Source organism: Streptomyces sp. NPDC057654 (assembly GCF_042800135.1).
Lineage (GTDB): Bacteria > Actinomycetota > Actinomycetes > Streptomycetales > Streptomycetaceae > Streptomyces.
Genome location: NZ_JBHVHQ010000003.1, coordinates 1 through 43,550, shown reverse-complemented (window position 1 = coordinate 43,550; position 43,550 = coordinate 1). Strand labels below are relative to the sequence as shown.

Annotated in this window: 48 protein-coding genes, 1 other RNA gene and 1 pseudogene; 24 read left to right on the top strand and 26 right to left on the bottom strand. The window is 59.2% G+C overall.

What is annotated here, in order from left to right:
* The first annotated feature begins 36 nt into the window (after positions 1-36).
* The 10 genes and pseudogenes from ACFU99_RS00835 to ACFU99_RS00790 all read left to right on the top strand — a co-directional run bounded on the left by ACFU99_RS00835 (position 37) and on the right by ACFU99_RS00790 (position 7,816).
* Positions 37-303: a hypothetical protein gene (locus tag ACFU99_RS00835; protein WP_384383800.1), complete on the top strand. Its 267-nt coding sequence runs from the start codon at positions 37-39 to the stop codon at positions 301-303.
* 304 nt (positions 304-607) lie between these two features.
* On the top strand, positions 608-1,000 hold the full coding sequence (locus ACFU99_RS00830) for a hypothetical protein (RefSeq protein ID WP_384383798.1): 393 nt from the start codon (positions 608-610) through the stop codon (positions 998-1,000).
* 181 nt (positions 1,001-1,181) lie between these two features.
* A pseudogene (locus ACFU99_RS00825) lies at positions 1,182-1,295 on the top strand (histone-like nucleoid-structuring protein Lsr2); the annotation flags it as partial.
* A gap of 1,760 nt (positions 1,296-3,055) precedes the next feature.
* Entirely contained in the window at positions 3,056-3,328 is a 273-nt protein-coding gene (locus tag ACFU99_RS00820; RefSeq protein ID WP_384383795.1) for a hypothetical protein, read from the top strand.
* An RNA gene (locus ACFU99_RS00815) (hammerhead ribozyme type II) lies at positions 3,327-3,393 on the top strand. The genes ACFU99_RS00820 and ACFU99_RS00815 overlap by 2 nt, the downstream gene beginning before the upstream one ends.
* A 780-nt stretch (positions 3,394-4,173) precedes the next feature.
* Entirely contained in the window at positions 4,174-4,827 is a 654-nt protein-coding gene (locus ACFU99_RS00810) for a hypothetical protein (RefSeq protein ID WP_384383792.1), read from the top strand.
* Positions 4,827-5,168: a hypothetical protein gene (locus ACFU99_RS00805; RefSeq protein ID WP_384383790.1), complete on the top strand. Its 342-nt coding sequence runs from the start codon at positions 4,827-4,829 to the stop codon at positions 5,166-5,168. The genes ACFU99_RS00810 and ACFU99_RS00805 overlap by 1 nt, the downstream gene beginning before the upstream one ends.
* Positions 5,169-5,459: 291 nt before the next feature.
* Positions 5,460-6,722, top strand: a complete 1,263-nt coding sequence (locus tag ACFU99_RS00800; RefSeq protein ID WP_384383787.1) for a hypothetical protein — start codon at positions 5,460-5,462, stop codon at positions 6,720-6,722.
* Positions 6,723-6,838: 116 nt separating this feature from the next.
* Positions 6,839-7,297: a hypothetical protein gene (locus ACFU99_RS00795; protein WP_384383785.1), complete on the top strand. Its 459-nt coding sequence runs from the start codon at positions 6,839-6,841 to the stop codon at positions 7,295-7,297.
* A gap of 105 nt (positions 7,298-7,402) precedes the next feature.
* Complete coding sequence (locus tag ACFU99_RS00790) at positions 7,403-7,816, top strand: histone-like nucleoid-structuring protein Lsr2 (RefSeq protein WP_384383782.1); 414 nt, start codon at positions 7,403-7,405, stop codon at positions 7,814-7,816.
* An 886-nt stretch (positions 7,817-8,702) separates the two neighbouring features.
* Here the strand turns inward: ACFU99_RS00790 and ACFU99_RS00785 are convergent.
* From ACFU99_RS00785 to ACFU99_RS00715, 15 genes are all read right to left on the bottom strand, one after another.
* Positions 8,703-8,969 carry a hypothetical protein gene (locus tag ACFU99_RS00785; RefSeq protein WP_384383779.1) on the bottom strand — a complete coding sequence of 89 codons (267 nt, stop codon included), beginning with the start codon at positions 8,967-8,969 and terminating at the stop codon, positions 8,703-8,705.
* Positions 8,969-9,916: a peptidoglycan-binding protein gene (locus ACFU99_RS00780; protein WP_384383776.1), complete on the bottom strand. Its 948-nt coding sequence runs from the start codon at positions 9,914-9,916 to the stop codon at positions 8,969-8,971. The genes ACFU99_RS00785 and ACFU99_RS00780 overlap by 1 nt, the downstream gene beginning before the upstream one ends.
* A gap of 97 nt (positions 9,917-10,013) precedes the next feature.
* Positions 10,014-10,256: a hypothetical protein gene (locus tag ACFU99_RS00775; RefSeq protein WP_384383773.1), complete on the bottom strand. Its 243-nt coding sequence runs from the start codon at positions 10,254-10,256 to the stop codon at positions 10,014-10,016.
* 565 nt (positions 10,257-10,821) lie between these two features.
* Entirely contained in the window at positions 10,822-11,961 is a 1,140-nt protein-coding gene (locus tag ACFU99_RS00770) for a hypothetical protein (RefSeq protein WP_384383770.1), read from the bottom strand.
* 1 nt (position 11,962) lies between these two features.
* Complete coding sequence (locus ACFU99_RS00765) at positions 11,963-12,379, bottom strand: hypothetical protein (RefSeq protein ID WP_384383767.1); 417 nt, start codon at positions 12,377-12,379, stop codon at positions 11,963-11,965.
* Positions 12,380-12,830: 451 nt separating this feature from the next.
* Entirely contained in the window at positions 12,831-13,589 is a 759-nt protein-coding gene (locus tag ACFU99_RS00760; RefSeq protein ID WP_384383765.1) for a hypothetical protein, read from the bottom strand.
* Positions 13,589-14,629 carry a hypothetical protein gene (locus tag ACFU99_RS00755; protein WP_384383762.1) on the bottom strand — a complete coding sequence of 347 codons (1,041 nt, stop codon included), beginning with the start codon at positions 14,627-14,629 and terminating at the stop codon, positions 13,589-13,591. Before ACFU99_RS00755 ends, ACFU99_RS00760 begins: the two co-directional genes overlap by 1 nt.
* Before the next feature lie 14 nt (positions 14,630-14,643).
* On the bottom strand, positions 14,644-15,648 hold the full coding sequence (locus ACFU99_RS00750) for a phage distal tail protein (protein WP_384383760.1): 1,005 nt from the start codon (positions 15,646-15,648) through the stop codon (positions 14,644-14,646).
* A 4-nt stretch (positions 15,649-15,652) separates the two neighbouring features.
* Positions 15,653-16,840: a siphovirus ReqiPepy6 Gp37-like family protein gene (locus tag ACFU99_RS00745; protein WP_384383757.1), complete on the bottom strand. Its 1,188-nt coding sequence runs from the start codon at positions 16,838-16,840 to the stop codon at positions 15,653-15,655.
* Between the two features lie 121 nt (positions 16,841-16,961).
* Positions 16,962-17,465 (bottom strand): hypothetical protein, encoded by a 504-nt coding sequence (locus tag ACFU99_RS00740; RefSeq protein WP_384383754.1) that lies wholly within the window; start codon positions 17,463-17,465, stop codon positions 16,962-16,964.
* Positions 17,466-17,562: 97 nt separating this feature from the next.
* Positions 17,563-23,808 (bottom strand): CHAP domain-containing protein, encoded by a 6,246-nt coding sequence (locus ACFU99_RS00735; RefSeq protein ID WP_384383752.1) that lies wholly within the window; start codon positions 23,806-23,808, stop codon positions 17,563-17,565.
* Positions 23,809-24,110: 302 nt separating this feature from the next.
* Positions 24,111-24,359, bottom strand: a complete 249-nt coding sequence (locus ACFU99_RS00730; RefSeq protein ID WP_384383749.1) for a hypothetical protein — start codon at positions 24,357-24,359, stop codon at positions 24,111-24,113.
* Positions 24,360-24,523: 164 nt separating this feature from the next.
* The gene (locus tag ACFU99_RS00725) at positions 24,524-24,817 is read right to left on the bottom strand and encodes a hypothetical protein (RefSeq protein ID WP_384383746.1); all 294 of its coding nucleotides are present in this window, start codon (positions 24,815-24,817) and stop codon (positions 24,524-24,526) included.
* Positions 24,818-25,116: 299 nt separating this feature from the next.
* Entirely contained in the window at positions 25,117-25,443 is a 327-nt protein-coding gene (locus ACFU99_RS00720; RefSeq protein WP_384383743.1) for a hypothetical protein, read from the bottom strand.
* 17 nt (positions 25,444-25,460) lie between these two features.
* A complete protein-coding gene (locus tag ACFU99_RS00715) occupies positions 25,461-26,156 on the bottom strand; it encodes a hypothetical protein (protein WP_384383741.1) in 696 nt (231 codons plus the stop codon).
* A 174-nt stretch (positions 26,157-26,330) separates the two neighbouring features.
* On the opposite strand from ACFU99_RS00715, the gene ACFU99_RS00710 reads away from it, so the two are divergent.
* Positions 26,331-27,080 carry a hypothetical protein gene (locus ACFU99_RS00710; RefSeq protein ID WP_384383738.1) on the top strand — a complete coding sequence of 250 codons (750 nt, stop codon included), beginning with the start codon at positions 26,331-26,333 and terminating at the stop codon, positions 27,078-27,080.
* Positions 27,081-27,168: 88 nt separating this feature from the next.
* Here the strand turns inward: ACFU99_RS00710 and ACFU99_RS00705 are convergent, their stop codons facing one another.
* From ACFU99_RS00705 to ACFU99_RS00655, 11 genes are all read right to left on the bottom strand, one after another.
* Positions 27,169-27,561, bottom strand: coding sequence for a hypothetical protein (locus ACFU99_RS00705; protein WP_384383735.1), 393 nt, complete (start codon positions 27,559-27,561; stop codon positions 27,169-27,171).
* Positions 27,551-27,901 (bottom strand): hypothetical protein, encoded by a 351-nt coding sequence (locus ACFU99_RS00700; RefSeq protein ID WP_384383732.1) that lies wholly within the window; start codon positions 27,899-27,901, stop codon positions 27,551-27,553. Before ACFU99_RS00700 ends, ACFU99_RS00705 begins: the two co-directional genes overlap by 11 nt.
* Entirely contained in the window at positions 27,898-28,053 is a 156-nt protein-coding gene (locus ACFU99_RS00695) for a hypothetical protein (RefSeq protein WP_384383729.1), read from the bottom strand. Before ACFU99_RS00695 ends, ACFU99_RS00700 begins: the two co-directional genes overlap by 4 nt.
* Before the next feature lie 154 nt (positions 28,054-28,207).
* A complete protein-coding gene (locus ACFU99_RS00690; protein WP_384383726.1) occupies positions 28,208-28,798 on the bottom strand; it encodes a phage gp6-like head-tail connector protein in 591 nt (196 codons plus the stop codon).
* Complete coding sequence (locus ACFU99_RS00685; RefSeq protein WP_384383724.1) at positions 28,795-29,910, bottom strand: hypothetical protein; 1,116 nt, start codon at positions 29,908-29,910, stop codon at positions 28,795-28,797. Before ACFU99_RS00685 ends, ACFU99_RS00690 begins: the two co-directional genes overlap by 4 nt.
* A 20-nt stretch (positions 29,911-29,930) precedes the next feature.
* Positions 29,931-30,476, bottom strand: coding sequence for a hypothetical protein (locus tag ACFU99_RS00680; RefSeq protein ID WP_384383722.1), 546 nt, complete (start codon positions 30,474-30,476; stop codon positions 29,931-29,933).
* A 32-nt stretch (positions 30,477-30,508) separates the two neighbouring features.
* A complete protein-coding gene (locus tag ACFU99_RS00675; RefSeq protein ID WP_384383720.1) occupies positions 30,509-31,966 on the bottom strand; it encodes a phage portal protein in 1,458 nt (485 codons plus the stop codon).
* Between the two features lie 12 nt (positions 31,967-31,978).
* Positions 31,979-32,815 (bottom strand): hypothetical protein, encoded by an 837-nt coding sequence (locus ACFU99_RS00670; RefSeq protein ID WP_384383717.1) that lies wholly within the window; start codon positions 32,813-32,815, stop codon positions 31,979-31,981.
* Positions 32,816-32,975: 160 nt separating this feature from the next.
* Complete coding sequence (locus tag ACFU99_RS00665; RefSeq protein ID WP_384383715.1) at positions 32,976-33,590, bottom strand: hypothetical protein; 615 nt, start codon at positions 33,588-33,590, stop codon at positions 32,976-32,978.
* Positions 33,591-33,607: 17 nt separating this feature from the next.
* Positions 33,608-34,012, bottom strand: coding sequence for a hypothetical protein (locus ACFU99_RS00660; protein ID WP_384383713.1), 405 nt, complete (start codon positions 34,010-34,012; stop codon positions 33,608-33,610).
* A 92-nt stretch (positions 34,013-34,104) separates the two neighbouring features.
* Positions 34,105-34,443, bottom strand: a complete 339-nt coding sequence (locus tag ACFU99_RS00655; RefSeq protein WP_384383710.1) for an HNH endonuclease — start codon at positions 34,441-34,443, stop codon at positions 34,105-34,107.
* 1,009 nt (positions 34,444-35,452) lie between these two features.
* Between ACFU99_RS00655 and ACFU99_RS00650 the strand changes: the two genes are divergently transcribed.
* The 13 genes from ACFU99_RS00650 (at position 35,453) to ACFU99_RS00590 (ending at position 43,246) form a co-directional block, all read left to right on the top strand.
* Positions 35,453-35,896, top strand: coding sequence for a hypothetical protein (locus ACFU99_RS00650; RefSeq protein ID WP_384383708.1), 444 nt, complete (start codon positions 35,453-35,455; stop codon positions 35,894-35,896).
* Positions 35,897-36,003: 107 nt separating this feature from the next.
* Positions 36,004-36,312 (top strand): hypothetical protein, encoded by a 309-nt coding sequence (locus ACFU99_RS00645; RefSeq protein WP_384383805.1) that lies wholly within the window; start codon positions 36,004-36,006, stop codon positions 36,310-36,312.
* Positions 36,221-37,096: a PD-(D/E)XK nuclease family protein gene (locus ACFU99_RS00640; protein WP_384383706.1), complete on the top strand. Its 876-nt coding sequence runs from the start codon at positions 36,221-36,223 to the stop codon at positions 37,094-37,096. The genes ACFU99_RS00645 and ACFU99_RS00640 overlap by 92 nt, the downstream gene beginning before the upstream one ends.
* The gene (locus ACFU99_RS00635; RefSeq protein ID WP_384383704.1) at positions 37,093-37,308 is read left to right on the top strand and encodes a hypothetical protein; all 216 of its coding nucleotides are present in this window, start codon (positions 37,093-37,095) and stop codon (positions 37,306-37,308) included. Before ACFU99_RS00640 ends, ACFU99_RS00635 begins: the two co-directional genes overlap by 4 nt.
* Positions 37,309-37,990: 682 nt before the next feature.
* Positions 37,991-38,719 carry an AAA family ATPase gene (locus ACFU99_RS00630; protein WP_384383701.1) on the top strand — a complete coding sequence of 243 codons (729 nt, stop codon included), beginning with the start codon at positions 37,991-37,993 and terminating at the stop codon, positions 38,717-38,719.
* Positions 38,720-38,979: 260 nt separating this feature from the next.
* Positions 38,980-39,480 carry a CHC2 zinc finger domain-containing protein gene (locus ACFU99_RS00625; RefSeq protein WP_384383699.1) on the top strand — a complete coding sequence of 167 codons (501 nt, stop codon included), beginning with the start codon at positions 38,980-38,982 and terminating at the stop codon, positions 39,478-39,480.
* Positions 39,481-39,493: 13 nt separating this feature from the next.
* On the top strand, positions 39,494-39,946 hold the full coding sequence (locus ACFU99_RS00620; RefSeq protein ID WP_384383697.1) for a toprim domain-containing protein: 453 nt from the start codon (positions 39,494-39,496) through the stop codon (positions 39,944-39,946).
* 312 nt (positions 39,947-40,258) lie between these two features.
* The gene (locus ACFU99_RS00615; RefSeq protein ID WP_384383694.1) at positions 40,259-40,987 is read left to right on the top strand and encodes a hypothetical protein; all 729 of its coding nucleotides are present in this window, start codon (positions 40,259-40,261) and stop codon (positions 40,985-40,987) included.
* A 17-nt stretch (positions 40,988-41,004) separates the two neighbouring features.
* Entirely contained in the window at positions 41,005-41,580 is a 576-nt protein-coding gene (locus ACFU99_RS00610) for a hypothetical protein (protein ID WP_384383691.1), read from the top strand.
* Between the two features lie 7 nt (positions 41,581-41,587).
* Positions 41,588-41,827, top strand: coding sequence for a hypothetical protein (locus tag ACFU99_RS00605; protein ID WP_384383688.1), 240 nt, complete (start codon positions 41,588-41,590; stop codon positions 41,825-41,827).
* Positions 41,824-42,051, top strand: coding sequence for a hypothetical protein (locus tag ACFU99_RS00600; protein WP_384383685.1), 228 nt, complete (start codon positions 41,824-41,826; stop codon positions 42,049-42,051). The genes ACFU99_RS00605 and ACFU99_RS00600 overlap by 4 nt, the downstream gene beginning before the upstream one ends.
* A gap of 14 nt (positions 42,052-42,065) precedes the next feature.
* The gene (locus tag ACFU99_RS00595; protein ID WP_384383802.1) at positions 42,066-42,629 is read left to right on the top strand and encodes a DNA cytosine methyltransferase; all 564 of its coding nucleotides are present in this window, start codon (positions 42,066-42,068) and stop codon (positions 42,627-42,629) included.
* Between the two features lie 368 nt (positions 42,630-42,997).
* Complete coding sequence (locus ACFU99_RS00590; protein ID WP_384383683.1) at positions 42,998-43,246, top strand: hypothetical protein; 249 nt, start codon at positions 42,998-43,000, stop codon at positions 43,244-43,246.
* Positions 43,247-43,550 lie beyond the last annotated feature (304 nt).

The window sequence follows — 43,550 nt, the reverse complement described above, 5'->3', positions numbered from 1 at the left end:
GGTTAGGGCCCTCGTGCAATCAAGCGAAGGAACGCCATGATGTTCTTCGATCCCGAGTTCGTACCGACAAAGCTCGTCGTCCGCTATGTCATTGGTCAGCAGGAACGAGAAGCGCTTGTCCTCGCTAACGGCCACAGCCTCAAAGAGCATGTCGATCGTCTGGAAGCAATCATGGAAACTAACAACCACTTCGACGAAGATACGACGCCAGCCGATTCGTTCGTAACCTGGCCACTAGCCGCAGGGGGCGCAGTAGCGATCCGAGTCAACTCGATCATTGCTCTCGAAGCCCTTGGCACTTGAGAACAGAACGATGCGGCCCCCGCCGGGCTATGCCTATCGAGACAGGTCGGCATGATGCCGATGACCGTCCCGCCGTCCTTGAGGGCTCTCCCACTCATCAACAAGGCCGCGGCCGGTGTCATCCCACCACAGCTCGTACCCGCACACCGAGCACTCTCCAGCAGTGCAACCCGCTCGGTCGACAGGCCGCAGACCCCAGCTCCAGGCAGCCTCATCATCCATGTGCCAAGACTAGGGATTGACCCCGCCGGCCGAAGCCGAATCGGGCAACCCCCTGACATGAGAGGACCGCTAGCATCCCCCCATGCAGTCACGCAGCGAACCGGAAATCGAGGACGAGGACGAGGCGGCGCCATGGACCCAAGTAGCCGACGAGCAAACCGGAGAGATACGCGTTCTCGAAGACGAATGCACGACGTGCATCTTCCGCCCCGACAGCCCCTTTCACCATGGCCAGCCGGGCGGCGTTCAGAGCGGACGAATCGCTAGGATGACGCAAGAGGCCATCCAAAATCAGGGCCACATCGTCTGTCACAACACGATCGGAACTGAGAAGGGCGCTATCTGCCGCGGCTTCGCCGACAGGTGGGGAAAACACTCGTTGGCAATCCGACTAGGTACCGCCCTTGGAACGCTGACAGAAGTCCCAGACCCCAAGGAGGACACCTCCGACCTTACTGATTCAACCCGTGATTGAGTAAGCTCAGGCGGCGCCGAGGGGATAGATTCGCAAGAATTCGAACAGAGTATGAAGCCCTTCCCAGCACCGAGAAACCTGGTACCTTACGGGAATGAGCGATACATGCCCTCGTTGCGAGGAAAAAGCCGACCTCATCGTAGATGGCCAATATCTCGGTGTATGCGGACCATGCTTTGCCGACGAAGCCGTAGTCAAGCACTGGGCTAAGGAAAACGGCCACGAGGTCAACGACCGCGGTCGAGTGCCGGCCTCCATCATGGACGAGTACAACAAGGCCCTCGCTAAGCAGTAGAGAACATAGAAGGGTCCCACAGTCACTGTGGGACCCTTCTATGCGTGTAGGCACACAAGTGCGCCGGCCATGCTGATCTTACTCAAAGCGCGTGATTAGTTGTGGGGCCCCGCTGAATCTTTATTGAGGCGAGTCGGTAAATCCATACCCCGAACGAGCCTCCAAGCGCACTTGCTTGAACCTGCCGCCGCACCTCATTGCCAGTATCGAGTACGCGGAACTCCGCAGCCCTCAACCTCACCACAGGTCCAGGGGCGATGAAACCGACGTCCGGATTTCCATCCGTCCAATCCCCATCAACCAGCGTCAGCGACACGCCACCAGTTTCCGCACGCAAGGGCTGGCCGGCCCTCATACGTTCAATCGCGGCAGACGTAAGACCGACACACATACCTGACCTGAGCGTACCCACTATGATCTCAGGTTGTTCCATTGATCCACCCCCTCAAGGCAAAATCCATCGAGTCTCATTGTACCAACCGGGCTATCTAACCTTCTGGGGTTAAGTCAACAAGGCAGGTGGAATTAAGTAAGCTCAACATCACTCGGGGTCACCAGATACGTACGTAGCCTGAGGACGGGCCTCGGCTGGCGGTTCCGGCCCATATATGTATCCATTACCCCACCTAACATTCGACCTATTTAAATATCCTGTTGCCTATGGTTGCTTGATCTAATTACCCAATCTAATGAGGGCGGGCGGGGCGCGATTCGGGGGATTGAGTTGAGTCGGCGGTATGAGTGCCGACAGGCAGGGTCATGCTGGGCTCATGTCGACTGCCGAGAATGCCTCTAGCTGGCTCTCTGACGCTCTAGGAATGCCTGCCGGGGTGATGGTCTAGGTATCGCTGGAATGGCGCTCTGAATGCCCTTTCTGGGCTTTCTGGGAAAGCGATTCCGGGCTATACAAATGGGGGGCGCATGCCTTATAGTCGAGCTATCGCCAAGCGGGAACGGCGAATCTCGAAGCCGAAAGGCGGAGAGAATCTAAAGGCCCGAAAGCGTGATAGGCTGGTGAAGCCAGCAGGGGAAAGGCTCGAAAGGGCCGGACGCTTGATGGTGGAGTTAGCTAGATGAATAGTACTTGTTTTACAAATGATGCCCGGAGGGACGTGGATCGGCCTGAGACGCAACAGTAGGCACGGCTATAGGCAAGCTGTGTGTATGCCACTCTGTTGTACGAGGCTGTCTAGGTGAAGCGTATCGAAGGAAGCATTTGTTCCTTGGTAACTGAATAGTGTAGCTGTGTTCGCGGGTGGGTACTTTTCTCTGCGATACCGTACATTGCGGCAGATGGGATGGTTGTTTGCGTCCTTGACTAGCCTCCTGCTTTGTAGGGGAGTGTCTACCGCTGCATAGGTCAAGGGGACGGCGCTTGCTGCGTCGTGATATGAACTGTTGTCAAGCCCGCGAACGATTCTCCAATTTCTTTCTTTCTCTCTCTTGCACTTCGGTGCAGCGTGGGGGACAGGTCTTGGGTGCCGGCATGCCATATGCGGGTATCCATCTATGCCCTGTCTTCGGCGCTGTCCTCATAGTCCTTATGGCCTGTGAGGCAAGTCGAGGTGGCTAGGTGCGTGTTTTTTTACCCAGTTACTCAAGTGTGCAAGTTATGAAAATGGTAGCCGACAAGGCTTGGCCTCTTGGGTCGCGTAGCGCGGTCAAGAGTAAGTGGCGCAAGCGCTGAAGGCTGCTATTTTTTTGCTCAGTTATTCAAGTGTGCAAGTTTCGAAAACGAGAGTCAGTAAGGAGTGCTTCTCATGCGTGATTGGGAAACAGGCTCGGTGATCCTGTCCAAGGTGAAGCGAGTCAAGGTCTTCCACCTCAATTCGTGGCAGAGCATCACTATGGGCATTGCCGAATTCGATAACGGAGAGGTCCGCACGGTTGAGCTCCGGAAGGACTTCACGTGCGTCTCAGTGCGCCTGAATAGTTCTTATGAGGGCGCGATAAGGCTGGTGCGAGTCAAGGAAAGGGATCGCATCACTCGCGAGCTTCCAGAGTTGCCCGGATTCGGCGCGAAAAAGAACTAGCCGAAACACCCCTTCGGGGGTGTCTGCGGGGGGTTGCCTCCCCGTACTGATGATGGCAGGCAATGAGAGATAGGAAAGTGGATGTCAGCTAGTCCCATTCTGTGCGCAGAATGCAGCATAGGCATGTACGCCCCTGAAGGGCGGACACGCTATGTGTGCTGTAACTGCGGCAAGCGGCTGACGGAGCGGGATTTGGTTCTCGATCCCGGCGAGAGTGTGTTTTGGATCAATGACCGACTGCATGTCGACCACGGCGAAGCACTCTAGGCCGGCAAGGGGACAGCTATGTCTGTAGCCAGGTACCGAGCTGCCCTGAAGAAATCCTATGGGCGCGGCATTGCTTACGTCGATGCGATACGTCGACAGCAGCATGCAGCCAGGCTCGTTCTCGATCCCTTCGAGGCTCGTAGGGTCGCTGAGGTCGAGAAGTTCAGTAGTGGACTTCTGTGCCTGCTGGGTGAGGCCCCGTACGGCATTACTGTCACGCGGGTGGCTCCGGAATGCGGGCGCGGATTCAAAGTCTCTATGTACTGGGTGATGAGTAAGTACGCCCGCAGTCAGGCGTACATGTTTCACAGGTGGTTGCCTGCGATTCGTGCTGCCCAGCATCGTCGAGCGTCGGAAGTCATGGTTTCTAAGGGCATGACGGCGAGATCTTTTCGGCGTATGGACTTTATTGATGAGCCTTTCTCTGAGGCTGTTGCGTGGCATGACGTTCGGGTTTGGTGATTAGAGGTTAGCCCTAGATCAATGCTTAGGCATTGAAGTGGCACACGTGCGGGTTCGATTCCCCGTCCTAGGGCGCTGCGTGGCCTCACGGTCGCGCTGAGAGAAAAGGAGAAAGTATGGATTACCGCAATGTGGCGTACGGTCACGTCCCGCAGCTGGGTTTTATTGAGCTGCGGTGGAATCCGGGGGGTGGTATCAGGGTCGCTCAGGCTTATACGCGTGAGCGGGTAGAACTGTGTGATAGTTGCGCGCAGACTCCCGTACGCCCCGATGCCACTCCGGGCGAGATTCTGGGGATAGCCGCGTACTGCGGTGACGGCGTGCTGTTTGGTATCCGCATTGAGGATATCGACAAGGCAGCCATTTGGGGTCCCGAGAGTTTTTACCGTCGGGCCCGAAACTGGGAAGACATGGGCATTAGTGCTGCCGGCCTTCTGGCTGTGCTGCATCGTGCTGCCTGGTCTCCTTGGTGGCGAGTAGAGGCCGTGCCGTTTGAAAAGGGCTCTGCTAATTGGATGGCTCGACTGTCGATGGCGGACCCGCTGACATTCCGGGAATTTCTGGGGCCGGTCAATGTCGACGCTGGAGCGGTTCGCAGCATGCTTCGTACAGCGCAGCATCTCATGCCTGAGGACTGTCCTGCGCGTGGCGTGTTGGATGCCTTGATGACGGATGATCCGACTTTGGCGGCTAAGGCTCTAAGGCTGTTGAGCACCAGAGATGCGGACATGATTTTGCAGTACGCCGCTTTCGGTCGGGAGGCATTCTGATGAGCAGTGACGACACCATACGCGTGCAGGTTATCGGGAACTCGTATGTTCTGACTCGGTGGTTCACTGAGCAATGCTGTGTGCAGGTCCATATGGATCGCATCGGATCGCTGGTGCTGCATTGCAACGTCACATTTTGGATCGCCGAGAATTCGATGGATGGCGGTTCTTGTTCTGTAAATCCTGGCGACGACTGGGATTACGGGTTGGAGCGCGTCAAGTGGTGGCTTTCCGGCCGTGTGAAGTACAGGGCTAACAAGGTGTTGCCGCTCTATGGCTACGCGGCCATGTATTGCACGCAGCTCCCTGGATGCAGCTGTGAGATCCACACCGATAAATAAGTAGAAGGAGGTAGCAAGGTAGCCCCCCTGGTTGGGTGGTCCTCGGTTCAATTCCGAGGTGGGGCGCAATGCCAGCCGGTTGGTTGGCAGGAGAGAAAGGAGAACAGTCATCGTGAAATGCGGGCCCTGTGTGATAGAGGGCAACAACGCATCTACTGTCGTGGGCCTGCTTTCAGTAGCCTTCGGCAGTGTGGCCGAAGCGGGCCTGTGTGAACCTCACGCCCGGAAATTTTGGGATTGGTTCATGGAGGCATTCCCTCAGTCCGCGATCATGATAGATGGGGAACAGATGTGAGCACGCGAGAGGTCCAATTCTATGGGCCGATTGGTGAGGCCGTGCAGGAGGTTGCGCCGACAGTTGGCGTGGATCCTGTGGGGATCTATGCAGCCAGTCTTTCCATGTGGTCTATGGCTATCTCTGACAAGGTATTCATGGATTCACGCCGAATACGGTCACCGCTGGTATCAACAGTACTAGTGGCCGGCACAGGCGTAGGGAAGAATGTGATGCTGCGTGCTGCCCGTCACATCATGGAAGATTCTGTGGGCCATGATGTGCGCATTCGGGAAACGTCCGGCATCACGTCTGGTGCGTCTCTGGTCGATTACCTAACCGAGCAGATGGCGCTTACCAAAGAAGCATTGGGGTACGAGGATAAACGAGTGATCGTCATCGATGAGGAGTGGAAAGAAACCCTCGTCACGGTGGCTCGCGATCGGTCGTACGGTACAAAAATCCGGCAGGCTTGGGACTGTGAGACGCTGCGAAATACTCGTATGCGTAAAGGTCCCAATGACGGTCCTCAGGTCGTTCATAGTGCGAGAGTGGTGTTTCACTCTCATATCACGCCTGAGGATTGGCAACAGCACGTCTCTCTTAAGGAGGCTGCCGGAGGATCATACAACAGATTCCTGCCTGTGCTCCTACAGAAGATGCCGCTAGTACGGAATCCGAAAATGGGGGACTCCGATACCAGTGCCCTCACGGATGCGTTTTCATGGATTCGGCAGGAGAGTCCCATTATGGAGCTCTCGAAAGCTGCCGATAACCTTGATTGGGCGATACGTCGGGGAGAGAGGATCCTTGACGAGATCCTGCCCCCGCATCAAAGCGTATTTGTCTCCCGTACCGCTGAACAGGTTCGAAGGGTAGCTGCGCTATTGGCGTGCTCGGTGGGGGATTCAGTTATCTCCCGTGAGCAGATGCTAGCCGCAGCAAGTTTCGTGGGACACAGCATTGATTCAGTGAAGATCCTAACGAGGGATGGTCAAGGGTCAAAGCGTGCTCCTAGGAGTTTTTCAGAGCGTGTCATTGCGGAACTTGAATCGCATCCGGGTGGCGTTCCGAGTGCCATTCTTCAGCGGCGTACCGGAGCACTCGCATCTGACCTTGAACACTTGGCCGCTACCGGTGTCATCACCATAGACAAGAAGGTCGATGGTCCGGGGCGTCCGACGAAGCTTTGTCGTCTCAATAAGGGACGTCCGGCCGGCAGCGGTATAGCTATGTCCGTGGCCGACCAGAACCCGTTCCTTGAGGTTATAGGGCTCTAGCAACTTCCTTCCCCGGCGCTCTGTCGGGGTAGGGCAACGAGAGAAAGTGGAGAAACATGCTGTACGTAGCTGCCGCGACGGGAAAGGCCCATTCGTCACTCGGTCCCGAAGACTGTGTGTCCGTCAAACAGAATAGCCGAACCGACTTCAAGGGGATTATTCCCTTGCCTGTCGAGAAGTACCAGTCTGGTAATGACTGCAAGTGGTGCGCTCCTGCTATTCGGAAGGAGATCGACGGGCACGAGTACGACTATGGGGACGCTGAAGATGAGGAACTGGATGAGTTCGTCATCGACCCTGAAAAGCAGGCAGTGGCCGAGAAGAAGCATGGTTTCCGCGACATTGAGGATGTCATGACGAATATCGGCCACCTGGCAGTCAACGCTAAGAGTGCCCACGGTCGAGAATTTTGGGCACAGGCGGTTGACCGTATGCGGAATGAGATTCGGTACGTGGAATCGGAGGAGTCGGGGGACGATTCCGCGCAGGATGCGTTGCCGATTCCCACAGCACAGGAAAAGCCAGCGGCTGAGCCTGTGAAGAAGGCCGCGAAAAAGACTGCCGCTAGCAAGTAGTGAAATGGCCCGCCGCCTTGGTTTGGGGGTGATTTCTCCGGTTCGATTCCGGGGGCGGGCACCATACCCACAGTGGGTAGTAGCGAAGGAAAGAGGAGAGAACAGATGGCGAAGCAGACGCGTACTGTCACTGACTACACCGATGACATGACGGGGCTTCCGCTCACGGGTGATGAGGTAGAAGAGGACTTCACTCTGATTATTGACGGAGTGAAGTTCGTGATGGATACCACTGTCGTGACTGCCAACAGTATTCGAGAAATGTTGATGGCGGTCGTTGGGAACGCAGAGATCAAGGGTGGCGATTACGTCTCGTATCAGGCTGCTGTTCCTGCTCCTGCTCCGGTAGAACGTGCTCCGAAGCACAGTGCGAAGCGTCAGGCGCTGGTTCAGAAAATCCGTAGCTGGGCAAAGGCCAACGACTTTGATATTGCTGATCAGGGGCGTATCCCGCAGCCCATTCAGCGGGCGTTCGAGATCCATAACCCCGATGTGGATATGAGTCCGCTGAAGGGCTAACACGAATAGTTGGCCTTGATGGAGGCGCGATCACCTGTGAGGGGTGGTCGCGCCTTTGTCATGGCTGCCCATTCCGGACAGCCTGAAGAGAGAGGCACACAGTGGGAACGTGGAAATATACAGTGTGGGCATGCTGTACGCCTAGATACACGAATCCAAAGGATCACGATGGTTCGTGCCACACGTGGGCACGTAAGGCGACCTTTTGGGACTCACTTTGGCTGAGTGCCATAGAGAAGGCATCGTCATTGCCGCACGCGTTCGTGCAATCCGAGTACACCGTAACCGGGGGATCTCGCACCATCTATGAGCACATTGAGGGTGGTGGGCTGTGCTGGGGCTGCCTGCGTCGGCATGAGAACACGCACACCGTGCATTCGATCTCCCCGGAAACGGGTCTGTGTGCACCGTGCGTTGACGTCAGAAAGCGGCGGGGCCCGGCGACTCGTACCCCCACGGGAAATCAATTCATGTGCGCCGACTGTCGGAGCTCTCTTCGGAGCGAGCATGTACGACTGCGCCACGAATTGAGGATGGACCCTAACCCACGGCTGTACCGGCCCTACCTCGAAGTTGCGCGGGAAGACGCATCTAGCTAGTTAGATAGTTCGCCTCGTTGGAAGGCATGGATGCCTGAATCCGTGCCTTCCTTACCGCCTATAGGAAGGCACAGAGAGATAGGAGAGTAGGACCGGAACGCAAAGAATGCCCCCGACCCGCGTCACGACGACGCAGGCCGGGGGCATTTGTGTTTGGTCGGCGCGCTACTGGTGCTCGTTGTCGTGCAGCAGATCGACCACGCGGACACGCTCCACCCGGCATGCCCTGAAACACGACTAGCCCCCAAGTCACCTCGATGTGAAGCGACTTGGGGGCATTCGTGCGTTCAGGCCAGTGGCGTACGTGGTCGCGCGCCGGCGTCCAGGTCCTGACTGGCCTTACGGGTCTTGTCGTCCTCGCACCGCTGGACAGCACCACCACCCCAGAGGATCGCGCCCACTAGAGCGAGGATCGCATCCTGGGGGATGTGCGGTACGTAGGTAGCGATGAGTGCCAGCAGGGATGTCACGACGCCGTACACCCTCGCGGGATGACGCCTCACAAACGTGATCAGCCCGTACGTGGTCGCGCGGGTAGCGTGCTTGCCTGCCATCACGGAAGGGTGATCACATCACCGATGTGGATCAGCCCGGCATCCTTGATCTGCGGATTTGCCTTCATGAGCGCGGTCACGGTGGTCTTGAACTTGACCGCGAGTCCAGAGAGCGTGTCCCCGGACTTAATCGCGTAGGTGTGCAGCTTGCCGTAGTCGGCTCGAAGCTTGGCCAGCTGCTTCGGACCAGGAATCCCATCGGCACTGCCGGTATCGCCGATCTTCAGCTGATAGGCACGCATCGACTCCGTATCGGCGGACGACCACACCGGGCCAGGGCCTTCCTTGTAGCGTCCGCAGCCGGCGGCCACCAGGAGCTGACCGAGCTCGGTGATGTGCTTGCCGGTCGAGCCCGGCCCGTATGACTTGCCATCGATGACAACCGCGGACCCGCCGCCGGGCGCCGGCACCGAACCCCCGCCCTGTCGGATGTCCGACTCGTTGGCCTCCTGGCCGAAGTACGTGACACCGGCCCGTCCCTTCCACGAGGGATCAGCGCACGTGATCCCCTCCGGGTATGCCGGGTATCCGTAGCTGTCGGTCCAAGCGGAGTGCCGCGAGACCTTACGCCGGTAGACGCCATCACCTGTGCTTGACCCGTTGTCGTTCGTGTTGCCACCTACCGTGTAGATATAGGTGCTGTCATAGGCATACACGATCTCCGTGTGAGATCCACCCGGCCCGTACTTCGAGGACGAGTCACCATAGAAAACCTGCGCTCCGACCGCCGGATACACAGAAAGGCGTCCGCGGCTCTGGAACCAAGACTTCGCGACTCCACACGATGCGGTGTTCGGGAAGAGGGAACCATTGCCCGACTCCGCAGCAACAGCGCTTGTGAAATCCGCGCACCACTCCTCAGCCGGTCGACCCATCGCGGACGAGAAGCGATTGGAGTTTCCGGAGCCTTCCTTGTAGCCAACGTACTTCTTGGCGGTGCTGATCATTGCATGTGCTCCAGCCATGTGGAGTCTCCCTGTCTGTAGGCATGAAAAAGGACCCGCCATCGGCGAGTCCGAGAATTGGGGTATCGGGTTGTGCTGGCTAGCTGTGTGAGATCTGAACAATGGCCACAATCACCGAGGCCGTAGACGTGATCACCGATGCGCTAATGGCATACTTCCACTTCTCGATGCCACGAATGCGCGCCTCATGGTCATCGAGCCGACTCGCGTTGGTATCCATGACCTGTCCTATCCGCTGTACGTCCTGTGAGAGTGCCCGGAGTTCCAGATAGATATCTGTGGCAGTGATGACAATGCCGTTGTCGTCGTCGTGCAGGACCATCCCCTTACTGAGTGGCGCCGCGGCTGATGAGTACCGCCGAAGCGCGGTTGAGCTGCTCTGATTCGCGAAAGCCGGGCGAGACCTCCCACGCACCTGTGCCAGCTGGAGCATTGACACGAAACCAAAGCTCCTCCCCACTGTTGAGAGGTACGAGGCTGCGGAGCGAGGACGTGAGGTACGTGTTAGGAACCATGGGCGAGTCGAAAGACCGGGCAAGTTCCCTGTCTCCGCCGGCATCAGAAGCTATGGCAGCAAGTCGCACAGCTGGCTTCTTAGACATGTCCTTGGGAGTGAGAGCGGTGAAGTCTGCCAGGATGAGATAGTGCCCAGTCTCCGGGACCGCAAAGGACGCATTGGCATTCGCCGACCATCCGCCATGCTGGGCGACTGAGTCCCATCTCAGCGTCATGTACGAGCCGTCATTGGGGATGCCGGTGATCTTACTCAATCCGGCTACGGTCAGCCGCGCTGGATTAGATAGATACGCGTAGGCGTCACGGCTACGGGAATTGAGTTTAGTAGCGTCTACGAGGTCACGGGACGTCCAGTCAGCAAGGTCTATGGCCTATGCCTCCATGCTGGTAGCTGTGGGAGCGAGCATGACCGCAGCGAACGTGTCCCACGATTCCGTGTTCGGCCCGTTCCAAAAGTTCCGCCATGTGAGCCCGGTGCCTGTGCCGATAAAATAAGTAGAAACGGTGTCACCCGCGTTCAGGTAGACCACCTCCGTGGCCATAGTCGATGAACCATAGCTACTGCCGGTGTTTTGGCGTTGGTGAAGAGACACCAATTGGCCGTTGCGCAGCAGGTTGACTTGCCAACTTCCATACGGCCCCGCGGTCCCATCGCGTTGGATGGCCAGTGAGAGGCAGATCAGATAGACGCCCGAGGCCGGTACCGTCACCGCGGTTCCGTCCCTGCTGAGAGCCCATCCGCCGCACTGCTCAAACTCGGCTGTCGCCCAGGACACTTGCCGGCCGACATTGGACGGAGAGCTATATGGGGATACTGCGCGACAGGCGAACCGCGCCGGACTGTAGAGCGCCTGCAAGGGAGCCGTGATCCGGCGAGTCATGTCAGCCGGGCCGATACGAGTGCCATCGGTCCACGTCTCCATCGCTGGAGGCGGCGCGGTTGGCGCGCTGAACGAGGTAGTTCCGGGGCCGACCATCACCGCTGAGAACAGCCCTTCCCACTCGCCGGACTGAAGGTTGTAGGTCGAGCTGGGTGAGCGCGAGTCCAGATAGCTGGCTGTCGCGATGGCCTCTCCGGCCTGGAAGTGCACGGCGGCGACTGCCGAGACGACTTGGATGCCGTCTTGCTGCTGCATGATCTCCCGCACGGCCGCGATGCTCGTGATCGTGCCGCTCGTAGCCCTCTTGGCAATGAAGATCGCGATGCCGTCGCCACCGAGCTGGATGGCCCCGGCCTTGAGTGTGAGCGTCGCAGTCACGATGTAGATACCGGTATCCGGGACCGTGAACCACTGGCTTGCTGAGTCGGGCCGGAAGCCATCGAGATTTGGCGCCGCCCACTTGATGTAGGCGCGCTGTCCTCGCGGCACGCTCTGACCCGCAACCACACCGCGGCAGGAGAGCTGCGGCATGGCAGAGAGGTAGCGGTATGGATTGCGCACCTGTGCGTTCAGCTTCGCCGCGGTGACGACCTCGCGCGTCGACCAGCTGCCGAGTGTTGGGGCAGGCATATCACTCCAGATAGGTCGTCTGTCCGAGAACGGATGCGGACTCGTCGCCCAGAATCCACACGCCATGTCCATCCGGGTTGGGCCTGCCGGGAATCGTCACCAGGGCGACGGCGAGCTCTGGCACGGTGGCATCGAGCTGAAGCACGCCAGGAGAGGCAGGAGCTCCCACGGTGTGGGCCGTCATCATGTGAACCTGCAAGTCGCCGAACTGGCCCCCAACCTCAGCTGTGTTGGTGAACCCCTTGGGCCATCGAACGCCCGTGAGGTCCTGTGACAACGCCATGGCTATATAGAGGGACTGGAAGTCGGTGCCGGCCTGCAAGGCCATCTGATCGGCACCCATGGCCGTGTTGTAGTCCACGATGGGATCAGTGGGGAAAGCAGTGGCGTCGGCGCCGCGGTAGATCAGGTTCATCACGACTGCGTTCGTGTCCCGAGAGCCACTGACACGCCACGAGATCGACCGGCCCTTATCGGGAGTCCATTCGAAGGCCGACACCTTTAAATGCAACTTGGTCGGATCGAAGGTCTGACCGTAGCTCAATCTCCGTGGGTCGTTTTCCATCTCTGGACTGCCCGCTTTGAATCGGCGTGGCGGTACAGGCGGCGAGTCTGCATAGGAGGCACAGACGGATACCACAGTGTCTGACAGGCGTATTTGATCCGGCAGGCGGAGAGTCGCTATGTCCGTGGCCGTGTAGCTGGCACTCGTGCTCTGGGCAAGCTGCGGAAATTCAACCGGACTCGGCTTGGCGGTACGCCACTCATGCCCATCCCAGATCCGCGGAGGGCTTTCCGCCCAGCCGCCACCTTTGCTCGCAGTGTTGGTGGCTGCCTTGATCCACTTGCCTCCGGAGTAGACGTGTGCGCTATTCGGCATACTGCACCCACACGTCACCAATCTTCGGATGCTCAGGCGGAGTCGGACCGGAATAGACGCGCGCCGTGCCGATATTCCGAGCGTTGACCGTTCCGGCCGTGACTATTGAGCCGTCGCCCTTGACCACGAACGCAGCCCCATCAGCAGATGAGCTAGCTCGACCCGTCCGGCAGACAATGAACGCAGCATCGACGGGAATTGGCGCACCGATAGAAAGAGGTGTCTGCGGACCCACGCTATCGATGGTCATCGTGCCATCGTTAGCGAGACGTGTGAACGAGGTTTCGCCATCAGTGAGTTGGTACACGTGTCCAGCCCCGTCCCCCTCTCCGGAAACGCGGACGCTCAGCCAATCCCGTCCGGCTGGACTCGTGACGCTCGCCCCCGATTTCGGAACTGCGCGATCAAAGAGGCTGTCCGCGTACTGCCGATCGCCGTGCGGGTCGGTTCCGGTGATGTGCTCGTCCAGGAGCCGAGCGACGTCAGTCGACAGTGTCATGTAGCGGCCGGCACCGAAGTCGAGCCATAGATAGCTGATGCCGTCCGGGCCCATGAATGCCGGGATCATGCCATTCGCATCCGCAGTGAGCATCGACATTGGATTGCCGTTGGTGTCGATAAGATCTGTCAGTTGGTCGGCGTCAGGTTCCCCGGAAGCCCACACGGTTCCCGTCGAATTGGGCAGCCGGGCACCAGTATTCGTCTCGGCCGCCGTGTCTGTCGTGCCTGCGAATAGGTGGCGTGCCATCAGTTCCCCTCATGGTAATAGTCAGCCTCATAGACACCAGTGACGACCATCGTTGAACCCTTAGGGAACCGCGTCCACCAGTCTCCGCCCGCTATCAAACTGCGGTAAGACTGGAGTACCGGCTGACAGGTCGAGCCGCCGTGAATGAAAGCCGAGCCAACGAGATAGTTCGGCATGCCCTCATACGGCGTCACCCCTGCATCGTTGTTGTAGAGGCTCGCCGTCATCATCTGCCAAATGCCGCCGCGGCTTTTAGTGGGTAGGGAGATGTCGAGCGCTTTACCGTCACCACCCCAAGTGACGTTGCTCGTGTTGGTGATGTTCGCCGTAAACCACATCGTGTTGGATGAGATCCACTGATAGTGGCCGACAGCGCTATAGCGTCCACCATTCCAGTTGAGCCGCGGCGTGTACGTACGCATTTTGCCGATGGCGCTCACGATCGACCAGCCGCCCTGAGCTGCGTACATGTGTAGCTCTTCAGCTCCGGTATTGCGGCTCCGGTAGTACGCCATATCGCCAGGTACTGGATTGCTGGGGATATCGACGTCATTGACTGCTGGAGGGCGCCCAGCATCAAAGAGAGTCCGCACATCGCGGATCGACTCTACGACGGTCGTTCCTCGCTTGACTGTCACCTGAGCAAGAGGGAGTTGCCAGATGCCCCCATCGATCTGCCGTACGCCTGGAGGCTGCGGAGCCACCGCCGGCTGACCCTTGAGTACCTTCGCGGAGGCCCTGCTGTTGGCCATGTCCACCTCGATGACCACGAGGTCAATGCGCGGTTGCGCTTCTGTCTGCCTGCTGAGCGGCAGAGTCACCGCCTGGTCCGCCTGGTAGGCAAAGCCCCTCACTAGAGCACGGCCAGGAGCAACGTCGACTGCCGCAGTTTGGGCGGTCGATACCGAGACCGACAACGCTGCATCTCCCCAACGGCCGATGACACCACTCGGGGCGGCCGGAGCGGTGAGGGTCTGCCAGCGTTGCGCGTCGACTTTTTGTCCGTCGCCACTGTCGAACGGCCAAGAAGTTTCAGTCATGGATCATCTCCTGTTCAGCCGCCGACGTATGAGAGGTAGCGGGGTACGTAATGCAGGCGGATCAGCGTATTCAGATTGACTCCGCCCGCGGTCACCTTGAGTCGGTTCTTTCCAGGCTGGAGAGACCACAGGGCCGAATCGGCCTTCATCTGCGGCCATAGGTTCGCGCCGTCTTGAACGACAGTCTTCACTCCGGGCCTCGTGTCGACCACCATCGTTCGAGTTGCAGGGATGGTGTACTCGTCTTGCATCCGGAATGCCTGACCTGTGGTGATGTTTTCGAGAGATAGGCCAGTAGCAGCACCCACGCACGACCATACCGGCCAGGCTTCAACTGAACTGTCGTTAAATACGTCAACGAGCCCGTCAGGGGAAAACGCCGTTGAGCTGATCCGCAGAGGGAAAAAGCCAGGGTAGTCAGAATTGGATAGAAACGGCTTGGCGGCACCCTGAGACAGGTGCCAGTCGTATTGCCTTTCGGCATTGCTGTACCAGTAGGGGTCCATGGCCCGCAGGACAAGCGGATACTTGATGTGCCGGAAACCGGCGTTGTCCTGAGTCTCGGCACCCTCAGCGCCAGAAACGTAGTAGCACTCAAGATGGCGGGCAATTCCGTCGCCCTCAGTGATGGTAATCCAGCCCGGCCCGCTATGCGGATTGAGTGCTCGGAGAAGCCGGTTGTGCAAATGCGTGGCGCTCTCGCGGTCGACTCCCCGAATCGCGATCGGAATAGTGATGTCACGAGTGGTGGCCCGAACGGATCGGAACAAGCCGCCATCCATGTTGGGTAGCTGATCGGCCTTGAGGTCGTACGAGGGCATTCCGAGGCCGGCAGGCCCCCACGTAATCCCTATGCCCGCAGGCTCGACAGCACACGCAATGTCGCCTGTGAGCGGGATCGTGTCGCCATTCGCACCTGTCCACGTGACGAAAGAACGAGCCCAGCGGACTGGTGTATACGTCTCGCCGGTTGGATTGCCGCCATCCGTCGAATAGTCGTATTGGGCGGGAATCGGCATCGCATCACATCCTCGTACTCAGCAGGTTCACCCTTTTCCATAGCGCCTTGATCTCGCCGAAAACGTTGGTGGGTGCCTCTGTGCCCTGGTTGCCGATATTCGGCGTGATAGTCGATCCTTCGGCCGTATCTGAGATCGTCACCTGTCGCACGATGTCCTGATGGACAGTGCCGTCAACGAGACAGGTGACTTTGTCTCCTATCCACCAGTCGCGGCCGAACGTGCAGCTCGGCGTATCAATGGGATAGACCTGGAGATTGCCCTGAGGCGCATTCTCCGCTAGAGCGGTCTGGCCGCGCTGATCCATAGTCACCAATGCGGCCTGGAGCGTAGTGCCGGAATCCACCTCGCTCGCCAGAACGGGCGATCCGTCCTTGCCCTTCTTCACGGGAATATCCCGAGCATCAACAAAGAGCTCTGCGGTAAACCCCCAATACGCCTCACTGTCACTGTCGACGTACGAGCGAATGAAGCGCTCACGCCCCTCACCCTGTGCGGCCACAATGACCCGAGTGGCTTTGGGGGCCGTCATGCTGTACACGTACTCTTTGAGATTCCCGAGCTCAGGCGAGAATCGCACCGAGTCGGTACGGTCCTGAAGAGGGAACGTGTCGAGCCTGATATACCGACTCTCGGGTTCATAAATGTTGCGCCACCCGATATTGCCAGACTCCGCAATGGCCTTCACCGCGTCACGCAGATTATCGAAACGTACGCTATACGGCGTGACCGGACCATATTCGTCATACCGCCATGATCCGGTAGCTGTCGGCGTGACATAGTGAAATGGCCTCCGACCGTCGAGCGCTGACACGCCACAGTTCCGGTCGATCAGAGATTGCAGAGCATGAGATGCCAACTGGTCCGATGCCGCATCCGCGGTCTTCGACTGCTTGTCGAGCGGACTCGACGTATCGGGATAGCAGGCACGACCCTGGATGATGGCATTGTCATCAGTTCCCGATACGAAAAGTGCGCCGGCGCCCGAGTCGGTGTCGACCGTCCAGTATTTTTGAATGCCCTGAATCGGACCGGACAGGATCGGCCTCTCTATGCCATCTCGATAGACGACAATGCCGCAACCCGGCTGAAGAAGCTCAGAGTGCGGGCGGCCAGCCTGAACCTTTAGCGTCCACTGCCCGGTGTCGCAATGCTTGAGCACTGCGGTGAACTCTAGATAGTCATCAATCATCCCAATCGGAACTAGCTGGCTATCCCGAATGATGATTCGATACTGCCCCAAATCTATACCTCATGACAGTGGGGCATAGAGGTTACATCCTCTATGTCCCACAATGCTCTGTCGACCTCTGTTAGTCCGCTTGCTTTGTAGAGAGGTCTTCTTGTGCTGCGTTGCAGAAACGCTGAAAGTCAAAATCGATGAATGTCAGAAACTGGCGTCTAGTGTTCTCTCCATTATGCCCGATGGGGCAGGGGAGCATGGGCCTGCCTTGCGTCTCTAGGAAACCAGCCAAGGCCCTAGCCATTTGTGCTATGTCCGCCAAAGGGCCTTCGGTGCGCATTCCCAATACCCTCATACGCACGATCATGTCATCGATCTGGGAAATTGCATCCCAAATCTGACCGTCAGGTGATACCGCCAACTCTTGGTCGAGTGTGACGTTATGGTAACTCACCATAGATGCTCGAAAGGCTCTCCACTTTTGAGTAAACTCGGAGATCACCTCGAAGCGCCGGTCCCAGATTTTTCCGTCTATCTCATATGTCCTTGTGGAATCACCGAAGTGTAGTTGGCTGATGTCGCGTCCTTGGAGCACGACGCCATGCGCTGTTGTCTGCGTGATCTTGTTGTCCACTTCGGACACCACACGGCCCCCTCACCATCCAGAGAGCAACAGAGTGCCATGGGTTGGCGGGAGGCCGTGTGGTGTCCGTCGGAGATGGGGGCTTCCGCTACAGACCATGCATCATGTGCGCCCTCTCCAGGGCCCTCATGATCGTCTGCTCTGTCGGCACATCAGGTGCGGCGTTGATCGTCACCGTGACCGGACGACCGCCGAGCATGCTGGCAGTCTCGGCAGCAGTGTGAACACGCTCGCCACCCCTCATCTCCACCAGCTCAGGGCCGCGTTCGCCGACCAGGGCGAGACCTGGTGACGCGCTCCTGGTGCCCTTGGCGTACCAGTGATGCCGCTGCCAGAAGTCCCAAGCGCGCTCGGGATCGTCGTAGCGCTCCTTGATGTAACCGAGACCCCAACGTATCTGCGTGACAGCGTTGGTGAGCCAGTCGTTGCCAGCCGTCGCCATTTTCGATGGGGGAAGAGCCTGACCGACGCCGTACGCTCCGCTGTCGGGATTCTTGGCGAACTGGTTCCATCCGGACTCATGGGACCATATGGAATCCAGAGCGCCGAACTGCGAGCTCCAACCCATCTGCTTGAGCAGCTGCTTAGCGACCGCCCGATTCTGTGCAGGCGTGCCACCATCCAGACCACCCGCATCCGGGATCGTGACGCCGCTTGCGTAGGCACCCGGCCAGCCGGAGAAGCTGGCTCCCTCGATGCCGGCACCCCGTGCACGGAAGACGTGATCAGGGTCAGACAGGCCGCGAGTCAGCCTCCGAACAGTCGGACCAACGTTGCCCTCAATCGTATGCAGGACGCCATTCGCAACAGACTCAACTAGCCCAATGTGGCCACCATTTCGATAGGTCACGATGTCGCCAGCACGAGCCTGAGAGGCGCTGATACGTGAGCCCGCGGCCTCGGTGTTCCATGTAGCGACGGAAGGCCAACGGTTGGCCGGAGTGCCCTGCGGACTGTTCCAGTACGAGGAGTTGGCCCCGGCCTTGTCGACCACCCACGATATGAAATCCGCGCACCACTCCTCTCCGTTGTACTGGTTGTATTTCACGAGATTGGGCCCGGTCTCGGTATAGCCGAGTTCCTTCTGTGCCTCCTTCACGGCTGCGGACGCGCCGCCCACATGGTCATCGAGATACTTTCCCCACTCAAGAACTGATCCCTTGAAGTGGTCGACTACTCCGCCATTGAGCCTGCCCATCGTTCCGAAGGCGTCGCCCACCGCTTTGGTCATGGCCTCGATGTTCTGAGACCAGCCATGCGAGAGAGCATCGGCATAGCCCTCGTACGGATCGCCCTGGTGAGCGTGTACCCATCCGGCGCCGCTCTCGCCCTTCCACGCAAGCGGCTTGACGATCCCGCCGTTGGCGAACAGGTTTCCGCCCATGCGAGCTGCACGATTCCACTCCTGAATCGTGGTGTGCCCAAGGGCTCGAACGACCTCCGGCCTGAGGACTCCTTCACCCGGAGAGAGCACGGCCGGCACAACATCCCGACCAGGGGAGTAGCCGGGGACGATCCCGCCATGCGCGAACTGCAACGCCTTCAGTGGAGCCGACGAGCCGGCAAGCCCGGCCATCGAGGACGTCATACCCACGACGCCGCGGTTGTAGGGTCCGCTGATCGTGCTCCTGGTCGCCGAGTCCACGTATGACATGGCGCTCTGCCACACGCTCTTGATGGATGACGCCGTACTGCGGAACATCGACTCAAGATCGCCGAGGCCGCTACCAAGCGACGAGAACGACCCGCGAGACGTCGAGGCCGAACGGTCGATCTGCTGGCTTACCTGAGTCCACGTGATCCCGTTGGAGGCCAGGAACTCACGGTCAGCAGCAGTGAGGTCACCTCGGAGCTGCAAGGTCCAGGCCGTCATAGTCGGCAGGGCGGAAGACTGCCAAGCGTCCTGGACGCTCTTGCCGATGGCCGCCCAGGCGTCGACTGATGTCGTCCTGTACTGCGTCGTAGTCGGGGAGAGGTCGGTTCGTACCTCGTCCGACATAGCGACAAAGGACGGCTGAATGAGTGTCCGCCAAACCTCCTCGATCTGCTCTGCCAACGACTTAAAGTTGCCGCCGCGCGCAGCAGCGTTCAGCCCGTCAACCCGGTCTGTACCGAGAAGCCGCGTGATCTCCGGGCGCAACACAGATTCGCCAGGAGACAGCAGAGAAGGCACCGAATCCCGCCCCGGCGAGTAGCCCGCAACTACTCCGCCCCGCGCATACCCCTTCGAGAAATCGAAGAGGCCATCCAAGTTGGGGAGTGCTTCCTTGAGCCCATTGAGTAGATCCTGAGCAATCTCCTTTGCGAACTCCGAAGGGTCGGCAAGGAACGACCGGAGCTGACTGAACGAATCGGAGAACATCTGAATGAACCCGCCGAACAACTCTGACGCGTACGCCTTCAGGTCGCCGAGCACTCCGCCCGGATCGGTAACAAAGCGGCCCGCGAGATCCAGCAGTGCATCAACGCCATCAACCAGAGATTTGATCATCTCGGTGAGGTTGTCGAAGACCGCTTCGAGCGTGTCCATCGAGAACACTCCGCCAACCATGCGCTTTGCACGGCCGACGACGTTGCCGTGCCCGTGATACACGTTGTCCATAAAGGACTGGCCGACCACTGGACCAGCAACACCCATAGCCAGACCCGCGAGCTGCGTCCAGGGTGCTCCCTCAGGCTGTTTCACCAGCCATGGAGGCAGTTTCTTTGACAGCCAGTCAGTGAGATTGTCGGGCAGGCCGGAAAACTGGCCTCCAGCCCAAGTGGCCTTACGGCCCACCCAGGAACGCACGCCGGCACCGGTCGAGCCGAGTTTGGTTGTTGCCTTGTCCAGCCCAACCGCTGCTGTGGCAGTGCGGGCAAGGCTGGTCAGGTCGAGGAGCCGGCGGAGCTCGTCCAGGCCGCCAAAGAGCTTGGAGAACCCGCCTCGACCGCTACCGCCACCGCGGCTTGCCGAGCTGCTGATACTCGGGGAAGCCATAGCGAACATTGCCCCGCTCGTCCCCGAGCTGGCCCCCGCAGACGCCCCAGGTCCGATAGAGCCGCCGCCGTACGACGCGTGTACGCCGTAGTCAACGTACCCACGAGGAGCAAGCGACCGCCCCTTGCTGCCCTTGCCCTTGCCGCCCTTGCCCTTTCCTCCGCCTCCGCCCTTTTCATCTCCGCCTGTCGCCTTGTTTACGGCAGCGAGGGCCGCACCGAGAGCGCCAGTCGCCTTGGTGACCTTGTCGACAGTGTCTTTCAGGCCCTTCAGCCGAGACTCAGCAGTGCGGAAGGAGACACGGTTGATCTTATTCAAAGCGGGGTTGAGGCCGGATGTGCCCGACGGAACCCCGACCGCATTCTTTACCTCGTTGACAGCCGTTCTGAGGCTGCTCGCTCCCACCAACTTTCTCTTGATGGCATCAAAGTTGATGTCTTTGAGATTGCGTATCGCGGTCGCGAGCCGAGTAACAGATGCCTTGGCTTCCTGAACGGACTGTTTGAGAGAGCCGTTCGCCCCATCAAATTCATTCCGCACGTGCGCTGTCGAAGCTGTCTCATTGAGTTGAGTAAGAGCAGTGCGGACGTTGGACACGCCTCGCTCAGCCGCTCCAGCAGAGTGCGTAACGGATGCCTCAGGCCCATTCAGCTCAGACTGAGCATGCCCAAGGCTGAGACCATTCAGAGGTTCCAGGCCGCGCGTCTTGACCTGTGTGACTGCCGTCTCCGCCTTCATCGCGGAGTGCGCCACAGAGCCCTCAACGCCCGCTAGCCTGCCCTGAATCGGAGACAGGTCCGCGGTATTGAGAGCCGCAACCCCCAGCGTTTTGATGTGCTGGATTGCCTCGTCTGCCTTCACGGCAGAATGCGAGACAGACACCGTGCTGCCATCAAACTCCGTGCGGATATGATCCAGGCGCACATCATTGATGCGCTTGATCTCCTGGGCGAGAAGCTTTAGCCGCTCGTCCACGGACTTGATGGCCTTCTCTGCCGAGTCGACCTCAATCTCTATGCGCTGCTTCTGCGTCTGAGGAACAGCAGGCAGATGGTCACGGGCGGCAGCGCGGTTGGTGGCACGCCGATCACGTCGCCTCTGCGCGTACTCGTCTTCGTCTCGGTGGTCCAGGACGTAAGGGCGTGATGCTCGGCGAGCCCGGTACTCGTCACGATCCCGCTGCCGGCCGCTCCGCCGCTCGTCAGCCCACCGTGCCTCATTGTCGCGCCCGCGGCGTTCCGACTGGATGAGGCGGGACCAGTCGGCAGCAGTCTGCGGCTGTCGATGGTCGGCTGACCGAAGAGCGCGCCGCTCACCCTGGTATCGCTGTCGTGCAGCTCGGCGCCGGTCACGATCGTTCCAATCGATCAGTCCGCCTGAGCCTGCCTGAGTTGCGGCACGGGCGTACCCACGGACCGTACTTTCTTTGCCCGCACCCCATCGCAGACGGGCGTTGTCGCGCTCCTGGCGAAGTCGATTCGACCATCCCCAGCCATCTTCCTTGGCGTCCCGACTGCGGGCGCGAGAATCACGGTAGCCGTCAGAGAACCGACCACCGCGCGCCCTTTTCACGAAACCAGTGCCCACGTGTTTGGTTCCTCGAACCAGGGTAGTGACACCCTTCGCCCCACCCGTGAGCGCCTTGCCAAAGGATTTGGCTGAACTCCCCAAGCCGCCAACCAGCTTGCCGACTTTGCCGAGTATCTTGGCTGTGACGCCGAACGCGATGAGGAGCGGGAGAGCCTTTACGGAGAATGAGATCAGTGTCTTCAGGAATCCCTGAAGTGCCGGATGGTCGGCCACAAACTTAGCTACGTCAGTAGCGATTGTGACGACACGATTCAGACCGTCGACAAAGGCTTTCGCCGCTACCTTGAGGCCAGGAAGGACCGTCTTCCAAAGCTCCGTGAGCCCGCTGAGGACCTTAAGAACTTCCTTGTACAGGTCAGTTTGTACGTGCGTGAGCATCCCGCTATCGGGATCACGTCGCACCCTGAACTGTCCATCCTCGTCCCGCTCCGCAAAGAGCCCCATCAGGTCGCGCTCGGCCGATTCCTTCATGCCCTGGATTCGACCCGCGATCGTGGCAGTCTGGGCGCGTTTGGCGGAATCCCCAATATCGCCACCCGACTCGATCAGCTTCTCTATAAACTGCTTTCCGCTCGGTGCAGAACTGGCGGTGATATCCGCCATGAGCTGAGCGGCTGCACTCTGCTCCTTGCCTTTGGTGCCCTTGTCCTCTACATAGTTCGGCTTTCCGTCTTTGAAGCCGTCTTGTATGTACTGGCCGCCGTTGTCCTTAACCCATTTCTTGCCCTTCTTCGCCCAATGCTGCTTTGGGCTCTTGATTAGGTTAACGCCGCCCTTGTCCTCGTAGCCGAACAGCGTTGCGGTCTGCTGCATAGACAGGTTCGTTGCGGTTTCAAAGGGCTTAAGATTCCGCAGCGTGAGCTTATCCGTGTCCATGATGTACGTGAGCTGCTGCATAGCTCTGGACAGCTTGGCGGGGTCAGTAATGCCACCCTTCGCCGCATTGTTGGCCACAGCCTTGATCAGCTTCTCGGACGATTCGGCCGCCTTATCCGGCGACGTGCCATGAGACGTCAGAATGCGAACGTACTGCGGAGCAAATTCGTTCATGTCGTCGAGCGAGAACGAGCTATTGATGGCGAATTGCTGGAGATTGTTGAGCAGCTTGCCAGTAGCCGTGATCGAGACGCCCAACCCGCCGAGTGAATTTGCGGCACGGTCGAACGAGTCCGTTGCGTGGATACCGAATTTTACGGCTGCACCGCCGGCCAAAGTCAGCGGCGCCACCACATTGTGAGTGAGCAGAGTAGCCAACTCGGCAGACTGCGCGCCCATATGCTCAATGTGCTGACTGCCGCGGCGCCACCTGGCACTCATCGTCGCAACAATCCCGGCCTGCCTCGCTGCGGCAGCCTCCTCGGCCTTTGTCGCGGCAGCGAGCTCGGTACGAAGCGCCGCCAAGCGTTCCGTCAACTCGGCCTTGTAGTCGACGGTTACCTGTCGCTCAGCCGCAATCTCCTGCGATTTCGCAGCCTTGTAGTCCCGCAGACCCTCACGCAAGCTCGCCTGAAGCGCCGTGCGATTCTCGCGGAGAACGGCTTTGTACTGAAATCCGGTCTCTTTGAAAGCCTGCTGCTTGCGCGCTTCGCCGAGCTGTGAGGCTCGCACCATGGCCTTTACGGCCGATTCTTCCTCGCGGCCCATGGTGGAAAGCACCGCACGATGCCTAGCAGACAGGCCCTGAAGAGCCCTGTATTTCTCATCAGCGGCATTGAAAGCCAGTCGCACAGCCGCCGCCGCACCCTGGCCCTCCTTCTCGGTCACCCACTCAATAGCCCTGGCCTGTGCCTGAGCTGCCCGCGTAGCCGCTCCAGAGAGCGCCGCCTCAGAGCGCCGTGCCGTTGCGTCAGTCTCTGTGACCATGCTCCGCAGTGCGGCAGTCACCCGAGGAACGAGACCCTTGTCGAAAGCCCGGCCGCCCTCATCTCCCGCAGCCGAGAGAGCGTTTACGGTCTGCCGCTTCATGGCAGCAGCGGCAGACTGATCAAGCTTGGGTTGAACAGGGACCTTTGCCCGCGCTACGGGTATGCCCTCATCCCTACCAGCCACGCGGGCCCCCTACCTATCTAAAGTGCGTTCATTTCCCCGAACCATTGGGCAAGCTCGGTACCGGAGGCCATGGCCGCCGGCTCAGGCTCAATCTCCGCAATGCCCGGACGCCACATAGGATCAGGCGGTTCAGGCGGAGCGTGACCACTGCTCTCATCCCAGTTAGCCCGGATGAAGAGAAAGTTCGACGCTTCCAGGGCATCAGAGATCCGAGCGAGAATGTGTGCCTCATGCGACCAGATCGCCGACGGATCGATAGCAGCCACCAAAGCCCCAGATCCTTGCCGAGTCAGAAGCGACGAGATGAGGACATGCAGTCTGCGGAGCGATAGCCGACCCTTCCAAAGGTCCAGTAGGTCAATGCCGAAGACCTCTAGTAGATCGGCTTCTAGCTCATCGCTGTAATCCCTCACCACAGTGAGGGTTCGGATCAGTTTCCCGAATCACCAAATCCCGCAGCGTCAGCAACCCGCGTGGCCAGATCCTCGAAGTCCTCAATGGTCGGATTCAGAGTCTTGAAAGTAGCCCACTGGTCCGGTCCGAGGATCGCCCGAATGATCTGCACTTCACCGCGGTCATCCTCAATCGCCTCAAGCAGGTCAAGCGGCAGCTTCTTCTTAGCCTGCACCATGAGAGTCAGGCCCTGAAACTCGATCTCAGTCGGGCTATCGGTGGCCTCGGCCTTCTTCGCGGTGGTGTTCTTCTTAGCGGCCTGAGTAGCCAAAGGGAGCTCCAATGAGAGAGAGAAAGGGGCGGGGCGATTAGAGCCAGCCCCGCAAGGCTTGAGTTAAATAAGTCAGGACGCACAGTCGAAGGCAGCACGGACGAAACAGTCCTTCGCCTCCAACAGCTTTCGGAGGCCAACCGTGAACTCCGGGCTATCCGGCAGTTCCTCTACGAGGTTTTCAGCCAGATTATGGAAGAGTCGGCTTACCGCCTGGATATCCTCGGGTAGATGCTCATAATCAAAGTGACGTGCGACGCAAGAAGTGCTTGGATGACGGTCCCTAGTATCCATACTGATCAGTCCTTCGAGGAGTCAGCCGTCATGGCCGCCGACGTGTGGAATCCGGTACCGGATAGAGTCGCCGTCCCGCCACCCTGAAACGAGGCAGGCGAAACGGCGACCTTAGGGGTCGGCTTAGCCGTCACCGTAAGAGTGGCGCTCGCATGGACCGTGCTGTCAGCCGTCTCCGTGACAGTCACCGTGTACGCGCCGGCAGGCACCGACTCAGCAACAGTTACCGTGCCAGAGAGCGAACCCTTGTCATCCGTCTTGTTGTTATCGATCGTGACCACGATGCCCTCAACCGCATTGAGATTGGCATCCAGAACAGCAACCTTCGGCATATCTCTTCCTCCCTAACTCAGACCGCGCTACCGGTCACGTCGGCTGTCTTATCGAAACCAGAGCCAGACAGAGGAGTGCCATTTCCTGCTTCCAGCGTGCTGGCAGAAAGCCGCACGGTGGCAACCGAGGCAACCGACGGGTCATCGGTAAGGAGATAGCCGAGACTGCCTGAGGAATCGAGCGCATCCATGGTGAGCTCGTAGCTCTGGTTCTTGGTGCGGGTCAGGGAAATGGAACCGCGGTCACTGACCATGGCCCGACCGATCACGGCCCTGTACTTTGCGGCGTCATCGCTCCAATCGACCACGAGCGAGATTTCTGCGAGGTCCGGGTTAGACGAGATATCGAGCCGATACTGTTCCCGGCCGCTGCCATTCTTCGGAGTGACCTTCACCCACTCCGACCCGTAGAAAAGTCGAGTCGTGACGTCATTCACCTGCATCAAAGTCGACTTGACCTGAAAAGACGCGGACTTGACGTATCGCAGCACTGGGACAGAGGACTGCCAGACCGAAAGCTCCTCCGTCTCGACCTTCGGAGTGATCTCCGTGCCATCCTCACTGGAATAGCCGAGAGGGATGAACCCGAGAGACTTGAGGTCAGCATCCACGTCCGCAGGCAGAGAACCAGAAGGGAGCGCGCCGAAGTGCGCCCACACCTGACCATTGGGAGCGAACCTGATTTGCTTAGCATCATTACCGACAGCGGGCATAGATCTCCTAAGTGTGAGGGCAACAAAAAGGCGGCCACCGCATCGATGACCGCGTGAAAGGAAGAGGTGAGATGAGTAGATCCGGAAGCCGCCCTAAGGTGCTCCACCGCGTCGCCTGACGCAGCAGTGCCAGCCCCCTAGCGCGCACCGTGAAGGTTCGGGCATGGTGGCTTCATGTCGGAAGCGGTGTACGGGGTGCTCGGCGCATTAGGGGGATCGCTTGTCGCTGCCGCGGCAGCATACTGGGGCCCGCTGCGCCTACAGCGACAGACAGCGGCACACGACAGAATGCGCTTGCGTGCTGAGCAGCAGGCGGCAGCTCAAGCGGAAGCTGCGGCAGCTCAAGCGGCAGCTGAGGAACGCGAGTACCGGGAACAGCAAGCACGCCTCGATGAACAGAGATTACGCAGGTCGCTGTGGGAGGAGCGTATGCGGATCGAGGAGGCCAAGGCCATCTCACGGCGAGAGACCGCCATCAAACGGATTGTCCTTGTACGGACTACGGCCCGTGAGTGGAGCCAGATACTTGATCGCATACTCCAGGACTTGGAGCACGGACAAGATGTCACGGTGGAGCATTTTGATCGCCACGTGTCTCCGCTGCGAAGTGCGACACAGGCTGCTCTAGATGGCGCGATGCAAGATGGTTTCGGTGTCGTGGCACAGTCAAGATCCAGTTCTACCCGCTATAGGAATATGTCCGATGAAATGAATCTCAGGAGAGGGGAGGCGGTGCGGGTTGAAGTGGGCGTGACGTCGGTGGCTCTTTCCCAGGCCACTATGCAGATCCGGGCGGCCCTCCTTGCACAAGAAAGGACCGCTGAACAGCTGAGTGAACTTCGTCTGTGCCTGGAGGAAGCGAATGACGCTCGTCATGCCATGACAGTGATGTTCATGGAATTAATCGAAGTCATCGTGTCCTGATTCTAACGACCTGGCATGAACGAAATAGTCGTCTACCAATAAGTTGCTTCGGAAGCCACACTCTTCCCGACCCGTCTGGCAGCCTCTCCTAGAGAGAAGCCTCTGTCAGATAGACCGCAATGCTGTGCACATGCCGGAACTCCCCTGACGTCATATCGGGAAGGAAAAACGGCATATGAACCTCGACGACATCGAGGACCAGGGCGCCGCCGGCCACCCGGCCCGGCAGGTCCTCCAGGAGGTGATCCCGCAGAGCAAAGGCCCGAGCGGCGGAACTCGCTACCGCTGAGTCGTAGCTGTTGATCGTGAACTCGGCCCGGTCCGCTCGATGCCGAACGACGCAATAGCCGCCCGTGGGATCAAGCACGATCGACGGCATGCCCTTCGTGCGGCCGATCATCGACACAGACACCATGACGTCAGCGAACTCGGCCAGACCAGTGATGTACGAGTGCAGGACCGCGGCCGGATCAATCCTCAAGGCGCTCCCTCGCTACGGCATTCCGAAGGAAGTGATGCGCCGGTGTCTTCTCCGTACCGACCTCCAGGTACATCGCATGCATCGCGAGATACGGCACGTCCGCATCAGGGATGATCAGGCCCACGGGCTTGCCGTCCAGCCAGACGAGGCCGGTGCGAACGTTGATCGCCGCAGCCGTCGCATTGCCCTTGGGGCGCTTGCGGTTGACTTTGCTCAGCATAGACCGATACCGCCGAGCGATTCGGAGCGTGGCCGCCTCGACCTCGGCCGCCACCTCGGGACTGCCTTCGAGCCGGAAAACAGCTTTCTGATCCCACTCGATCTCATAGGACTTGCTCACGTGTTCACCCCCCAGAGCCGTACGACGACATGTCGCAGGTGTCCGTGATCCCAGCGGGCGGGTTCGCTGAGGACGTCGTACCAGTCGCCGTTATAGAGGACGCGGTCAGAGGCGTCCGGCTCCGCGGATGCAGGCAGATACGCGTTCAACATCGTTGATGTTGTCTCGTTGCTGGGGTCGCGATCCTCATAGGCCCGGTACGGCTGGACGCTTGCCGGCCCCGACCACACCCGCCGAGCTGCATCCCAGTCACGCCGACGCGTGTACCCATCTGAGACAACCGGCGCCCTCCAGATCTCAAGATGATCACCGAAGAACAGGTGGCCTCCATACGTCGCGGGAGACAACCGTTCGCCGGTAACGCCGAAGCGCCGCTAGAGCAGCTGGAGACAGGCCCTGAGTCGGAGCAGTCGCGCCGTAGCTGATCTCCATCTCACCTACCCGCTCTGACATGACGCCCGGCTGTACGGCAAGCCAGCGGATCACCTCAGCGCACACCGTGCCGATAACGATCTCAGGCACAGCCGGATAGCCGTACGTTGCCGTGATGGTGATGTGCCGTTCGTGCTCCTGGCCCTCGATGTGGACCCAGCCGTCAGCACGCCACAGCGAACCCCTGCTGTAGAACCACCGATCGACAGGCGACCCATCGGCCCAACTCGCCGTATGCACAGCAGAGATGGGCCGAAGGCGATGAGGCAACACGAGCTCCGCCCCGCCAACCGGCTCCAGGCGCACGGCCTCGTCCTGGTGGAGGGCGAAGTCCAGTCCGCAGTGATCGCGCACCAAAGCTGACACGTCAGCCAAGAACGCCTCAATACGGAGCTGCTCATCATCTGCAACGGATCGCCCCAGACGCGCGGCCACATCGGCCACTGTCGCCAGGGCCGTCATCATGCGGCCTTGCGCGCCGCGGAAGGCTTCTCGACCTTCTCAGTAATCGAGATCTTGAGGCCGCGAACGAATTGCTCACCAATCAGCGCTCCCCGAATCGTATAGTCGGGGTCCTCCTTGACCGTCGACAGGCCATACATAGTGTCCAGACCGACGGTGTCGCTCTTCTTGCCGTAGTCGTAGTCAATCAGCATGCGCGTGGCAATGCCGTTAACGTTCTGCATGCTGCCGTTGACTGCACCCATCGGAATGGCCGGGCATGCGGAAGCCAGCAGCAAAGCCGACTTGTGGAACAGGTAGATGTCAGAATCAAAGGAGTTGTGAACAACAATGTCAAAGGTGTAGATACGGCCAATGACCGCGCGCCGCAGCGCATTCGTGTCGCCGGAATAGTCGACCGCTACGAATTCAGGGTCCTTGAGTAGAATCGCCTCGACCTCGGGGCCCGCAATCATGTAACGCTCAGAGACAGGTACATTGGCCACTGACATTCGCGTGCGAGCATCAACCAGTGCAGCCCGGAGAGCCACAGCACGTTCGTGCATGTTTGCGCCGGTACCGTCTGCGGCAGGCAGTTCAACCTTTACATCGTCACCGATGACCTTCTTAGCCTCGGCAGTGAGGCCGGCACGGGTAACGCTGCGCTTGATGAAACTCGCGGTAGTGTCATCGAAGTATTCGGCAAAACCCCGAGTGAGCGGCGCAAGTACCTTGCTGCCGAAACGCTTCAGGTCGAAGGCTGCCTGCTCCATGCTCAGGGCGGTAGCGTTCTGGGCAAGGGTGTCCAGCCGTACAGGAAACCGGGACTCCCGAATAAACCCATTCGGAGGGCGCCGGTCAGCCGTGGGAAGCGGGCGATCCGAAGCAGCCGCGAACTTGTCGGAGTCGCCAACAATCGGGTTTGCGATGGGAGCCGATATGCCCGTCTCCTGTACGGGGATAGCCCGCGAATCGCGGTTTACGTTGATGGTGTCGCCGAGTCCGCCAGTGAACGCAAGCTCAGAATAGCGGGCAGGAATCCCACCCAAGGTTAGCTGTCGATCCAAAAGTCCCAGAGCAGCAATGGTTACCTGCTTCGGGTCAAGATTAAAATGGTGCGTGGTGCGAGGTGCCATATAGGAGAAAAGCTCCCTAGCTAGATGAACGATCCGCCTGTAATAAGGTCAGCGAGCTCGGTTGGGTCCATGCTGGAAATAACGTTTCTGCTGGAGTTGTAATGGCCCGTGCCGCGGAGCTGCGGAAACTCGGGCTCCGCTGCCGGCTCGGGGGAAAGGGAAGAGATGTACTTTGCGACTCGATCGCGATCGGGCCGGCCGTCCTCTCCGAGGAACCGAGAAAGGTCCAGATAATCAGTCACCGCGGTGACGCCCTGAGAGGCAGCCTCAGCGCGAATCTCCGCCTCAACCAGGGTCGTACCGACCTCGGAATAGGCGGCCTGGCGGGCCTGCTCCTTGGCCTCCTCGATGGCCTTTTCCTGCTCCGTCATCTGCGCCTGGCGGGCCTGGTCAAGTTCCTTGCTGGCCGCCTTCCAACGCTTCTCGTTCTCGCGCGACAGCGACCGCCACTTATCGACCTCGGCCGACAGGTCGACATCGACGGCAGGCATCTCAGGGGATTCGCCCTGAGGGTTGGAACCTTCGGGCATGACGGTGGGGTCAGTATTTTCCATGTGATCATCCATTTCGGAAGGGCCCGGCATTGCGCCGGGCGTAGTCACCGCTGCTCGTTGAGCTTGCGGTTGATGTTGCCCGAATTCCCTTGAGGAATCTTTGAGGCCATCTCAGCGGCCTTCTTCTCGTTCGGCGTCGAGGCAACCCCCGTGATGCTCTTAGGCTGCGGCTCAAGCCTGGCGATCTCGGCGGCAGCTCGCGCATCGGCTTTCCGCATTTCGCGGAACGTCGCGATCTGCGCAGGGGAATAGCCAGCATCGCTCCATAGCTGTTCCTCGGGCACATTGAGCTGTTTGAGTTTCAGCAGAGCGTCAACGTGCTGAGCCTCAGTGCGGTACTCCGGATCACGCCATGTCGTCTCCATGGAGAACGCCCTAGCGCGCTTATCCCGCTTGACCGCAAAACAGAGCCTGATGACCTGCTCCCAGGATTCGCCGAAATACAGCATCAGTTGCCTCACTTTCGCCACTAGCCCGGCCTCAAAAGACAAGATGGATTCGCCGGACGGTGCCGACGCCGCGTTAACCAAAAAATAGGTTGGCGGAACTCTGGATATCGACGCCATGTGCTGGACCAGCATGGACACCAAAGTCACGTAGTTGCCGAGATCGGCAACCGTGAATGAGCCGAAGCGTGCGGCAGGGTCTTCGGCCTGCAAAAGCTTGTCGACCGCTACACGGAACGGCTCGATAGGACGCCCGTCTTCGTCTTCCTGAATCTCCAGGCCCGTGACATAGCGCTGAGGGAACGCCGCAAACTCACTTGCCGTCAGCGCATCAGAGACGACCTTATTAATCGCATCCTGGATGGGGACGATGTTGGCAAGGTCTGAGTGTGGGGAGCCGACTAGCCGAGTACGGTTGGTGAAGGGCACGACTGGTACCACGCCGAGCGGATTCGGGCGCTGAACACCCTGCTCCCACCCTGCTGTTCCTAGCGTGGCCTCGTAGACGTAGGTCGAGGTCCACAGCGTCACCCAGTGCCGGCCCCAGTCATCATGGTAGAAGCGTGCCGCGGCCTCCAGCTCGGCGAGAGAACCCGGTTTGTACTGGATGGCCATGTGCTCAGCAGACACCGGCGTGATCGCAGGCTGGCCGTGCTTATCGGCCCAGACGAGGATGAACGATTGGCCTTGGACCAGCGCATCTAGATGCACGCTGTTGGAGAAGGCATCCATGGAATTGCGTTGCCAGATGAAGCGCGCATCTCTATCAGTGCCAGTGGCATCCGGCATACGGAAACCGTCGACACCAAGCCGCTCGGTCGAGGAGTCAACGATCAGTCCGCAGAAGTTGTCACGCCACTGTGCGAAGACCTCCCTGAACTCCTCGCGGTACCGCAGTTGAGCGAATGCCAGTTGCTGTTGCTCGCCCTCGTAGTACTCTCCATACCCCTGAATGAGCGGCAATCGCTTGGTGAGCTTGCCGTATAGGTAGGCAAGCCAATCGAGGGGCGTTTCAGGCGGGCCTACGGCGGTATAGCCGCTAGGGGGAACAATCATATGCATCCTCACTCAGAAGCCCGCTACACGTGACCTCCGTCGGTTAAGTCGGCCATCGGCAATTGCGTCGGCACGAGCCTCGAACGCGAGGATGCCGCATACTGCCAAGTCAATCTTTCTCTTTGACTTCGGAGAGTCCTTGCGGATGATGATCCCTTGAGGAACCTCACGGGCAACGGCGTTGAGCACATGCCGAGTTAGACGGTCGCCGGAATGGGAGAGGTCGCCACTGGTCACCGCGGTACGGAAACGCTCCGTGGCATTCATCATGCGAACGACCTTCGACGTCCAGAACTCGAAGACGTGATCGTCACCGTAGGCGAGAGACCACCGACCGATAGCCTCTTGCCAGTACGGCGGATCGGCATACATCCACTCAACGGTGTACGTCTGGAAGGCCCGTTGAACCGCGGCCTCGACCGCGAGAACGTCAACTTCCCAGTCAGGCCCCGCCTTATCCGGCCTCTCCCACACGCCGAGAGTAAATAGCCTGCCATCCCGAAGCCTGCAACCAACGAGCCCGGTAGCATCGCCCCAGAGGCTTCCATCAAACCCGATCGATATCTGATCGCCCGGCATGATCGGGTCATCGTCTCGATAGCAGGCGTCCCACTCGGCCCGGACCATCCACGTATCGGCCGACTCAGCGATGTTGTTTAGGTAGAACCTGTAATCATGCGCGGCATTGGTGCCGTACACGATGACGTTGACAAGCTGGGAAATCGGCGCCCACCACGAATCGCCGTACGCCTCGATAAGGCCGGCACGCACAGCATCCGGATTTTTGAGGTCGATGTTCGGCGGAGCTTCCCGGCAGTCATAGAGGATCAGAGGATTGCCGTCGAGCACCTTTTGGTGCGTGATTTGGGCAACGCTCTCTTCGTTAGGATCATAAGCATTTGTCGTTTGCGCGACGCGAGATCCCTGACTCAAAGTCTTGTTAGTGTTGCGCTGAAGCGTTTCGAAGAAGGTGGGCCCGCTGTTGCTGTGGACCCAATGATGTGTTTCGTCAGCAACTATGAATGCGTGCGGCCCCGACAGGAATTAGGTCAGACTGTCGGGGCCGCGCAAAGGTGGGCCTCGCCCCCTCGTTTCCGCGTGTAGAGCTGGTGACCGGAGTAATTTTGCCGGGCCGGTTTCCCTTGAACTGGATTATCGTCTTGCTGATATCAAGATCGTATTCGCGCTCGGCCGGAGACTCGGCGAGCATCGCACGGACCATATCCATGGTCTGAGCCGTCTGATCCAGACTCGTCGCAGCCATCTGCACGAGCGGCAGACGAACGGGCTGGCCTACCGCAATCCGCCGCCCATCCTTGGCGGTTCTGATGACACCAGACCAGCGGCAAGGGCCGATGAACTCAATGATGCAAAGAGCCGCCAGCAACGGCGTCTTGCCGAACCCTTTAGCCCTGCGTAGCGTGGCTTCGGTATAGACCCAAGTGCCGTCCTCATTCAGCGCATAGAGCCACTTGATGAAGTGCTTTTGCTCTGCTGTGAACCGCCAAGGCTGGCCGGCACGCTCACCGTCCGGCTGGACAATGTACCGCTCAGCCCACGCCAGGATGTGATGGCCAAGGGTGAGAGCGGGCTCATAAACCGGAAGGTTCCCGGTCTGCGGCACAGCTCATCACCCCCTATCTATCCGAGCAGTTCGTCTAGGACGTCATCACCAGTCGACGCCTCGTCCCTCTCGGGAGTCTTCTTGACCTTCATACGGAGACGCTGACGGTCGAGAACCGTAGCCCCCAACAGCGATTCCTGTTGGCGCAGTTCGGCGTATGCCTTGAGGTCTGCGCCCTCCATCTCGTATATGCGCTGAACCAGGAGCACGAGCGTCTTAAGGCGCTGCACGTCAGTAGGTAGGAACTCCTCAGCCTGTGCGCTGTATCGCCAGGTCTCCCACCACTCCCGCACCTGCGGTAGGTAGCGCTCAGCATCCTCCAGCTCCGGGATGATGCTGGCCCCCTGACCAGACAGGGAGGCCGACGCGTGCTTGTTGCGTCGTACCGGGTTGTCCTTCGGCGGTACGCCTCTACCTGCCACAGTCGCCGCCCTCCTGGTCGTGCTCGTGGTCCTGGTCGTGCTCGACCTCGTACGGGTCGCACGCATCGTGATTGAGTTAAATAAGTCGGAGGTCAGCGGTGAGACTCCGCCTGAGACTTCGCCGTGTGGCACGGCCGGCACGCCGCTGCGAGGTTCAATGGGTCGTCCGTGCCGCCGCGGGCGACGGGAACGATGTGGTCCACCTCAGAGGCATTGGGACTCCCGCAGAGGTAGCAGACGTATCGATCACGGCGGAGTATGCGCAGCCGTAGAGCTGTCCAGCCCGCGGAGCGGTTCTGATTGCGTGCCGACGTGTTGGCCCATGGAGGCCGAGGGTCGACAACCTTTCGTGTGTGCTCCGCACAGGCGCCGTCAGTCTTAGCGACCTTGGGGCACCCTGACCTGACACACGTCTGACGAGCTCTAGGCATAGGGCGTTCCGGCGTTGGTGGATTGGGATTGTCCCCGGACGAGACCAGACCGCACAGACCTGCTAGACGTGATGAAGTCTCGTCCGGGGAAGAAAAGCCCCGCAGGGGCGCTCAACCATCGGGAGCGTCAGCCTTGCGGGGTGTCTAGATGTCTAAATACTTGAGAGTGTCTAGATAAGCTAACAGGTCTTTCAGGTCTAGCACTTAAGGATCTGTTAGCTCTCTCAGAGCTGTAAGGACTCTAAGAGAGGTTGAAAGGTAAGTGATGCTGAGCATGCTTGTCGTTGCTTAGCTCTCACATTTAGTAGCTGTGTCTCGGATCGCAATCTGCATGACTCAATGTGTGTGAGCTACGTCACATGCTTGGCCTGTTGACCTTGCTTGCACACTTGAGTAACTTCGTTGCAGTCAGGCCACCCCGAGCGCGAGGGAGGCCGCTCGCTACATGGCGAGAACTTGATGGCTTCGCAAAGCCCCTTGATGAAAATCAGGTGGCTTTGCAAAGCCATCAGCTCGACGCTAAAAGGGGGACCATGAGCAGCAAAGAGCGAGAGAAGTCAAAGTACCGAGCTAAGCGGCGCCAGTTACGCCAAGACTCTGCCGCTTTTTCACCGCGGCCACCAGATGAGTATCCTGCGCAGGACCGTATCCGGCACTCGATGAGTGAATGGATGCATGTTCCGTCGGATGTGACCCGACGGAACAACAGGGCTCACGCTGCGTGGCCCTGACGCATATACGTCTCCTCTCTCCGCAGCCAGGAGCTACCTGGCGACAATGGATGTCCATCGGTAACGATGCCGGCTCGTCTCGTCCCCACACGAGGCGTGTAGCCGGTCCCCACACTCATCTGACTGGAGAGAGCGGGAGTCCTGAAAGGGAAGCGACGAGCGCCACGAGCCCGACAGCACCGGTCAGCTAGCCGGAGGGTCAGCATCTCTCGTATCCCTATCACCTAATTTCTCTAGTGAGGGAGAGAACAGAGAATGCTTACCCCGAAGGAGCTCAAGTGTCCCGCCCCTCCAAACTGCCTACCGGCAGCGAACTGATTACGGGCCTAGCACTGGGAAAATGGAAGAATCATAAGGAGATCGCTGAGGAGTTTCAGGTCACCATATCGGCTGTCAGTCATAGGCTCGCCCCATTCATGGAACCGAAGCTCAGTTTTTCCGAGCTCATGCCATGGCGCGTCGCCAGGAAGCATCAGACATCGTCTATCGTCCGGAACCTGCGGTTGCATCTGCGAGCGAAGCTAAGGCCGCATACTCTTTCAGCAAAGGACGAGACTTCACATCAGCAGTGGATCGATTCGCTGCAAGATCGCTTGGCCTCATACGATCCGGTCGTTGGCTGGTCTTATGTTGAGCGGCTGCCAATGCATGAGAACTTCGTAGCCGTCATGCCGGACGATAATTCCCTTGCCCCGGAGATCATCGACCTGTACCGTATGTGACGGGTCATCAACTCCACTAGATCGAACGGATGAGGCGGGCGCTCACCCTGAGTGCCCGCCTTATTTGTGCCGCGATGCCTGTACGGGCCATAAACCAGGACTAGGTAATGCAGACGATCATGACGCTTGCCGACATCTACGAGGCAATGCTAGAGACACACCCAGTGGTCAGCCGACTCATCGGGGGGATGACGTCGATATCTGGCATGGTACTGCATTTCACGCACGCTGGAGGCGATCACATTATCCAATACCATTGCTCCATGACCGATGGTAGACAGCACAGAAAGCACTTTGAAGTGATTCCGGAGGGCTACGAATTTCTTGGAACCACCCCGATTAGAGGAAACGAGTACACGCCCGAAGGCGGGGGCGATCGATTTGCTGATATCTACTACCGACCCCAAACCACGTAGTCATAGCCAGCGACAGTCGTATAGCCTCTGCGGAGAGGCGTACAGGCTAGAACGTGTGGAAAAGTACACATCAGATCCGGCCGGATGGTTCGTCCAGGGAACGGCGGTACATGCCGCAGTGGAAAAATACGAGCTATCCGGCCGGACCCTTTCCACGGCCGATACACTCGCCCACTACCACGCCACATGGGATGCGGAGATGGCGGCCGGCCTCGCTGCTCAGCCTGATCTCACCAGGTGGCGCACCGGGGGATTCAAGAGCGCGGCGAGGGACATCGAGGACCGCCGCGCCCTCGGGGACCATCAGGTAAACGACTACATCGCCTACACGCAGGAATGCAACGAGCGCATATGGACCACGCCTGACGGTCGACTAGCCGTAGAGCTGCCTTTCGCCATTAGGCTGGGAAGCGTGCCGGTCCGCGGCGTCATTGACCAAATAGTCACCACGCCCTACGGCCTCTCACTCCGAGACATCAAGACCGGAGTGAAGCAGGAATCGTCGGCCCTGCAACTAGCCCTCTACAGGCGCGCCATATGGGAGACCTACAGGGTTGACATCATCTGGGGCGATTTCTTCTCATGCGCTCGTTTGGGCCGCTCGCCCAAGAGGGGTGCACCGACAGATCCCTTCGACCTCACGCGGATAGATCAGCAATGGATGGAACAGCAATATGTGGCTATGGATGCCGCTGAACGACACGGCGTGTACCTGGCCAACCCGGGGGACCATTGCCGTGTTTGCGGTGTCCAGCAGCATTGCAGAGCGAAGGGAAACCAATGACCGACGACCGCCCAGCCTGTTTCTCCATCACCTTCCAGGCGGCCCCCAACCTCACGTTCATATTCTCGGGGGATACGCCACTTACCGTGGGGCCCAACGTAGAAGCCTTTGTAAGCGCGGCACCGCGCTACGCCGATCTGTTCCAGCAAGCGCAAGCGTCCTGGAATTTGGGGGCGCTCGGCGCCACCGTTATCCATAGTCAGAGCAACTGAAGGGACACCATTGAGTTTTTTCGCCCCGTCTGCCCCGTCCGCCTACGCGAAGTTTGTCAATCCTGGGGACAGCATCGCCGGATACGTAGAGGAGGTATCTGACCCCTTCCCGGTAAATGAGTACAAGAAGGACACGCCGAAGGTCGACGGCAAGGGTCAGCCTGTCATGCAGGTTCGCATCATCCTGGCCACAGACCAGGGCAATGGTGCTGGGGATGATGGCCGGCGGTCTCTGTACGTGTCCGGTTGGCGCATGACCACTGCGATTGGGGATGCCATGCGACGGGCCGGGGAGCCTACCGAGTTTCCTCAGGTCGGCTCCTTTCTAAAGGTCACGTTTGCGCGTCTTGGTCAGCCCTCCGGCGGAAATATGCCACCCAAGATTTACGTGGCGGAGTACACCAAGCCGCAGACCGTGCAGCGCCTCCAGGAGGCAACCGCTCAGGAAGTAGCGCAAGCCCCTGCGCAGGAGGGAGGTGCATCGTGGGGGGCCGCAGCTGGGCAGGCCCCTCCCGCCTCTTGGTGAGAGACCTATTTTTTTGCCTTGTTATTCAAGTGTGCAAGTTATGAAAATGGGGGTCGGTTACGTCTCGCGGCGTGACCGACCCCCGGAGGGGGACCAATCCTCACCCTTACCCAAGCAGTCCAGGCACGGGGGGACGCAGGAGAGCCGATACCTACCGTGTTCAAAGCAATCTCAGAACTCGGTGTCACCATTCGTCAAGGCCAGCTCCACCTAATCGCGGCAGGGCCGGGAACCGGAAAGTCTGCTTTGGTGCTCAACCTGGCACTCAAGAGCGGGTCTCGGACTATGTATTTCTCCGCAGACTCAGACGCTTTTACTCAGTACGTGCGTGCGGCGGCTAACGTCACGGGGTGGACGACGGCTGATGTCGAAGCAGCAATCTATGCCGGGCAGACAGCAACCCTTGATGCGGCACTACAGAGCTACGGCCATATTCGGTGGAACTTTGATTCATCGCCGAACCTCGACGAGATGGAGCAATCCATCACGGCCTACGCCATGATCTACGGCTACCCTGCGATTGTCCTCGTCGACAACGTAACCAACGTCGATGCGCCGGAGATGGGGGAAGACCACGCCGGCCTAGACGCTCTCTGCGGCTACTTTCACGATCTCGCCCGCAAGACAGAGAGCGCGGTGATTCTCCTCCATCACGTGACCGGACCTTTCAATGATGGCACCGCACCAATCCCGCTCTCAGGCATCAAAGGTCAGATCGGTCGAGTTCCTGAAGTGATCCTCACACTTCACAGAGGGGGCACGGAGTTTGAGGGCTACTGCTTGCGTGTGAGCGCCGTAAAGAACCGTGGTGGGAAGGCGGATGCAAGCGGCTTCACATTCGCCGAACTCACCTGGCAACCGGAAAGGATGCAGATCAGTGACTAGCTATCAGCCTCGCAAGCTGTCCAAGCCCAACGGATCAGCTGTGAAGGCGCGAGGCCGTGAATGGGAAAAGGCTGTCGTCGGCGAATGGAAGGAAATCGGCTATGCAAGCGCTGAGCGAAACGGAGCCATCTATGGGGCAAACGACCGCGGGGACATAGGGGGAATCCCTTGCACCTGCCAGTGTAAGGCCGTGACCCGAGTGGAGATGTGGAAGCATCTAGACGAAGCCCTCAAGCAGGCCGGGCGCAACAATACAGACGATGAGACGTGTGTTGTCTACAAGAGGCACAAGGCGCCCACGCAGTCGGCCGCATGGGTGTTCCCCGGCTCCTTCGCAAGGCGACTTCTGCATGTCTACTACACCGCATGAGAAGCCAGCTATCGTCGGCGTACTCAGGCACTACTTTCCCGACTGGGAAACACCGAGACGCGACAGCGGGTCGTGGCAGCCCTGCAAATGCCCTTCGCACGATGACAGTCGCGCCAGCGCCTCGATCAACATTGAAGAAAACACAATCTATTGCCACGCATGTGATTACAGCCATGACAGTTGGGGTGTAATCATGGAAGAGGAGGGGTGCGATTTTCTCGCCGCCGTCGAGACAGCGAATCGCCGTTTTGGAGAAGGCCGCTACGGCCTACCATCAACAGCTGACACCAGACAGCCCCGCAGGCAAGCATTTGGCGAACCGCGGAATATCCCGGGACAGCGTGCAGTGTTTCCGGCTCGGGTACGTCGGAGACCCAATCTCGGGCCATGAGCGATACCGGGGAATGCTAGCCATCCCCTACATCAACGCCCAAGGGGTCATTGCCCTTCGCTACCGATGCGTCGAAGAGCACGAGTGCAAGGACCTCGGACATAGCAAGTACACCCGTGAGCCCGGCGACGACGCCAAGATCTACAACATACTTACCCTCACGATGGCCGTTCCTCGGATCGCCATTTGTGAGGGCGAGATAGACACCATCACCGCATGGCAGTGCGGAATCCCTTCCATTGGGGTAGCCGGCGCTACGAACTGGCCGCCAATATTCAACCGTCTCATTCGGGGATACCAGGTCGTCACGCTGGCAGATGGGGACCCTGCTGGCCTCATGTTGGCCGACACGATTACTGAAAAGAACGAGACTGCTGAGTTGGCTCAGATGCCCGAGAAGATGGACACGAACGAATACTTCATGACGTATGGCCCAGAAAAGCTCCGCCAGAAGGCAGGTTTCTGACATCGACACATTCACTTTCGGAGACTGGGTAACCGTCGGCGACGTAACTAGTAAGACAGGCAAGCCGCTCGCTGGAAAGGCGGGCATCGTGGCCGAATACTCCCACCAGGATGACCGGGGGTATGCATGGCGTGTGCGGATTGAAGGCGGCTCGCCGACCGTACTGTACGAATCGGAAATGAAGCTGATTACCTGGGGTCCGGCAGAGAACGAGTTGGAGGACCTCGAAAATGCGCTCCGTCATCTCATCCGGGCACTGGGGCGATTCGGAGTAACCCTTTGAGACGCATCGTTTTCATCTCGGATCTCCAAATGCCGCTGGAGCACAAGCGCGCCAACAAGGCCGTCATTCGATTCATCCACGACTACCAGCCGGACGAGGTAGTCAACATCGGCGACATCACCGACTACACGGCCCCGGCGCGCTGGTCGGCCGGCACACGCGCTGAGTACGGCATGACGGTCCACCAGGAGGCCGCATACACGCGCCGCCATCACCTCGACCCTCTCAGGCGTGGCTATGACGGGCCGGTCACACTGCTGGGCTCCAACCATGGAGAGAGGCCACATCGGTACCTCGTAGACCGTGCCCCTGCCCTGTACTCCTCGGATGCCTACCGAGAAGACAAGCTGCTGCGCCTGGACGACTTCGGCATCCGCTTCGAGCCCCTGGCATACGACTTCGCCCCCGAGTGGACAGCCACACATGGCCACACCCGCGGCATCGCTCTCTCTCGCTATGCGGGAGGAACTGCGATCGGGGCCGCCAGAAGGCTCGGCCGAAGCGTGGTCATGGGGCACACGCACCGAGCTGGGATCGTCAGTGAGACGACAGGGATCGGGGCGAGCCGTACGCGAACCGGCGTCGAGCTCGGCCACCTCATGGACATACGCAAAGCGAGCTACCTCGGCCCTGGCCGACTCGCGAACTGGCAACTTGCCTTCGGCCTGTTCTACGTCGACGGCAAGCACGTGACTCCCACCATCATCCCCGTACAGTCCACCGGCTCATTCATTGTGGAGGGCGAGAAGTACCAGTGAATATTGATCCTGCGGTCATGGAGACTGTAATCAAGGCGGCCCGTAGGCTTTCGCGGGAAAACGGATATGCCGAGTTTGATGACATCAAGCAGTACATGTTGCTTCGGTATTGCGAGAACCGCGCTCGATTCGCCTCTTACGAGCCCGGCGCTCTGTACGCAGTATTCCGAAAGATCGGCGTGGAGCACTGCAAAAATGAGCGACTGCACTACTCCTACAGCACTGCCGAATGGATCTACACGCCAAAGGAGGTGCGAAACGTTCTCCGGCATGCCTACTACCGCGAGGAGTGCCGAGAGGTCATGCCGAGCGGTAAGGATGACCTGATCAAGGTCGCCAACGATCCAAACAGCATTGCCCTAAGCATCTGGGACATAGACGAAGCCATTGGCAGTCTCAGTGAGGAACATCAGTCAGCGATTGAGCGTGCATACCTTCACGAGGAGACGCCGGCACACGGTTCCGCTGACCAGCGATGCCTAAACCGTGCGATTGACCGACTCACCGAGCGACTGAATACCAAAAGCGACATCAAGCAGAAGGAACAGCACGAGGCACGCAAGTACGCCCGCGCCGGTTCCTCCGACAGGTAGGACACCTATGCTCGAAATGTGGATCGTGAGATCCAAGGGAAAGACCGGAGCAAAAATCGCCATGGAAGCGATTCGGGTTGCGGTAAGGCACGATCTCCCCGTCACGCTAGTGAATGCGCACGATGATGACGGCGAGCCAACCACACGCGATACCACCACGCTGCTGCACGACGGTCATGCCGTCTATCAGGCAATCGGGCGGAACGACACCAGCGACCTGAATTTTTTCATCAAGGAGTACCAGTGAGTTCAACCACCTCCATTACTGTCCCGCTCAACTTCAGCCAGTTCGGAGAGCACTTTGAGTTGGATGCAGCCGCCCAGCTCATCTACATGGACTACCACATCAAGAGCGTGGACGAGACATGGCGGGAGGTAATTATTAATTTGACCCCGGCTGAGTCTCGGCAGATCCGTAAGGCGCTGAAGCAAATGGAACGCAAGACCCGTAAGTGGGCTCGTAAGGTCTAACGCCATACCGGCAGATTCAAACTGAGGAAAAGCGCATACCCATTCTCGAACTCTGCGCGGGCTATGGCGGCCTGGGCAGAGCAGTAGAAGCACTCACGGGCGAACGCGTGCGATACGTCGCAGAAATCGACCCGCACGCCTCGGCCATCCTGAGTGCCAGATATCCACACGCACCAAATCTCGGTGACATCCGAGAGGTCGACTGGTCCACCATCAATGGTGAGATCGACATCATCACGGCAGGTTTCCCGTGCCAGGAAATCTCTGACGCGGGAAAGAGGACAGGTATAAGTGGCGAGCGGTCACGCATCTGGACCGACGTGCTCGAAGCCATTCGCGTTCTACGACCCCAATACGTCTACCTGGAGAACGTGTCAGCTATCCGGCGCCGCGGACTCCCAACCGTTCTCGGGGGCCTGGCCGAAATCGGGTATGACGCAAGGTGGACATGCCTACGCGCGTCCGCAATTGGAGCCCCCCACGGTCGGGATCGCTGGTTCTGCGTCGCAACTCCTGCTGAAAACCCCGACAGCCAACCTAGGCGGCAACGGCGCACCGCAACATCCGGACAAGCGTAAAGCGGGGGGACACGGCCCGAATTTGGATGACGAGGTTTCATTCCTCCTGCCCGTCGACCCCGCTACAGCACGACCCAATGGGAGGTTTCATAGCCCGCCTGAATGGTGGTCCGGCTACTGGCCGGCCATCTACAGATGGGAAGTCATCACGGGCCGTCCTGCCCCCATGCCGATCGAGCTCGGCCCGCGTGGCGGTCGCCGCCTGGCGGCAGTGCTAGCGGAATGGATGATGGGCCTCCCCGCAGGATGGATCACCGCAGTACCCGGCCTCACCAGGGCTCATCAGCTTAAGGCCGCAGGCAATGGGGCTATGAGCCAGCAAGCCTTTACCGCATATCTGCACCTCATGACCCACAGGGAGACTAACCATGAAGACTGCCGATGACGCCATGCCCGACCCCGATGACTTCGCCAAGTTTCTGGACGGCATCACCTATAAGATCAGCGACGAAGCGCGCCAAGCGTCCTTCGACCGCGCCGTAGAGGAAGCCATTCGCGTCGTACGTGCCGCAGCACAGCTCCGCGTGGCCGGCATCGACGAAGGCTTTTCGGAAGACACTGCCGAAGCATTTGCCTATGACTTCTGGGCAATGGCGAGCGGGCTCGACTGCGAATGAGCCAAGGACTGCCCCGCTTCTGCATCGGATGCCACAACTACTACGAAGCAGAAGAAGGAAAGCCAATTACCAACTCAGGTGGCGAGACCTTCACTATCTGCCCGTCATGCTACGAGCGGCTAGACAACCTAGGAGTCACAGACGTCTGATCTTACTAAACAAAACGATTCCAGTCATAGCGGAACGTCTCCGATGAGTAAGGAGGAGTGGATACGCCGAGAGATGTCAAAGGCTCCCATCCGTGATGACGCTTGGCGCGCGAAGATGCTGAAGCTTTGGGGTCTAAAGCAGGTCTAACGTAAAG

Bases quoted from the DNA above. Each gene is read 5' to 3' on its own strand.
- ACFU99_RS00835 (WP_384383800.1), top strand. From the start codon at position 37: ATGATGTTCTTCGATCCCGAGTTCGTACCGACAAAGCTCGTCGTCCGC.
- ACFU99_RS00830 (WP_384383798.1), top strand. From the start codon at position 608: ATGCAGTCACGCAGCGAACCGGAAATCGAGGACGAGGACGAGGCGGCG.
- ACFU99_RS00820 (WP_384383795.1), top strand. From the start codon at position 3,056: ATGCGTGATTGGGAAACAGGCTCGGTGATCCTGTCCAAGGTGAAGCGA.
- ACFU99_RS00810 (WP_384383792.1), top strand. From the start codon at position 4,174: ATGGATTACCGCAATGTGGCGTACGGTCACGTCCCGCAGCTGGGTTTT.
- ACFU99_RS00805 (WP_384383790.1), top strand. From the start codon at position 4,827: ATGAGCAGTGACGACACCATACGCGTGCAGGTTATCGGGAACTCGTAT.
- ACFU99_RS00790 (WP_384383782.1), top strand. From the start codon at position 7,403: ATGGCGAAGCAGACGCGTACTGTCACTGACTACACCGATGACATGACG.
- ACFU99_RS00785 (WP_384383779.1), bottom strand. From the start codon at position 8,969: ATGGCAGGCAAGCACGCTACCCGCGCGACCACGTACGGGCTGATCACG.
- ACFU99_RS00780 (WP_384383776.1), bottom strand. From the start codon at position 9,916: ATGATCAGCACCGCCAAGAAGTACGTTGGCTACAAGGAAGGCTCCGGA.
- ACFU99_RS00775 (WP_384383773.1), bottom strand. From the start codon at position 10,256: ATGGTCCTGCACGACGACGACAACGGCATTGTCATCACTGCCACAGAT.
- ACFU99_RS00770 (WP_384383770.1), bottom strand. From the start codon at position 11,961: ATGCCTGCCCCAACACTCGGCAGCTGGTCGACGCGCGAGGTCGTCACC.
- ACFU99_RS00760 (WP_384383765.1), bottom strand. From the start codon at position 13,589: ATGGCACGCCACCTATTCGCAGGCACGACAGACACGGCGGCCGAGACG.
- ACFU99_RS00755 (WP_384383762.1), bottom strand. From the start codon at position 14,629: ATGACTGAAACTTCTTGGCCGTTCGACAGTGGCGACGGACAAAAAGTC.
- ACFU99_RS00750 (WP_384383760.1), bottom strand. From the start codon at position 15,648: ATGCCGATTCCCGCCCAATACGACTATTCGACGGATGGCGGCAATCCA.
- ACFU99_RS00745 (WP_384383757.1), bottom strand. From the start codon at position 16,840: ATGATTGATGACTATCTAGAGTTCACCGCAGTGCTCAAGCATTGCGAC.
- ACFU99_RS00720 (WP_384383743.1), bottom strand. From the start codon at position 25,443: ATGCCGAAGGTTGCTGTTCTGGATGCCAATCTCAATGCGGTTGAGGGC.
- ACFU99_RS00715 (WP_384383741.1), bottom strand. From the start codon at position 26,156: ATGCCCGCTGTCGGTAATGATGCTAAGCAAATCAGGTTCGCTCCCAAT.
- ACFU99_RS00710 (WP_384383738.1), top strand. From the start codon at position 26,331: ATGTCGGAAGCGGTGTACGGGGTGCTCGGCGCATTAGGGGGATCGCTT.
- ACFU99_RS00695 (WP_384383729.1), bottom strand. From the start codon at position 28,053: ATGTTGAACGCGTATCTGCCTGCATCCGCGGAGCCGGACGCCTCTGAC.
- ACFU99_RS00690 (WP_384383726.1), bottom strand. From the start codon at position 28,798: ATGATGACGGCCCTGGCGACAGTGGCCGATGTGGCCGCGCGTCTGGGG.
- ACFU99_RS00685 (WP_384383724.1), bottom strand. From the start codon at position 29,910: ATGGCACCTCGCACCACGCACCATTTTAATCTTGACCCGAAGCAGGTA.
- ACFU99_RS00680 (WP_384383722.1), bottom strand. From the start codon at position 30,476: ATGGATGATCACATGGAAAATACTGACCCCACCGTCATGCCCGAAGGT.
- ACFU99_RS00675 (WP_384383720.1), bottom strand. From the start codon at position 31,966: ATGATTGTTCCCCCTAGCGGCTATACCGCCGTAGGCCCGCCTGAAACG.
- ACFU99_RS00655 (WP_384383710.1), bottom strand. From the start codon at position 34,443: ATGCCTAGAGCTCGTCAGACGTGTGTCAGGTCAGGGTGCCCCAAGGTC.
- ACFU99_RS00645 (WP_384383805.1), top strand. From the start codon at position 36,004: ATGCAGACGATCATGACGCTTGCCGACATCTACGAGGCAATGCTAGAG.
- ACFU99_RS00635 (WP_384383704.1), top strand. From the start codon at position 37,093: ATGACCGACGACCGCCCAGCCTGTTTCTCCATCACCTTCCAGGCGGCC.
- ACFU99_RS00625 (WP_384383699.1), top strand. From the start codon at position 38,980: ATGAGACGTGTGTTGTCTACAAGAGGCACAAGGCGCCCACGCAGTCGG.
- ACFU99_RS00620 (WP_384383697.1), top strand. From the start codon at position 39,494: ATGCTAGCCATCCCCTACATCAACGCCCAAGGGGTCATTGCCCTTCGC.
- ACFU99_RS00615 (WP_384383694.1), top strand. From the start codon at position 40,259: ATGCCGCTGGAGCACAAGCGCGCCAACAAGGCCGTCATTCGATTCATC.
- ACFU99_RS00610 (WP_384383691.1), top strand. From the start codon at position 41,005: ATGGAGACTGTAATCAAGGCGGCCCGTAGGCTTTCGCGGGAAAACGGA.
- ACFU99_RS00605 (WP_384383688.1), top strand. From the start codon at position 41,588: ATGCTCGAAATGTGGATCGTGAGATCCAAGGGAAAGACCGGAGCAAAA.
- ACFU99_RS00590 (WP_384383683.1), top strand. From the start codon at position 42,998: ATGAAGACTGCCGATGACGCCATGCCCGACCCCGATGACTTCGCCAAG.